Raw genomic sequence first — 57,671 nt, 5'->3', positions numbered from 1 at the left:
TTGCCCAGCTCCCGTTCAATTTGCACGTTCCCCGGCAGCCCGGTTAGCGGATTCGCAAAAGTGGCAAGCTCCAGCTTGATGGATGCCATTTTGTCAAGCAAGCTTTGCACAGATACGATCCCGGCATAAGCCCCTTCGTGATCGGTTGCGATGACCACATCGTAGAGATGATAGGCGTCGCGCGCCATGGCGAGTTTTGCCACCTCATCGATCGCCTGCGATTGCTCCACAATCAGCGGATTGTAATTCATCACCTGTGAAACGGGGCGTTCATAATACAAGGCAATCCCGTACTGTCCGCCCAAAATTTGATACAGCTGGAACCTCATCAGCATTCCTACCGGCTTATCGCCATCCAGCACCACAATGCTGTCGATCCGCTGGTTTTGTTCAAACAATTGGTGTACCTCGCGAACGCGCATATCTTTTTTGGCGACGACCGTTTTCGTAGTGATTTCGCCTACCGTGGCAAATTGACCGCGATGCAAATAGATCCGGTTCTCTTCGCGGCTGTTCACGGCATCGATGAAGGTGAGCGCATCCCCTTTGATTTTGGTCATCCCTTTGGCCGGCTTTCCTAAAAAATATCCTTGCCCATACGAAACACCGATTTCCATCAGCGTGTTCAGCTCTTTTTCGGTTTCGATGCCTTCCGCAATGATTTTGCACTTCACTTTTTCGGCAAATTGCACGAATGTCTCCAAGAGCGCCTGTTTGATCGAATCCGTGTCGATGCCGCGGATCAGGGACATGTCAAGCTTGATGTAATCGGGGTAAATTTCGGTGATGGATTCGAGACTCGAATACCCTGCCCCCGCATCGTCTACTGCAATCAGATACCCTTTTTTCCGATACTCTTCGATAACCTTGCGAAAAACCTGGTAGTTGGTGATCGCATGCCGCTCCGTAATTTCAAACACGATGTTGCCCGGGTTCAGGTTGGCTTCCTCCAACATTTTGAGCGCTTGGCCGCGCAGCAGAAACGGGTCGTCAATGGCGCGCGGATCGAGATTGATGAACATTTTTTGATGAGGCTGCAAATAGCGCAGCTGTTCAAACGCCCGCTTGCGGCACAGCTGTTCCAGCCGGAAAACGGAATCGGTTTCCTCGGCATAGGAAAACAGTGCTGCCGGCGAATGGAACGGACTGTTCTGCGGCCCGCGTGCAAGCGCTTCCCACCCGAGAGGTTCGCCGTCTTTGAGCGATGCGATCGGCATGAACAGCATCTGCACATCTTCCTGCTTCAAAATGTGATGAAACTGCCGAATCTGGCTGTACTTATCGGTTGTTAATCCGTATTTGGCCATTTGAATCGCATGCTTCATCGACGTGTACATCTCTTTCGTCACATCGCGGCCCGCCAGCTGCGCGTAACCGATGCGGACGCGCAAGTCTTCCCGATTCACCAGTTTGATCTGTTGATTCATCAAGTTTTCCAGCCGCTCCTGCACGCTGATGGAAAGCAGCCGGTACTCTTCCTCGCTTGTTCCGTTCGGGAAAGAAGCATAGATGGCGAAATCATCGCCCCACAGCTTCACGATGCCGAGCACCAAGCCCTTTATCCCGAGGATCGACTGTGCGACCTCGGGAAGAAGCTGTTCGTAACGGGTCAGGACGCGCTTCGCGGTCATATCTCCGTATCTGTTTTCGATCTCCGTCAGCCGCACGATATCGACATAAAACAAGATCACCGCAGACTCTTTTCGCAGCTCTTGCGCGATTGCGTTCTTGAATGCAACTCTATTTTCACGTAAAAAAACGGGCCATCTCCGTAAGGATCTCATCCAGGAAAAGAACATGGGGAATCTTTCCTCCTCTATGCCCATTATCGCAGGTCAGTTTAAACCAATTGTGAAGGTTAGGTTAAGCTTACATGAAAGAAACGGCACAAAAGTCGCATCGAAACGCAAAAAACCCTTCGCTGCCATCGGCAAACGAAGGGTTTTTGAAGCGTGATTAACGGTTTTGTTTTTGCAGCAGCTTGTCGTTTTTGACCAAATCCTGCAACGTTTCGCGGGCAACCACTTCCGTCGCTTCCCCGTCTTTGACGAAAATAACGGCCGGGCGTGCGATCCGATTGTAGTTGTTGGACATCGCATAGCCGTAAGCACCTGTGCTCGATACGGCCAAAATGTCACCGGCTTTCGGCTCGGGCAGGGATACATCCCAGATAAGCATGTCGCCCGATTCACAGCACTTTCCGGCAATTGAGACAATTTCCAATTCAGCCTCGTTCATCCGGTTCGCCAGTGCGGCTTCATATTGCGCCTGATAGAGCGCCGGACGCAGATTGTCGGTCATGCCTCCGTTCACCGCCACGTATTTGCGCAATCCCGGAATGGTTTTGCTCGATCCGACCGTATACAGCGTCGTGCCAGCATCGCCGACAATGCTGCGGCCTGGTTCGATCCACAGCTCAGGCAGCGGCATATTGCGGCTTTCACATTCGGTTCTGACCGTCGAGGTGATGGCGCGCACGTAATCGCCCGGCTCCAATGGCGTATCCCCGTCGACGTAACGGATGCCAAAACCGCCGCCTACATTCAGAACGGTCGGCTCGAATCCGTGCTTTTCTTTCGCTTCCGCAAGCAGCTCGATCAACAGCTTGATCGCAATGACGAAACCGTCTGTCTCAAAAATTTGCGATCCGATATGCGAATGGACACCCAAAAGGTGGAGACCCGGCAATGCGAGGGAGCGGCTGATCGCGTCGATGGCTTGACCACTCTTTATATCGAAACCGAACTTGGAGTCTTGCTGACCCGTCGAAATGTATTCATGCGTATGCGCTTCCACACCTGGCGTCACGCGAAGGAGGACATTGACGCGTTTGCCGCGCTCACAAGCCAATGCATTCAACAGCTCCAGCTCATAAAAATTGTCGACAACAAAACAGCCGATGTTCGCGTCGAGAGCCTGTACAATTTCGTCCGGCGATTTGTTATTGCCGTGGAAGTGAATTTTTTCAGCTGGGTAACCTGCGGACAACGCGGTATACAATTCGCCGCCGGAGACCACATCGAGCGACAGCCCTTCCTCTTCGATCAGCGCACACATCGCCATGGTACAAAAAGCCTTGCTTGCATACGTTACCTGAAACCGGAATCCGCTCTCCAAAAACGCGCGAACATAGGCGCGGCACTTGTTGCGAATGAGTTCTTCATCATACACATAAAGCGGCGTTCCATAATCCTGGGCCAGTTTAACAGCGTCGCATCCGCCAATTTCCAAATGCCCCAGTTGATTAATTCGACTCGTACCATGTAAATACATCCTCTGGCTCCTCCTCTTATGTCTCCCTTAACCGCAAAGAAAAACAACTGACGCAAAATCGAGCGCCAGTCACAACTCTTTACTTGAGTAAATTATGTCTAACTATATCACACGAAATCTACGCTTGACAATGGGCCGCGGCTATTGTCGCTGCGTATTTTGCGACTTTACAATGCTTGGTCGCTTGTTCATCGCAGGAACCGCCAAGCGGATGAAAATTCCTTTGATGGCTTTGTAATTGAACGGAATCAACGGCCAGAGATAAGGGGTATTGAGCGAACGCGTGCAGGTCAAGAGCAACAAGACCGCACCGAACCCGATCATCAAGCCGACCAATCCGAACAGACCTACCATGATCAAGAGGAAAATCCGCACAATCCGGTTGGCAAGCGACAGTTCATAGCTTGGAGTCGCAAACGTTCCGATGGCAGCAAGGGAAAGGTATAAAATGACTTCCGGTGAGAACAGTCCTACCTGTATCGCCACCTGCCCTACCAAAATCGCAGCGACCAGGCCCATCGCAGTCGCCAGCGGTGAAGGGGTGTGAATCGCTGCCATCCGCATGAGATCCAACCCGACCTCCGCCAGCAAAAACTGGAATAAAAGTGGGATGCTGCCCTTTTGCTTCACCCCGATAAAGTCAAGCGATTCCGGCGTCAATTCGGGGTGCAGCACCAGCAAGAGCCACAGCGGCAAAAGAATCAGCGATGCGATAATGCCAATGAAGCGGACCCACCGCAGATACGCGCCCACCACAGGCGTTTGACGGTACTCCTCGGCATGCTGGACATGATGGAAGTACGTGGTCGGCGTGATCATTACGCTCGGGGACGTGTCGACATACACGAGGACATGCCCTTCCAACAGGTGGATCGCTGCGACATCCGGCCGTTCCGTATAGCGTACCATCGGGAACGGGTTCCACGATTTGCCGATGATGAACTCCTCGACCGTTTTTTCCGCCATCGGGATTCCGTCGATATGAATGTTTCGCAGCCGTTCCTTGATGGTGTCCACCAGCTTCGGATTGGCCACGTCTTGCAAATACGCGACTGCCACATCCGTTTTGGACCGTTCGCCAATCTGCAAGATTTCAAAGCGGAGCCGCTCGTCTCTGATCCGTCTGCGCGTCAGTGCCGTATTGACGACCAACGTCTCCGTGTACCCGTCATGGGCGCCCCGGACGACACGTTCGGTATCCGGCTCGGCCGGCGCCCGGCCAGGCAAGATTTTGGCATCGATGAGAATCCCTTTTGCCTCGCCATCGATCACAAGTCCCACTTGTCCGACCAGGAGCTTGTCGATGAACTCATCGATTTTACACACTTGTGTCAGCTGAAAATAAGGGATGTATTTGTGGTACAAATGTTGGAACACATTGGTTTGCAGCTCCCGCTCCCGCAAATCGTTCAAGTCTTTCAAAATCTGCGTGATGATCGCGCTGTCTGCAAAACCATTGATATAGTAGAGAAGCACTTTCGTATGCCCGACTGAGAAGTCATGCACACCGATGTCAAAGCTGACGCCGATGCCAAGCATGTCGTCGAGGACCGCTTTGTTTTCATCAAGATGGGAACCGATGAGCCGTTCCTTTTGCCTGTAACCCGTCTTCTTCTCCGCGATCATGGCGTTCACTCCTCTGCAAGATCCACTGCACGGCTTTCAATGTGACAGGACAGCCGTCCAACAGGCGGTCTCTGCCTTCCATTTTGCCGATGTCACCTATCCCGATTACATTGGGGATGTGATAGCGATTGATGATGTCCACCGTATCCCCGTAAATGCGGTGCTGCAGCTTTTTATCGCTGTGTCCTTCTTTATCGACCGCTTCCTCCACGATCTGTCCCGCCTGGTCAATGGAATATCGCACTCTTGCGCCATGCACCCAACGCGTATTGGAGGCGACAGCGATCGCGCCGATCACTTCGATGTCAGGATGCTTCAGCACGTATTCGATCGCCTGCTCGCCGCGGCCGCGGCCGTAATTGCCGTTGTCATCACACATGATGAGCACAGGATCGTTCGCCGCCATTTTGATCAGCGCGACCATTTGCTTGCCGGACAAAGCGGTTGGGTTCCCCGCCGAGAGTGTAATGCAGCGGCCGCCAACCTCACGTGCCACATGCTCCACCGCTTTTTGCGCGACATAGTCTCCATCCGTAATGATGATGACGCGTCTTTTTGCCTCTGCCACGCGAATTCCTCCCGCTCTAGCAGCATGCTCAGCCTTTTGGTTTGAAAACGAGGGAAGCGAGGAAGCCAAACACGATGGCTGCGGAAATCCCTGCGCTCGTCACCTCAAAAATGCCGGTAATGACACCGATCAAGCCATCCTGCTCCGCTTCCTGCATGGCGCCGTGGTAGAGCGAATGGCCAAAGCTTGTGATCGGCACCGTTGCGCCTGCCCCTGCAAATTCGATAAACGGATCATAGACCCCGATAAAGTCGAGTACGACACCTGACACGACCAAAATGCTCATGACATGCGCAGGCGTCAATTTCCCCACATCGAGCAGCAACTGACCGACGACACAGATCAAGCCGCCGACGATAAACGCGATGATATACTCCATCATGCCCCTCCTCCTTCCAATGCGACCGCATGCGCAATGCAAGGGATCGCATTTCCTTGCTGCGTACTGATCGGACTGAGCAGGGCTCCTGTTGCGCATACGAGCACCCGCTTGAAAAATCCTTTTTGCAATTGGTCCAAGATGTAGCTGTATGTTACGGCTGCGCTGCTGGCACAACCGCTTCCGCCTGCAAAAACGTCCTGGTCGGACGAAAAGATCATGAGACCGCAGTCGTTATAAACGTTGCCCAGCTGGTATCCTTCCTGCTCCAGCAAATTTTTGGCGATTGCATAGCCAACCGACGCAAGATCGCCGGTTACGATCAGATCGTAGTCCGTTGGCTGCCGCTCCGTATCGTGAAAATGTGTGATCAAGGTAGAGACCGCAGCCGGTGCCATCGCCGTGCCCATGTCTTGCGGATCGTGCACCCCCATGTCGATCACCTTGCCAATCGTCGCATGTGTAATGCGCGGTCCGGTGCCGCCAAGACCAACAAGCCCCGCCCCCGCACCTGTAACGGTCCACTGCGCGGTCGGCGGCTTTTGTCCTCCATATTCGGTCGGATAGCGAAACTGCCGCTCCGCCGTCGCGTTATGGCTGCTGCATGCTGCGATGGCATAGTTCGCATACCCGCCATTGACCATTGCCGCGGCATTGGCAAGTGTCAGCATCGAGGTCGAGCAAGCGCCGTACATCCCCATCAACGGCACTCCCATCGTCTGGGCGGAAAACGTAGCCGTGATGTTTTGGTTCAGCAAATCACCCGCCAAAATCAGATCCACTTCTTGCGGCATAAGCTTCGCTTTTGCGATGGCGAGGCTGATTGCCTCCTCCAGCATCGCTCGCTCCGCCTCTTCCCACGTTTTCTGTCCGGCATACATGTCGCCATACACTTTGTCGAAAAGAGAGCCAAGCGGCCCTTCCCCTTCCTTGGGACCCACGACGACCGCAGAACCGTGAATGCGCACGTCTTGGGTAAATTGCCAGGTTTGCCGGCTCAATCGGGCCGTTGGTGCCGCTGTTGCAACTGCCACCTGTCATTCCCCCTCGCTTCTCGCTCGTTCCGATACCATTTTCGCTGTCCTGTTGTCACGTCACCATGTTAAGGATGACTTTGACGATCGCAGCGACAAATGCGGCCACGACCCCAAAAACGATGACGGAGCCTGCCAGTTTGAACATGTTGCCGCCAACGCCCAGGACATAGCCTTCGCTCTTGTGTTCGATTGCAGCCGATGCCATCGAGTTGGCGAAGCCGGTGACCGGCACCGCTGAACCAGCGCCAGCGTATTGACCGATGTTGTCGTAAATGCCGAGCCCGGTCAACAGCACGGAAATGAAAATAAGGGTAGCCACTGTCGGATTCCCGGCCGTTTTTTCGGTGAAATGAAACACGCTGATATAAAAATTTTGGATCGCCTGTCCCAAAAGACAAATGGCTCCGCCTACCCAAAACGCCCGTATCGAATTGAGCAGCACGTTTCGCTTTGGTTTGAACTTGTTCGCCTGCTGCTGATACAAGGCTTGCGACATCTCAAAAGAGGGACGCTGCTTTACTTTCGTCGCCATCTCTTTCCTCACACCTTTCCTTGTCACCTATCTGTAGGTTCTCAGAAAAAACTGGGTTCTATGAGTAGCGAATTTTGCCATTACAGTTGCAGCAGCCATTGAAGGAGCGAGCCGATCATCTTGCCGAACACCATCGCCATCAATAGCCACAGCATCGACTCCTGCAGGTGAATCCGTTTGGCCAAAATCGGAAAGACATTGAGAACTTCCGTCAGACCAGCGGCCAGCGTCCCGACGAACAGACCGGCAAAAATCCCGAAAACAGCGGTCACCACAGCCGGAAGATTCATCACCCAGACGAAGAAATCGACCAGCGTGAAAAAGAGGACGCCTGTGATCAGCGCCCATTCATACGACCGTATATAGGAAGCGGAGCTGGTCAGCTGGGTGAGCCGCGGGATGATGTCCAGCACGGTAATAAACGCGACAAAACCGCTGCCGACAGCGATCCCCCCCGATAGTCCGGTGACGATAAGCGCGAAATCTTGTAGCAGTTTCATAGCTTCGTTTTTTCATTCTCCTTGTTTTCATGTTGGATGTAATATTGGTCAAGGCTCTGCTGATACAAAAACAGTTCAACCTCCAGCGGGCTTGGCTCTTCATTGATCCGTTTTTTGAAAATATGATTAAAAAACAAAATCATCCCAAGCCCGATGCCGATCGAGTACGGGATTTGCAAAAGCAAAGGCTGCATATTCGTTTCGCCGGTGAGCAAGTAATAGATGCGCTGATGCACCTGCAGCATGCTGACATCGGTGTGAAAATTCATGATCGCAAGGCCGGAGCCAACGAACAGGACGAGCCACACCAGTGCGACCAAAAGCAGGTTTGGTTTTTTGCGCGGACTCAGCACCTCGACGATGATCTGTGAGGCCCCCTGCACCTCCAGCGAAAGCTCCGGATAGATCGAGCGGAGCTTTTGGATCACCTGCATCACGTCGATGATGACCAGATTGCCGTCCGTTGGTTTCACCTGATAAATGGGGATTTTGGCCAAGTTTTGCTCGGACACGCCATCCATGAACAACTGGCAAATGTCGCCGAGCGAGATCGTCGCCCCCGGACTGACCGACAGGCGCTTCCGCAGGCGAAAATACAACAAATCTGCCATCGCACACGCTGCCTCCCTTCCAGCCAGAATAACGCTAGTATGCGCGGTAGCGGTGCGGGGCATGCGCGGCAGGTTTTTTCGCAAAAAAACGACCAGATGAGCTTACTGCTCAATCTGGTCGCGAATGGTCTGCAAGATGCGCTTTTCCAATCGGGATACTTGTACCTGCGAGATGCTCAAACGCTCCGCCACCTCGGACTGTGTCTGATCCTTGTAGTAGCGGAGATAGACGATCAGCTTTTCGCGATCGCTCAATTTATCGATGGCCTCGCGCAAGGCGATTTTGTCGAACCATTTGCCCAAACTGTCATCCGCAATCTGATCGATCAAGGTGATCGGGTCCCCGTCGTTTTCGAAGACGGTTTCATGGATGGACGACGGCGCGCGGCTCGCTTCCTGGGCAAACACCACTTCCTCCGGCGTAATGCCGATCGCCTCCGCCACTTCCGCGATCGTCGGCGACCGCCCGAATTGCTTGTACAGCTCATCTTTGGCCCGTCTCACCTTGTTGGCGGTCTCCTTGAGCGAGCGGCTGACTTTTACCGTCCCGTCATCGCGCAGGAAGCGTTGAATCTCCCCGATGATCATCGGGACTGCATAGGTGGAAAATTTGACATCATAATTCAAATCAAACTTGTCCACTGCCTTCAACAGGCCAATGCATCCAATCTGGAAAAGGTCATCCGCTTCGTAGCCTCGATTGATGAAACGCTGAACGACGGACCACACCAAACGGATATTGCTGTTCACAAGAAGCTCTCTCGCTTGTACGTCCCCTTCTTGGCTTCTCGCGATCAACTCTTTGACCTGTACATTTGTCAAAAACGGCTGACTCGCGTTTTTCATGTCGGCTCCCATAGCACTACCCCTAGTTTTGGATTGCTGTAGAAAGTGAAAGGCATTTGCTCAAACGAATTTTGGTTCCATTGCCGGGGCTCGTGACGACCTCGATGGAATCCATGAAATTTTCCATAATCGTAAAGCCCATGCCGGAACGCTCCAGCTCCGGCTTGGTCGTATAAAGCGGCTGCATCGCCTGCTCGACGTCTTCGATCCCTTTTCCATTGTCTTCGATGACAAGCTCGATCCGTTCTGGCGTCATCGCCACGCTGATCCGGACGATCCCTTCCGGATTTTCCTCATAGCCATGGATGATCGAGTTGGTTACCGCTTCGGATACAACCGTTTTGATCTCCTCAAGCTCATCCATCGTAATATCCAGCTGGGATACGAACGATGCGACAGCAATGCGGGCAAATGCTTCATTTTGGCTCAATGCAGCAAATTCGAGGCTCATGAAATTCCCCTGTTTCATTTAGGCCACCCCCAGGATGTGTAGTGCATCCGTTTCACTTTCACGAAACTTGATTACTTTAAACAAGCCTGACATCTCGAAGATTCGGTAAATAGTCGGATTGAGCGAGCAGACGACCATCTCGCCTTCGCGAGCCAGCACCTGCTTGTAGCGCCCAAGAATCACGCCGATACCCGAGCTATCCATAAAGGTGCACCCTGCCAGACTGAGCAAAATGTGGCGGATCTGATCGTTCCGCAACACCTCGTCGGCACGCGTCCTGAGTTCTTCTGCTGAGTGGTGATCGAGTTCTCCCTGCAAGCGAATGACCAAAACGTCCTGCTTTGTTTCCAATGTGACCTGAAGGCTCATTGTGTGTGCCACTCCTTCTCCTCGTTATGCACTATCTGTTCTCTCTCTCATTATCCAATTCCTGCCAGTCGACAAAAGAACAAAAAAATCGAGTAGCCTCCGGTTTTTTCGCGGCTGCTCGATTTCTTTCGCACTTGTTCTGATCGCTTCCTATTGGTAACTGACGATGACTTTACTGGTTGTTCGTTTGAGAAGGTCCCATGTGTTTGCCGCTTCTATTGTCTTTTCCGGAAACAGATCGACGCGCGTCATTTCTTTTCCATCTTTTGTACGGATGAAAATATGGCCGACCGCCTTGTCGCGGGAAACCGGTGCGTACAACGGTGGATTCAAGACGATTTGCCGTTCAAACATGTCCGGCGACTCGCCCTTCTTCATCAGCATGCTGACGGCACGCGGTGTGACCACATTCACTTTTGTCTCCTTGCCCTTGTCGACGGTCAGCTGATCGACCACGTCCCCTTTTTTATACAGAGGACTCACCTGGTAGTGATTGAACGCATAGTCGAACATGGACGCGATCTCGCTGTTGCGCGTCTTGGTGTCTGGTTCGCCCATCACGACGGACAGGATTCGCATGTTATTGCGTTTGGCCGTCGCCGTCAGACAATACTTGGCCTCACCGGTATAACCAGTCTTGAGCCCATCGACGCCTTCATAGAAACGGACAAGCCGGTTGGTGTTTACCAGCCAGAACGGTGTTGCGGAATCTTTGCGCAAATAATCTTGATACGTTCCCGTGTATTTGGTAATCATTTCGTGTTTGAGCAGCTCGCGCGACATGATGGCGATATCCATCGCCGACGAGTAGTGGTTGGGCACCGGCAGCCCGTTTGAATTGACAAAGTGGGTATTTTTCATGCCGAGCTTTTTCGCCCGCTCATTCATCTTCGCGACAAACGCTTCTTCCGTACCGCCGATATGTTCCGCCATCGCGACGGACGCATCGTTGCCCGATGCAATCGAGATGCCTTTGACCATGTCGTCCACGGTCATCTCTTCGCCAGGCTGAAGGAAAATTTGCGATCCCCCCATCGAAGCGGCGCGTTCGCTGGCCCGCACTTTATCTGTCAGCTTCAACTCGCCGCGTTCGATTGCTTCCATAATCAACAGCAGCGTCATCACCTTCGTAATGCTCGCGGGCGGCAATTTTTCGTTTGCATTCTTTTCAAAAAGGATCGTCCCTGTATCTACTTCCAAAAGAATGGCCGATTTTGCATGAGGCGCCATCTGTAACTGTGGCTCTGCGGCGGCAGCTGCAAGCGGCGAGGAAAGAATACTAAAACTGATGATGCATCCGGCAAGCAAGTTTCGTCTCCATTTCATAGCTGTCCCTTCCCTCCATTTCTTGACTCTATTTTTTCCAGAGTGGAGGAAAAATATAACCTCCTTTACAAAATTGCAAAGGAGGTTTCGCAGGAACTAGATTGTAAATTTTTTGACGCTATCTGTCAGCTCGTCTGCCAGATGCTTCAGCTGCTCGACACTGTCGTTGATTCGCGCGATTGCAGTCAACTGCTCGTCGATCGTTTCGACGACGCCGTGAATCGAAGCGTTGATGTCTTCTGAAACGGAGGCGAGCCTTTGCATGGATGAAGTGACGATTTGGTTGCCGGCCGCCATTTCCTCTGACGTCGCAGACATCGCTTCGCTCTGCTCCGCCGCGGATTGGATATCTCCCACGATATTTTCGAAGGACGCTCCGACCGACTCGACAGAAGACAGCCCGGCTGTCACCGAGGTGACAATGCCATCCATGTCAGCCGACATCTCCATCGCCTCATCGTTGATGGAACGGGCGATTTGGGCGATCTTGCTGGAAAACTCGTTGCTTTCCTCCGCCAGCTTCCGCACCTCGCTCGCGACGACGGAGAACCCTCGCCCTGCCTCTCCCGCTCGCGCCGCTTCAATGGCGGCGTTTAACGCGAGCAGATTGGTTTGCGAAGCAATGGTTGTAATCATTTCGACGATGCTGGTGATTTCTTTTGCCCGATCGCGCAGCTTGTGCATCCGCGTAGCGGTCAGCTTCACCTCATCAACGGCCGAACGCACGTTGGTGATGACCTCGCCAACAAGCGCTTTTCCGTCCCGGGCACGATCAAACGTACGGGATGTCGCCAACGTGGTCGACTCCGCCGCAACGGCCACTTGCTCCACGGCATGAGAGATTTCGGATACGGTTGTTGCGGTCGACTGCACATCTTTTGTCTGCGCGCTTACTTTTTCGGAAATGAACGAAATGTTGCTGGTGACTTCATTGATCGCTTCCTTGTTGCCATTGGCATGCTTGCTCAGTTCATCCGATGCCAAATTCAGCTGTACGGCCTGGGCTTGCACCATGGAAATCAGGTTGCGCAGCTCCCCAACCATCTTGTTCATCGTTTTGCCGACCAGCGCGATTTCATCGTCACCTTTCACAGCGACTTGCACTTGGAAATCGCCGCTGCCGATCCGCTGCATGTCGTTGGCAATGGCAAACAGCGAGGTGCGGATTTTTTTCGCGAACCACCAAATTAGCCAGACGGACAGCGCGATGATCGGAATGCTGATCAGCGCGATGATCCATGCCATTTGGTCGATTTCGCCGTAAATGTCGGATAAGGAAGTCGTCAGGACCAAATTCCAGCCAAGCAGCGGAATTGGCGTGAATGCGGCAAACGAGCGAACGCCGCCCTCGTTATAAATCAAGCTGCCGCTCTTTTTCTCCTTCATTTTTGCCAGCATGTCCGCATACTCGGCATGCTCGGACAAATTGAAGTTGTTGGTGTTCGCTTTTACTTTATGCGCGGTAACAAGACCGTCGTCTTTTACAACAAACGCGAAACCGTTTGTCATAAACGGAATGGTTTCGACTTTTTTGATCAACTGCTGTGCCGATACCCCGACGACCAGAATGCGGGTCGTATCTTCATTCGAATCGCCGATTGGCGCTGCTATGTATAGGACGCTTTTGTCTGCACCTTTGACGATTTCCTCGTCAGAGACGACTACGCCTTTTGTATTTTTCGCATTTTCAAAAAACTTCTTCCCCTTGAATTGCAGATGGTTTTTTGCGGTCAGCGAGTACATTTCTTCGCCCGTGTTGCCATCTACCAGGTACATCTTCATAATTTCGCGATATTCCTGTTTGAGCAAACGAAATTGCTCCATGATCAATGGATCAAGATTGGTTCCCATCACCCGCTTGGCTGCAGTCAGCTTGACAGAAGTTGTTAAATCCTGCATCCAATCGTTGAAATTGCTGCTGTGCTGCTCGGCCAGCATGATGGCTTGCTCGGACGTTATGTTAATCAGGGTCTGCTTTGAAAGTGTCTGCGCAGTCAATTGTACTGCCACCATCACAATGATAACGAGAAGGACGCCGAATGAGATCATTTTTTGTGCGATAGAGCCGGTGATTGTCCGGTTGCCTTTGATCTGCTTCCGTAGCCTTTTCGGTTTGAAGCGGGCAAACCACTCTTTTGAAAAGGAAAGGTCTTTCTTGAGCACCCTTGATCCCCCCATGTGTATCGTTATGTATGGAACTTACAGGAAAGTAAAAGGACTCCCCGGCATCAATCGCCGGGGAAATCCACAATTCCTGACTAGTTATACAAGTGACAAGCGGTAAAATGTCCGGGTTCCACTTCTTTCCAGACTGGTTCCGCTGCCGCGCACTCCGGCATGGCTTTTGGACATCTGGTGCGGAAATGACAACCGCTTGGAGGGTTCATCGGGCTTGGTACATCGCCTTGCAGCACGATGCGCTCGCGTTTGCGCTCAAGCTCAGGGTCCGGAATCGGAATCGCCGAGAGCAGGGCTTGGGTATAGGGATGAAGCGGTTTTTCATAGAGAGCATCGCTTTCTGCCAGCTCCACCATTTTCCCGAGATACATAACCGCCACACGGTCGGAGATGTATTTTACCATGGAAAGGTCATGGGCGATGAACATGTAGGTCAAGCCCATTTTTTCTTGCAACGATTCAAGCAGGTTCACGACTTGCGCTTGTACGGATACGTCCAGCGCGGAGATCGGCTCGTCGCAGACGATGAATTTTGGCTCAACAGCCAGAGCGCGGGCAATCCCGATCCGTTGGCGCTGACCGCCCGAAAATTCGTGCGGGAATCGGTTCATATGCTCCGGGTTCAAGCTAACCAAAGACAGCAGCTCCTGGATGCGCTGCTTGCGCTTTTCACCGGTCGCCAAACCATGAATGTCGAGCGCTTCCCCTATGATGTCGCCTACCGTCATACGCGGGTTCAGCGATGCATACGGATCTTGGAAAATCATTTGGATATTGCGGCGCATTGCCTTCATTTCCTGATGGTTCAGGTTACGAATGCTTTTGCCTTCAAACAGGATGTCGCCCTCCGTTGGCTCGTACAGGCGCAAAATCGTACGTCCAGCAGTGGATTTTCCGCAACCGGACTCCCCTACGACACCAAGAGTCTCACCGCGTTTGATATCGAAAGAAATATCGTTAACGGCTTTTAACGTATTGTCACCAACTTGAAAGAATTTTTTCAAATTCTTGACTTCGATAAGTGTATCGCGCTTTTCCAATATCGTCACTCCTTCCTAAGAGGCTTAGCGGCTTTGTGCAAGTGGATGCTGCAGCCAGCACGCGGCTTGTTGGGTTTTACCTACCTGAGTCATCTCAGGATCGATTTCCTTGCAAACGCGCATCGCATTTTCGCAACGGGCGGTAAATCCGCAACCGACCGGTGGGCGAAGCAGATCCGGCGGAGTGCCATAGATTGGCGTCAACGGCTCATCCCGGTTCAGGTCGAGACGAGGAACAGAGCGGAGAAGCCCTTTTGTATAAGGATGCTGCGGGTTGTAGAAAATCTCGTCTACCGTACCCGTTTCAATGACTTTACCTGCGTACATCACGATGACGCGGTCGCACATCTCGGCTACAACGCCCAGGTCATGGGTGATGAGGATGATGGATGTGCCGGTTTTCTTTTGCAGATCGCGCATCAAATCGAGAATCTGCGCCTGAATCGTTACGTCGAGCGCTGTCGTCGGCTCGTCGGCGATCAAAAGCTGTGGCGAACAAGCAAGGGCGATCGCGATCATCGCACGCTGTCTCATCCCGCCGGAGAACTCATGCGGATATTGTGTGATGCGGCGCTCTGGCTGCGGAATCCCTACCATTGTCAGCAAATCGATGGCTTTGGCTTTCGCCTGGGCGCCCGACATGTTTTGGTGCTTGAGCAGGCCCTCCATGATCTGGTTGCCGATCGTCATCGTCGGGTTCAACGATGTCATCGGGTCTTGGAAGATCATCCCGATGTCTTTCCCGCGGATCGCTTCCATCTCTTTGTTGGATTTTTTCACGATATCTTGTCCGTTGAACAAGATTTCACCGCTCTTGATTTTTCCCGGTGGCATTGGAATCAGTTTCATCAAGGTTTGGGCGGTTACCGATTTACCGCAACCGGACTCCCCTACGATCGCAACTGCTTCCCCGCGATTTACGTGAAAATTAACGCCGCGAACGGCCTTTACTTCACCAGCATAAGTTTGGAAGGAAACATGAAGATCTTTTACTTCGAGTATGCGTTCCATAACGTTGATCCCTCCTATTTACGAAGACGCGGGTCTACAGCATCGCGCAATCCGTCGCCTAGTAAGTTAAACGCCAACATGGTCACACTGATGAACACTGCCGGGAACATCAAGCGCCATGGGAAGTATTTCATCGCAGGCAAGCCGTCGTTGGCCATCGTGCCCCACGATGCGATCGGTGCGGCAACGCCAAGACCGATAAATGACAGGAACGACTCTGCGAAAATTGCAGAAGGAACAGACAAGCTGAGCGTTACGATGATTGGTCCGAGTGCGTTCGGAATCAAGTGTTTGAAGATCAGGCGTTTGCTGTCAGCGCCAAGGGAGCGCGCCGCCAAAACGAATTCCTGTGCTTTCAACTGCATGATCTGACCGCGGACAATCCGCGCCATGTTAATCCAGCCCGTTATCGTCAACGCGATGATGATCGTCGTCAAGCCAGGGCCCATAACGACCATCAGCAAAATCACAACCAGCAAATAAGGAACTGCGAACAGCAAGTCTGCGATACGCATCATGATTTCATCGACTTTGCCGCCGAAGAAACCGGAGATACCGCCCCAAATGATACCGACAAGCAAGTCGATCGCGGCAGCTGCAAAACCTACCTCAAGGGAGATACGCGCACCATACCAGATACGGACAAACATGTCCCGACCCAAATCGTCTGTACCAAACCAGTGTTCAGCAGACATTTTCTTGTTTTTGCCCGCCAGGTCTGTCGTAAAATAATCGTTATGGCTGAAGATCGGGATAAAGATCGCCAGCACCAGGAGTACGATAATGAAGATCAGCGAGGCCATCGCTACTTTGTTTTGTTTCAGTCGGCGCCAAACATCTTGCCAGAAAGACAAGCTCGGTCTCTTGATTTCTTCTGCCTGACGCAGGTCCATCGAAATTGGCTCAAAATGCTCCTTGGTCAATTGCATGGTTGATTACTCCCTCCCTGTGTCAGTCAGTTTAATACGTGGATCGATGATGGTGTAGGCAATGTCGACAAGGAATACGAGAGCAATCAGGAAGATTGAGTAAAAGACAGTCGTACCCATAATCACCGTATAGTCACGGTTTGTGATTGAACCTACGAAACGGCTTCCCAATCCCGGAATCCCGAAGATGCGCTCGATCACGAACGTACCTGTCAAGATCCCTGCTGCCAATGGTCCGAGGTACGTAATAACCGGCAGGAGCGCATTGCGGATTGCGTGCTTGATGGTGATCACGACAGAACTCAAGCCTTTTGCTTTTGCTGTCTTAATGTAATCTTGTCCGAGCACTTCCAGCATGTTGGAACGCGTCAGACGAGCGATAAATGCCAATGGTAGCGCTGCCAATGCGAATGTTGGCAAGATTGTGTGTTTAAACGTATCGAACTTCGCAATCGGGAACCAGCCCAATTTGATCGAGAAAAAGTATTGATAGAAGGAAGCAAGGATGAAGCCTGGGACGGAGAGCCCCAATACAGCGATGACTGTTGCTGTCGAATCCTGCCACTTGTTATGTTTCATTGCCGAAATGACACCCAACGTAATCCCGCCAAAGATGGCTACAGCCAGCGCTTGCAGACCCAAGTGTGCGGATACAGGGAAACCTTGATTGATCATATCGTTAACAGTAGAAGATTTTTCCGCGAAAGACGGGCCCAAATCCCATGTAATGACACGAACCAAGTAATCCAAATATTGCTGCCATACCGGCTTATCCAAACCATAAAACGCGTTAAGCGCTTCCTTAATTTCTGGCGGTACGTTTTTCTCGGCAGTGAACGGGCCTCCAGGCACAGCCTGCATCAAGAAGAAGGTAGCCGTTACGATTAGAAACAACGTGATGATCATGTATACAATACGCTTGGCAAGATAACGGATCAACCCTTATTCCTCCTTTTTACTGATGTTGCTACTCTCACTTCCCATTTTCACACTGCGAAGTGATCGTATTTGTTTGGTTGGTCACAGTGCAAAAATCGATTGTGTAATAACTTCCCCGAATAAATGTATCTCTCTATAAGTTCATTGTATGTGTGTTTTGGAAGAAGCAAAGGTATATGGGTATAGTCCATATACCTTTGCGCATTACCCTATTCATTTTACTTCCGGCCAGTCGGCCATCACAATGGAATTACTTCTCAATGGTTGCCCATTTGAAGTCTACTTGGCCCAAACCATCCACTTGAACGCCTTTTACTTCATCCTTCTTCACCCACGAGTTGGTGTAGAAGTAGATCGGCATTACAGGCATATCTTCCATCATAACCGCTTCAGCTTCTTTCAGGATTGCTTTGCGTTTTTCAGCATCGCCTTCAAGCGCAGATTTGTTCAACAGTTCTTTGAATTTTGGATTTTCCCAACGAGTATCGTTGTTTCCGCCATTTTTCTCTTTGAACAGTTCCAGGAAGTTGATTGGATCGTTGAAGTCACCCAACCAGCCCATGCGGCCGATTTGGAATTTGCCTTGGTGCAAGTTTTCGATGTATACTTTCCACTCGGTGTTTTCCAGTTTCACATCTACGCCGAGAGTTTTCTTCCATTGGTCCTGGATTGCTTCAGCAATCTTTTTGTGACCTTCGGACGTATTGTAGGACAGGGTAACCGGTGGCAGTTTTGTGAGACCCAGTTCTTTCATACCTTCAGCAAGCAGCGTCTTCGCAGTTTCAACGTCATGATCTTTGAAGTAGCCGTTCGGGTTCAGGGACATCGAATCTGGAACCGCACCCATCGCAGGTTTTTGGTTCGTTTGCGTTACGTTGTCGATGATCGATTGACGGTCAATCGCATACGCGAACGCTTTACGGATTTTCACATTGTTGAATGGAGGTTTTTCGGTGTTAAATTTATACCAGTAGGTACCAGCAATCGGTTGAATCGTCATTTTGCCAGACTCTTTCAGAGCTGGAATCGCATCTGTCGGCAAGGAGCTGAAAGGAGCACCTGCCCAGTCGAGTTCACCGTTATCGAACATGGACAATTCTGTATTCTCGTCTTCTACCATCGAGAATTCGATCTTATCCAATTTCACGGCATCTTTATCCCAATAGTTGTCGTTTTTCACGAGAACCAATTTGCTCTTATGTTCCCAAGATTCCAATTTGAACGGTCCGTTACCTACGTGAGTTTTTGCTTCTGTCGCCCATTTCGGATCAGCGGAAACCACTTTTTGATCAACCGGGAAGTACGTATAGAAAGAAGTCAATTCCAGGAAGTATGGTGTTGGGTTTTCCAGCTCAACTTGGAGCGTTTTGTCATCAAGCGCTTTTACGCCGACTTGATCGAGTCCGACTTCACCCTTGTTCGCTTTTTCACCATTCTTGATATAGTAGAGTTGGTATGCATAGTTTGCTGCTGTTTTTGGATCAAGAACGCGTTTCCACGCATATTCGAAGTCTTTTGCAGTGACAGGGTCACCGTTGCTCCATTTTGCGTCGCGAATCTTAAATGTATATGTTTTCAGATCCTGCGATACTTCTACGCTTTCAGCAGCAGAGTTCATTGGCTTTCCATCGCCGCCGGTCCGAGTCAAACCGTCGAATGCCGCGCGAACTACTGTTCCGGAAGTAGAGTCCTCAGCCAAACCTGGGTCAGCTGTTGGTGGTTCGGAGTGCAGGTTGATTCTCAGCACTTTTGGCTCACTGGATTTTTCTGGTGCTGGAGCAGCTGTGCCGGAATTGTTGCCTGCTGCAGGCTGTTCAGCCGGTTTCGCTGCGTCGCCGCCGCCACCGCAACCTGCGAGTGCTGTACCAAGAACTACTACCGAACTAACTAATGCGAATACGCTCTTTTTCATCGCAATAAACCCCCACTTTTTCTTTTTTCTGAAAATACATGTGATAGCAAAATGACGAAACTACCGCTCGTAACCGGATGGCATCACTCCTTTCAAGATATTGCTTCCTCACAGCCAGCTACATACGAATAGGAGTCTTTGTACTGCTTCAATTCCAATGACACGTCTGCAGCAACAATTCCCTCAATACGGGAAAGACGTTCATTCACGAACGTGATCAAATCCTCATTATCGTGGAAACAAACCTGAATAATGAGATCGTGTTTCCCGGAAAAAGCCCCGACAGAGCGAACCTCGGGAAACTTGCTCAGTGCTTCAGCCACATGGTTTTGCAAGCCGAGCTTGGTCGTGAGTCCGATACAAGCTTGTACATGCAGCCCCAGCTTTTCGGGATGCACATGGATGACAAACTCGAAAACTCCTTCTTGCAACAAGCGAGAGATTCGCGAACGAATCGTCCCTTCGCTCACCTTGAGCTGATGAGCTATCTCTGTATAGGGGGTTCTACCGTCCCCTTGAAGGATTTGCAGAATTTGCCGATCAACATGGTCGATTTTTTTCAAATTTACCACTCCATTTGCGTCAGCAGATTCTGTCTTTTTACGACAATGCGAATTTAACGAACTGTTTACCCGAATTTTACGAAAAACGTAAAAAACGCTTACAATGTGTTTAATACCTTAAAAATAAACGGATTTGGTAACGGTGTCAACGAAATTTGACAAGTAGAAAAATAAAACATTATAAACCGTTTCGTATTAATCAAGTTTTTTTTACCAATAAAGAATCAAAAAAGGGGAAGAATCGCGTCATTTCCCCTTTTAACCCTTTTGCGGGAATGTTTATATTTTTTTATAAATCAAATTCTTGATTTTTACTACATCCTGTGCATATTCATGCACTTGTTCTTTTTCGCCAATCTTTGCATGTGCCGATTCCATCTGTTTCTTCTATTAATGTAGCAACACGTTTGCGCGTTGGTTATTTAATGTACTGCAGAAAAGAGCGGGGAGCCGCCTACTCCTGATACTGGCGGCTCCCCTCTTTTCTTCGCTTACATGTTTTTGACGATGCCGTGAATCAATGCCAAAAATGCGGACTTCACCTGTTCCGTCGTCTCGATGACTTCCTCGTGGGAAAGCGGCTGCGGCAAAATGCCCGCTGCCATATTGGTAATGCAGGAAATACCCAAGACATCCAGATTCATGTGCCGGGCGACGATCACCTCAGGCACGGTCGACATCCCGACTGCGTCTGCCCCCAGCATTCGCAGCATGCGGATTTCGGCCGGTGTCTCGTAGCTTGGACCGAGCATCCACGCATATACCCCTTCTTTGAGCGACAAGCCCAAATCTGCGGCTGTGGCGTGGGCAAGCGCACGCAATGTTTTGCTGTACGCCTCCGACATGTCCGGAAAACGAACGCCATATTTTTCATCGTTTGGTCCGATCAACGGGTTGCGGGCAGCCATGTTCAAATGATCGCTGATCACCATGAGATCGCCAGGCACGTAGCTTTCGTTGACTCCGCCAGCCGCATTCGTCACGATCAGCTGCTCGACTCCGATCTCTTTTAGCACACGGATCGGGAACACGACAGAATCCATGCCGTGCCCCTCGTACGTATGAAAGCGGCCCTGCATCGCAACCACTTGCTTCCCTTCGAGCGTGCCGATGACCAGCTGCCCTTTATGCCCTACCACCGTGGAGCGGCCGAAGTGGGGGATCTCTTCATACGGAATCGCCACGGAATTGGCGATTTCATCGGCTAAAACCCCCAAACCGGAACCAAGCACCAACCCGATGGCTGGCGCTTTCGCAATCCGCTCTTCAATCGCTCGTTTCGCTTGTTGAATCGTTTCAGACATGCAGTTCCCTCCCGCTTACAGTTCAGATAAAAAGCTTTTGCCGATCACAGGTGCCGTGACGCCGAAGTTTTCCGCGATCGTCGCGCCGATATCCGCAAATGTGCCGCGGATGCCCAAATTGCGTCCGCCTTCGATGTGGCGGTGATATGCGAGAAGCGGTACGTATTCGCGCGTATGGTCTGTGCCGTGATGAACCGGGTCGTTGCCATGGTCAGCCGTGATGATCAACAGGTCATGCTCCTGCAGATTGTCCAAAAGCTCCGAGATCCGGCCGTCAAATTCCATCAGGGCGCGGCCATACCCTTCAGGATCGCGGCGGTGTCCGTATTTGGCGTCAAAATCGACCAGGTTGACGAAGCTTAAGCCGGTAAATGATTCCTTCATGGTACCGATCAACTGGTTTACGCCATCCATGTTGTCTTTGGTCCGGATGGAGCGCGTGATGCCTTCCTCCGCGTAAATGTCGCTGATTTTGCCGATTGCAATCGACGCCAGCCCTGCGTCCGCAAGACGATTCATCACGGTCGGCGCAAACGGCTTGACCGAATAATCATGACGGTTCGAGGTACGCTCAAACGCTCCTGGCTTGCCGATAAACGGACGGGCGATCACGCGGGTTACCGCAAATTCGTCGCGCAGCGTAAGCTCACGGGCAACCTCGCAAATATGGTACAGCTCCGCAAGCGGCACAACTTCCTCATGCGCTGCGATTTGGAACACGCTGTCCGCAGACGTATACACAATGACGGCACCCGTCTTCATATGCTCCTCGCCGAGTTCGTCCAAAATTTCCGTTCCCGACGCTACTTTGTTGCCGAGAACTTTGCGGCCAATCCGCGCTTCGAACTCCTCGATCAGTGCAGCGGGAAAACCGTCCGGATAGGTGTTGAACGGTGTGGACACCTGCAGCCCCATGATCTCCCAATGCCCTGTCGTCGTATCTTTTCCCAACGAAATTTCTTGCATTTTGCCATAGTGCGCCAGTGGCTTTGCTTCCGCCGGCACGTTATGTAAAGGCGCGATATTGCCTAAGCCGAGGCGGGCGAGATGGGGAAGCGCAAACCCTTCCACCCGCTGCGCAATATGTCCAAGCGTGTGCGCGCCCTCATCATGAAATGCCGGCGCATCAGGCAATTCGCCAATTCCTACGCTATCCATCACAATCAAAAAAATACGTGAAAACCGTGTCATCGTCTCATTCTCCTTTTCATGCCCGTGGTTACGCGTTATGCGCGCGGATGTGTTTTGGCATAGACGTCCTTGATTCGCGAACGTGTCACATGCGTGTAAATTTGCGTGGTGGAAATGTCGGCATGCCCGAGCATTTCCTGCACGGAACGCAGGTCGGCGCCATTTTCCAGCAAATGCGTCGCAAAAGAATGCCGCAGCGTATGCGGCGTGATTTCCGCCGTGATGCCTGACTGGAGGGCATACTTTTTGATAATTTTCCAGAATCCTTGCCGCGTCATGCGTTTCCCCAAATGATTGACGAACAGGGCCGACTCACCGCCGACCTTGAGCAGGCGCGATCGGGCAGTCTCGAAATACTGCCGAATCACGGAAATCGCGACCTTCCCGAGCGGGATCATCCGCTCCTTCGAGCCTTTTCCCATGCATTTGAGAAACCCCATCTCCAGATTGATGTCGCCCATGTTGAGCTGGACCAGCTCGGATACCCGGATGCCAGTCGCATACATCAACTCCAGCATCGCCTTGTCGCGCACCCCGCTCGGCTGGCTGAGATCCGGTCCCTCCAGGAGCTTCTCGACCTCTTCGAGAGACAGTACCTTCGGCAGCCGCTTCTCAATCTTTGGCGTTTCCAGATGGACGGAAGGATCGTGCTCCAAATGCCGATCCCGCACAAGAAACTGATAAAACGCCCGGATGGAGGCCAGATTGCGCGACAAGGTCGCTGTCGCTCTCCCTTTTTTCTGCAAGATCACGAGGTAGCTGATGATGTGCGACCGGTTCGACGCCGCGATGTCGGTCACACCCTCGCTTTTGAGAAAATCGGTGTACGCAAACAGATCACGCTGGTATGATTCCAGCGTGTTGGCAGCCAAGCCTTTTTCAACGGAAAGAAAGTGCATAAAATGATCAATCAGTATTTCCATGAAGATGCTTCTCCCTTATGGCTCCTTGCCTGTCTTTGGTTAGTCCTATTGCTTTCCACGTCGAAGGAAAAATTCCTCTTTTCTTTTACGCGGTCCTCACTCTCCTACCATGAAAAACAGCTGCAGGCGCGAATAATACCAATCCATGTCATGCCGCTCGGAGTTGTCGATGATCTTGACTACCTTGACGGCGTTGCCGTGCGGTTCGTGATACGGATTGGCCGGCAGAAAGCGTTCGGACAAGAGCGTAATGATTCCATAGGAAACGAGAGTACACGTTATGAGCACCAACAGAAAGCGTATCAGCTCTATGAAGCGGCGAACCGAGAAGATCATTCTGCTGCATCTCCCACCTTGTGATAGTGTGATCAAGCCTCAAGCGGCAAAAAGAGTTCCATTTGTTCATCTTATGCGCTCGTCCACTCCGCTATACGTCAAGCAGTCCTCCGCTCTCACCTAGTCACTATCGTTCCCCGATTGCCAAAAACAAACGAAAAACTTCTCCTATCAAATAGGAGAAGCTGCTTATTTAAAATCGTCGATATTCACCTTGTCAATGCAACGATGGCAGATCCCGTAAAAGGTAAGGCGGTGGTCCAAAATCGAAAAGTTGTAAACATTATGTACCCGCTCTTCGACCCCGACCAGCAGATTTTCAAAAATCTCGTCGACCGTTCCGCAATTCATGCACACGAGATGATGATGATGGCGGTCAGAATTGTCGTCCCGCAAGTCATAGCGGGCAACGCCATCGCCAAAATTCATTTTGTGGATGATTTTAAGCTCACTCAGCAATTCAAGTGTCCGGTATACGGTAGCAAGTCCGATTTCAGGGGATTTTTCTTTTACCAGCAAGTAAACGTCTTCCGCACTCAGATGGTCTTGCTCATTTTCCAGTAGCACCCGAACCGTGGCCTCACGCTGCGGTGTTAATTTATAGTTATGGGAATGTAGTTGTTGCTTTATCTTTTCAATCTTTTCTTCCATTATTGCCCCTCCCCACTTGCATGAAACCTGCTCCTATTATAGTGGAGGGCGATTCCAGAAGTCAAATACAAAAGTTATTAAATGAGAATAATTCTTAATTAGTAGCATAGCGGATTAACGCAGGGGACACGAACGTCTCAAACAGGGCCGCGATGGTCAACACGCTGAACATGACCAGCACCAATACCGAATAGCTCAGGAAGTGGGGCATGATTTGATCCCGTTTGGACAGCAGCCTTGTCTTGATCAGGCGCAAGGAAAAGGAGATTCCTCCTACACCGATCAAGATGAGTGCCGGTACCACCAGCATGTTTTGCGGCAAGACGCCTGCGAGTGCATACATCACGCCTTGCCATTGCATCTGGCTCACCAAAAATCCGACGGTGAAACCGACGACGATGCCTTTGAGAAAAAGAAGCAGCAAAATCATCGGAAGGCCAATGATCGACAGCCCCAAAATCCACATGATCCCGACCGTTTTCAAATAAAACGCGAACGATTGCAGAAAATGAAGCTGCGGATCTGCCAGCCCTCCCCGGTTCATATTGGAAAAAAAGTATTCGAGAAAGCGCAGCAGCTCTTCTTTTTGGGACAAGCCGAGCGAGTTGACAAGAACGGCGCCAAACACCACACCCATGGCAAACAGGACGATGGTGAAGACATACAAGGTCTGATGTTCGTTCAAATAAGCCTGGAACGTTTGTCCAAATCGTTTGCGCACGTGAGACTCTCCTCCTGTTCGCGGTTTACGATTACCTTATGCGAGCAGGCTTGAATCTAGTACGCCGCCTGTCTCTTATTTCCCCATTTTCACCTTGCCATATGTGCCCGCACCGCCCGCATTGACTGCGAGTTCCCCTGCGCGAGCACGGATGATTACCGTCGCCAGCTCGCCAATTACCCGGCTCAAATCGGCCTCCCCCACTCGGTGCAAAATGTTCATTTCCGTCCCGAACTCCCGATAGAGCTGTTCACGCCGCTTCGGTCCAATGCCTGGCAAAAATTCGAGCGGAAACTGCTCGATATACGCGGGGCGGTGCGGTGGATGAATGCCTGGCGCCAGATCGGCAAGCTGTCTGATCCGTTCTTCCACGCCTCGAATCACGGCTTTTTTTCCGCAGGCTGCACAGCGTTCCGTCGCCTCTTTGGGAAATGGGGTGCCACATGCCTGGCACGATGTTTGGTGGTATTTCCCCAGCTCCGGATGCAGGCCATAGTTGGCGGCGATCATGCGTCCTTCCGCATGAGAGAGCGCGAGACGCCACTCGTGAAAATTCGGCTCCTTCATCATGATCGACTGGTATTCCCTGCCGATTTTGGCAAGCGAATGCGCATCCGAATTGGTCACGAAGGGGAAAGGATGCAGTTCGCTGATTTGATCCGCCATCTGCGTATTGGACGAAAGCCCAAGTTCGACTGCCGCAAACAGCGCCGGGTTCGCCACCTCTGCCATGTGATCCGTGCAGCTTCCGTACAGTCCTTTGTGCGGCGTAAAAATGTGTGCCGGAATCACCAGTCCCCCGAGTGATGCGACCTGTTCCTGCAGCTGTACAATCGTGCAGTCGATCCGCTGCGAGCTAAGCGTGACATTGCGACAGCGCCGCTCAAGCCAGCCGGTAAACGACTGCATCGCATCGAGCGTCGGCACATAGCAGAGAAAATGCGCTTCTCCCCGTCCCGCTTCCTTGACCTCGACCTCAGCACCAAGGATGAGTGTCGTTTGTTTGTAACGAACCCCGCCTTCCTTCAGAGGGATGGCTTGTCCCCGATCCATCAGCTCGCGCAGCTCTTGCTGAACTTCCGGCACATGGGAGTCGATAATTCCGATCAATTCGATGCCCTTGCGCTCGGACGCTTCTTCCAGCACAGCGGACAGCGTCATTTTGCGGGAAGCGGTAATTTTCACCGGCTTGCCGCTCATCGTGCTGCCCAGATGGATGTGCAGGTCGGCAAAAAACGCAGGAAGGGTCGTGCTACACATGGCTGCTTCCGAGCATTTTGGCTTCCCAGGCGAACAAGGCAACGACGGTTTTGGCATCGCGGATGTCTCCCGCCGTGTGCAGCTGCCTCGCTTCTTCAAGCGAAAGGTGGAGCACTTCCACGAATTCATCTTCATCCGGCTGGGCTTCCCCTGCGGTTAATCCGGTAGCGACGAACAGATGAAGAATTTCATCCGCAAAGCCGGGCGATGTATAAAAGGAGCTGAGCAATGTCAACTCTTTTGCCGTGTAGCCAGTCTCCTCCAAAAGCTCCCGGCGTGCGCACTCGATCGGCTCTTCCCCACGCTCCAGCTTTCCTGCCGGGATCTCGACGATCGACCTCTCCAACGGCTTGCGGAATTGACGGACTGCGAGAAGCTTGTTGTCATCAGTCAGTGCCATCACCGCAACCGCCCCTTGATGATTGACGATCTCCCGCTTGGCCGTCTTTCCGTTTGGCAGCACGACCTCATCTACCTTCACCTTGATGATGCGTCCGTCATAGATCGGCTGGCTGCTGATGGTTTTTTCATAGAGCGGCTCTTTTTCACTCACGATTTCCAAAGCTCCTTTCCAAACGCTGTGTTCTATATGTGTACCTTATCTCATATCGTAGCACTAAGACAAGCTTGTCCGACGTCCACGTCGGCCGAAAGGAGCGATAACAATGAAAATGGAAATCACCTCCAATCAATTGCGCATGGTCGGAAAAGCAAAAGAGATTCGCGCTACGTTGCGCGAGTTAGCCAATCGGCATAATACGGTGCAAGAGCTTCTGGCGGCAAATCAGGTGCAAGGGAAGCATCTCCACTAGCGACATCGGCCCCTAACCGGGCGGCACAGATCGCGGCGCAATAGGCGGCTTGGAAAGGTGTCGGGTCCACCGCAATCCCCCGTCCCATCGTCTCGATCAATAAAGGATAGCGTTCTTGCAGTTGCAGCAATCGGTCGACATCCGGCGCTTTTCTCCTGACCACCGCATGTCGTGTCACGATTCCTGCATCGCATAGCTGCTGCTCGATCCATCTTGACTGAAATGAGTCGGAAAACACCGGTAACGGCAAAACGACAGGCAGCAGCAAATGCCGGGACAGCATGGTAATCGTATGGTGGCTGATGCCAAAATGCCGGTCGCGCTGATCGGAAAAGCTGATGCGCGGGACAACAAGCGGTACACCTCCAAGCGTCGCCGCCGCATGCATAACCTCGACGAGCTGCATGCCGGAAAAACCCAGCCGCGTTGCAGTACCGGCCACCCCTGGTCCGAGCAAACATACGATCACGTCTGCTCGCGCGATGTGCCTCGCTGCCAGCAAACCGGTATAGATGTTGATCGCCTCCAGATCGCCTCCCCACGCCTGGCCTGTCGTAACCGTTGCCGCAAGCATGCCTTGTTCACGCAGCTGATGGACATGCCGACTGATCGCGATGGGAAGCGATGCGCCATCCGGCATGACGAAAGCGATCCGCAACGGCCTTGATCCCTGATGCTCCAGATGGTGAATCGCGAGGCAAATGACAGGCAGCAGACTATGCAGCTCTCCGATCACGACGGGAACATGCTGGAGCGTCTCTGTTGCCCGCTCCAGAAACAACGGATGGTGCGGGCTCTCCTCTTCCTCTACAGCGGGAACGGTCATCTGCACAGGCGAATAACGCATTTTGACAATATGCCCCCATGCATTCGGCTGGTAATCCGCCTCCTCTGCCCCCACCTTCGCTACGATGAAATGGTAGCCGCCCGTGCCCAACCCTTGGCGAACCGCGGTCGTATTGACCAGTACCTGGTCCCCGATCCGGCACGGCATCGCTCCTGCCGCGTAGTATAACGCCTGGCCCATTTCCCTATTCTCGTGTAGCTCCACACTGACAATTTGCAGTGGAGCACGCTCTTCCACGATTCCGATTACGGTTGCCTGCGCCAGTCGCTGCATGCCATCTCCCCCCATTCTTCACCATGCTATGCGATAGCGGATGCAGCTAGAATTGTTTTATCTGTACAAAACAGCCGCCAGGTTTTGACCCGACGGCTGTTTTGACAAGCTTATTCCACGCATTCCGCTACGATTGCTACGACCAGTTCAGCCGCTTTGTTCAATTCCTCGATCGGCATGCGCTCGTTTGTTGTATGGATTTCCTCATACCCAATTCCCAGATTTACGGATGGAACCCCCAAACCGTTGAAGACGTTTCCGTCGCTGCCGCCACCGCTCTTTTCGTAGAACGGCTCGCGCCCGATCCGTTTCAGCGCAGCTGCCGCTTTTTGCACGACAGGCGTGTCTTGGCTGAATTTATAGCCATGATACATGAAGCGGACATCGTTTTCGCATCGTGCGCCCATTTCGGCTGCAGCGGATTCGAATGCGTCCGTCATTTTTTTCACCTGTGCTTCCAGCTTATCCATGACCATGCTTCGCGCTTCCGACCATACTTCCACATAATCGGTTACGATATTGAACGCCCGTCCACCCTCAAAGCGGCCGACGTTTGCCGTTGTGTCTTCATCCAGACGTCCCAGCGGCATGCGGGAGATCGCCTTGCTGGCCACTGTGATCGCGCTGACGCCATCTTCCGGATTTACGCCAGCATGTGCTGCTTTCCCGTACAGTTTGGTGTAAATGCGGTATTGTCCCGCACCTGCGACGATTACCTCGCCCACTTTGCCGTTGGAATCGAGGATGAAGCCGAGGTCTGCTGCAAGCTTGCTCTCATCCATATGGCGCGAACCGACCAGACCGGACTCTTCCCCGGTCGTGATCACGACTTGGATATCCGGGTGCGGCAGTTTTTGCTCCTGAATGACGCGGAGCGCTTCAAAAATGGCGGAAATCCCCGCTTTGTCATCTGCGCCCAAAATGGTCGTGCCATCCGAATACACATACCCGTCCTTCACAGACGGCTTTACGCCGACGCCTGGTACCACCGTGTCCATATGGCTGCTGAACAACAGGCGCGGGCCTTTCGCATTCCCCTTCAAGGTAGCGAACAAGTTGCCTGCACCATGGCCTGTTTTCTCGCCGGCATCGTCTTGCTCGACGGTGAGGCCGAGAGCCGTCAGCTTTTCCGTCAACACTTTGGCAATGTTGCCTTCATTCTTCGTTTCACTGTCGATTTGAACCAATTCAAGGAACTCATTGAGCAACCGTTCTTGATTGATCACGATAAACCCTCCTGTAAAAATATTTTTACTACTATTATGTAATGGTATCAGTATAACGCATGGAAGAGCTTTCACCAACCCCTTCAGGCGCGAAATTTGCCTGCGGGTTACAGCGGGATGTTGCCGTGTTTTTTCCGCGGACGGTGCTCTTCCTTGTTTTTCAGCATCGCGAGCGCGCTCTTCAAATATTTGCGGGTTTCGCGCGGGTCAATCACATCATCGACCATCCCGTTTTCAGCGGCTACGTACGGATTAGCGAATGCGCTGCGATATTCCGCGATTTTGGCTTGACGGGTTGCCGCCGGATCATCGCTTTGCTCAATCTCCTTGGCAAAAATGATCTGCGCTGCTCCCTCCGGCCCCATGACGGCAATTTCTGCGTTCGGCCACGCATAGACCACATCCGCCCCGATCGCTTTCGAGTTGAGCGCGACATAAGCACCACCGTATGCCTTGCGGGTGATCACCGTGATTTTCGGAACGGTGGCCTCGGAATAAGCGTACAAAATTTTGGCACCGTGCCGGATAATTCCTCCGTGCTCCTGGTTGATTCCGGGGAAGAAGCCGGTCACGTCGACGAAGGTAACCAACGGAATATTGAACGCGTCACATGTGCGGATGAATCGGGCCAGCTTGTCGGACGAATCGATATCCAAGCCGCCTGCCATTACCTTTGGCTGGTTCGCGATAAAGCCGACGCTTTGCCCCTCGATGCGGCCGAAACCGATTACGATGTTGCGCGCAAAATTCGGCTGCACCTCCAAAAAATCGCGGTGGTCCACAATCATTTGCAGCACTTTTTTGACGTCATACACTTTCGTCGCAGCGGTCGGAACAGCATCCAGAATGTCTTCCAGCCAATCCCCCGGCTCGCCGTGATACGGAACGCGCGGCGTTTCTTCCTTGTAGCTTTGCGGCAAAAAACCGAGCAAGCGGCGGACTTCATCGAGCACCTCATCTTCTCGGGGAGCCGTAAAGTGGGCGACGCCGCTGACAGACGAATGCACGCCCGCCCCGCCCAAATCTTCGCTGGAAATTTTCTCACCCGTCACCGTCTCGATCACCTTCGGGCCGGTTATGAACATTTGCGACGTTTTTTCGACCATGAAAACGAAATCGGTAATGGCGGGAGAATAGACGGCCCCACCCGCACACGGACCGAGAATGACGGAAATTTGCGGGATGACGCCGGAATAGATGGCGTTTCGGTAAAAGATATGCCCGTACCCATCAAGGGAGACGACGCCTTCTTGAATCCGCGCGCCGCCCGAATCATTGAGACCGATGACAGGCGCACCGTTTTTTGCCGCCAAGTCCATGATGTTGGCGATCTTCTTGGCATGCATCTCCCCGAGCGCACCGCCGAACACGGTAAAATCTTGCGCAAACACATACACGAGCCTGCCGTTGATGGTGCCATAGCCGGTCACGACACCCTCGCCGGGCGCTTCCAGTTTATCCATGCCAAAATTGGTCGCACGGTGCTTCACGAACGGCTGCAATTCCACAAAGCTGTGGCGGTCAAGCAAAATGTCGATCCGCTCGCGAGCGGTCAGTTTGCCCCGCTTATGCTGCGCATCGATCCGATCGTCCCCGCCGCCGAGTTCCACCTTGCGTTTTCGCTCGTACATCTCGTCGATCTTTTGGTACATCTGATCGCTCAATGCGATTCCTCCCCATTCCCCTTCGGATACTGGCACAGCTCATACAAAACGCCCTGTGCCGCTTTCGGATGCAAAAATCCGATTTGCGCCCCATGCGCGCCTGCTTTCGGCTGTTCGTTCAAAAGCGCTACGCCGTCCGCCTTCAGCTTGGCAAGCCGCCGGGCAACATCATCCACATCAAGGGCAATGTGATGGATGCCTTCGCCCCGCTTGGCGATGAATTTGGCAATCGGGCTCTCCTCGCTCGTCGGCTCCAAAAGTTCAAACCGCGATTCGCCAATCGCCAAAAATGCCACCCGCACCTGCTCGCTCGGCACTTCCTCCATTCCGACAAGCTGCAGACCCAAATGCTGCGTATAAAAAGGCAATGCTGCTTCAATGCTGTTCACCGCGATACCGATGTGCGCGATTTTGTTTGGCGATTGAATGACGTTGTTTGGCTGGTCCATGAATTTTCCCCCTTATGGTGTCCCTTCCATCCATCCACATTCTTTGCGAATGATGATCCCGGTCAACATCCGCTGTGTGGGCCATGATCAGAAGAGTTTGCTTCCGTTTTCACTGCTTCTGTCATTGTAGCATAGCGTCACGCGTTCGAGCATAAGGAATAAACCGCTCCGAATAAAAGAAAACTCCCTGACCAACGTCAGGGAGCGGCTTGATGCTTATTTGTAAATGTATACGCTGCCGGTTGCCGTATCCCAACCGGTTTTGTATTTCAGATTGTCCGCAATCATGCGAATCGGCAGCATCGGCATGCCGTTTTTCAGCTGTACAGCTACAGGCATGGTTACTTCCGTGCTTCCCACTTTCGCTTTGTTGGAACCAATCGTGAATTTGATCACGGTCGTGCCGCTGATGATTGCGCATGTCGTATTGTTCCACTGGGTCGTCAGCGAGAGCGCTTCTTTGAAAAATTGCGCGGGAACGAGGGTGTTGCCGTTGAGTGTGTATGGTGCGACAGACAACGGATACGATTTGTTGTTCAGCGTGAACGATGCAACATTCAGCTTCACGCGTGCAGCAGTTGCCGGGATTGTGCTAGGCTGCTGCGGTTGTTGCGGTTGCGTTGGAGGAATCACAGCGCCCCCCACGCTTACCGGACGAGCGAACAGCAGGTTTTTCTCTTTCGAGGTGTAAACACCGATGCTGTACACGTTTTTGGTCGCCGGCGTCGCGATGCCTGCGCTCTCTGCGATCAACAGCGATACCGGCGCGTTTACCGGCAAGTTTTGCGCCGGATAGATCAGCAGGTTTTGACCGCGTGTAGCGACATAGCTTGGTTGTACTCCATTCACTTTCACCGCAGCGGCATTCATGATGGTCGGAACACGGAAGCCGACCGGCAGCACGACCTCGATGAAATCGGTGTTCGCTGCGACTGGCAATCCGAAAGCCTTGATACCGATGTTGATGCCGGTTGTCGTGTTCAACGCCGATTTCGTCAGCCCGATCGTCGCTGTGCTGTTGTTTGCCACAACCGGCGTGTCAGGAGTAGTCGGAGTGGTTGGCGTGGTTGGAGTGGTTGGAGTCGTTGGCGTTGTCGGGTTGGTTACGACGCTGCCGGAAATCGTGAATTTTTCCGATTTGATGTTTTTGCTGCCTGTTCTTGCAACCAGTACATAATCGGAGCCTGGCATTTTCGGGTTGGTGATGTATGCGTCGTAATCAAAAATAATATTGACGGTGCTCGACGATTTGAAGCTGGATGCCGTTTTCAAATACACTTTGCTGCCATAGGAGGTAGCCGAGCTTACTTTGTCACCGTTGATCATCACGCTGGAAGCGGACAAGATCGGGGGAATCATGTCTGCCGAAGGGAATTCGATTTCGATCGATCCACCGGAGGACAGCTTCTCTTTCCCCAAATCAAGAGAGATATTATAGCTGGAACGTGCACCAGGGCTATTGTCAGCGAGCTTGACGGTAAAATCGGAGCTGCTGGAGCTGCTTCCGCTGCTGCTGCCAGAACCGCTTTTCACTTCAAAACTTTCAGATTCGTATGTAGTGCTTTTGTATTTCACTTTGATATAGTAGCTGCTCTTTGCTTTGGACGGTAGGGTGATTTTGGCAGAATCATAAAAGACGATTTCCAAATCTTTCGTGCCTGCCGCATCTTTCGGAACCTCGATTTTGACCTGGTTGCTGCTCTTCACGACGGAAACGGAATCTGGCTCCTCGCCGTTGATTTCCACATCGCTTTCATCGATGCTGCTTGGCAGCATGTCATCGGTCGGGAACGTCACATAGACGTAATCACCTTTAACAAGCTTGTCGTTCAACGTGAATTCGCCCAAAGTGATTTTGGTTTTATCCTCGGTGTATTTGCCGGAAAGCGAGAGGTCGAACGATTTGCTGCTGTTTTTGCTTCCGCTGCTGCTTCCGGAACCGTCTTTGATTTTAACCGTTTTCGATTTGGCTGCTTCGTTATCCGTTTCGATCTTGATGGTATAGCTGTCCGCATCTTCCGGATTGGTGATGATGTTGTCGACATCGATGGAAATATCACCTTTGGAGACGTCTTTGTTCAACGTGATAACGATCCTCTTCTTGTCATCATCGACTTCCACTTTTTTCGGGGCATATCCGTCAACAGTGATGTCATTCTCATCGCCATCTTCATCCAACGTGAACTCGTCGTCGAATTGAATCGTGATCTGGTCGCCTTTGGACAATTTACTGCCAATTGTAACATCGAAGGTATAGTCGGCCTCTTCGTCGGTTCCGTAATCAGTGGCATCGATGCCATCAAATGTAAGCGCATATGCTTTCGGCACTGCCGTTATGAACGGTGATGTCGCCAATACTGCTACCAATGCCAGCGGTATCAATTTGGTTTGCTTTTTCATAGGTACCTCCTACAGTTTATCTTTTCAAATCTAATTCAAAGAAATGAACGTGTCCAGTTTACCATAAAATAGTGAACTGTGGTATGATTGCGCAATTTTTATCCTTTTTTGTTTCTTGCTTCCTGCCAACTCCTCAACAAATCATATTCTTCCAGTAAGACGTACAACTTGGATGAATGTTTCAGCATTCTTTCAGGAAACGAAAAAAAGAGGCTTTCGGCCTCTTTTTTTCTGGTGGAATTGCCCTCTTTCATGACTATCGCTTCATTTAATACAGCTTGGTTTCCGGTCCGATCTGTTCCAGCTTTTGTTTGACGCTTTGCAGGAAACGGCCGCAGATCAAACCGTCGAGCACACGATGATCCAGCGAGAGGCACAGATTGACCATGGAGCGTACCGCGATCATGTCGTTGATGACGACCGGGCGCTTCACGATCGATTCGATGCTCAGGATCGCTGCTTGCGGCGCATTGATAATTGGCGCGGAGAGGACAGAGCCGAACGAGCCGGTGTTGTTCACCGTAAACGTGCCGCCGCTCATATCATCCATCGTCAGTTTGCCTGCGCGCGTACGTGCCGCCAGGTCATCCACCGACTTGGCGATGCCCAGCAGCGATTTTTGGTCCGCGTCTTTGATCACAGGCACAAAAAGCGCGTCCTCTGTCGCCACGGCCAGGGAGATGTTGATATTTTTACGCACGATGATCTTGTCGCCTGCCCATGTGGAATTGATCATCGGGAATTCTTTCAGCGCTTCCACGACCGCCTTGATGAAGAACGGCAAGAAGGTCAGGTTGACGCCTTCCTTGCGCTTGAATTCATCTTTGACTTGCGCACGATAATTGACCAGATTGGTCACGTCCACTTCCACCATCGTCCACGCATGCGGTGCTTCGTGTTTGCTCTGCACCATCCGCGATGCGATCGTTTTCCGGATCGGGGTGACCGGAATCACCTGATCGCCTGGTGCTGCCAGCACGTCAACAGCAGGCGCGGGCGCTGCTTTCGGCGCTTCCGCCTGAACGGGGGCCGGAGCCGCGGTTGGCGCTGCGGGTTCCTGATTCGCCGCAGGAACCGCTTGCGGCGCCGGGCTCGTTTGACCGCCTGCATCGATGATCGCCTGTACGTCTTTACGGGTAATCCGCCCTTCTGCACCTGTACCGACGACCTGTGACAAGTCGATGCCATGCTCCTGCGCGAGCTTCAGCACAGCCGGAGAAAACCGCGCTTTCACGGAATCTGGACCGGATACGACAGCAGGCTTCGCTGCTGCCGGAGCCGGGGTGGAGGGAGCCGGGGCTGGTGTTGCCGCAAGGGTGGGGGAAGCAGACGGTGCTGGCGCTGCTTCGGCTTCAACCGCTACGCCTGCTTCGTCTATGTACAGGATCAGCGTGCCGACCGCGACGGTTTCCCCTTCCGCCACCAAAATTTCTTTGACGCGTCCGGATACCGTAGACGGCACTTCCGCGTTTACTTTATCCGTATTCACTTCTGCCAATGAATCATATTTGTTGACGAAGTCGCCAACCTTGACCAGCCATTTGGAAATCGTTCCTTCCGTGACGCTTTCCCCCAGCTGGGGCATTAAGACTTTTGTAGCCATTGTACGTCCTCCTCAGCTCCTAAAAGTGCGCCAGTTCACGCATTGCTTGCTCCACTTTTTCCGGTGTGAGCATGAAAAACTTTTCCAACGGCGGGCTGTATGGCATCGCCGGAACATCCGGGCCGCACAGACGCTTGATCGGCGCATCCAAGTCGAAGAGGCAATGCTCCGCAATGATGGCGGACACTTCCCCGCCTACGCCGCCTTCTTTGTTATCTTCATGAATGATCAGCACTTTGCCTGTTTTCGAAGCAGCTTCGATAATCGCTTCCTTGTCAAGCGGATACAGCGTGCGCAAATCGAGCACATGCGCGCTGATGCCCTCGGCTGCAAGCTTTTCCGCCGCCTGCAGCGCGAAATGCAGCGTCATCCCGTAGGAAATGACCGTAATATCGTCGCCTTCGCGCTTTACATCCGCTTTGCCGATCGGAACGGTGTAATCCGTTTCCGGAACCTCTCCTTTGATCAGACGATAGCAGCGTTTATGCTCAAAGAACAGCACAGGGTCGTTGTCGCGAATCGCCGCTTTCAAAAGCCCTTTTGCATCGAAAGGCGTCGATGGTACGACGACTTTCAAGCCTGGCACGTTCGTGAACATCGCTTCAACCGATTGCGAATGGTACAATGCCCCATGCACGCCGCCGCCAAAAGGAGCGCGCACAACGAGCGGGCAGTTCCAGTCATTATTGGAGCGATAGCGCATTTTTGCCGCTTCGCTGACGATTTGGTTAACGGCGGGCATGATGAAATCAGCGAACTGAATTTCCGCGATCGGACGCATCCCATAAGCGGCCGCGCCAATCGCCACGCCAACGATGGCCGACTCGGCAAGCGGCGTATCCATCACGCGTTGCTCGCCAAACTCCTCGATGAGGCCGACGGTTGCGCGGAACACCCCCCCGCGAACGCCGACATCCTCTCCCAAAACAAATACGTTCGGATCGTTGCGCATCTCTTCGCGCATTGCCAACGTAATGGCATCGATGTACGACATGACTGCCATTCTTTCGTCCCCCCTATTCTTCGTAGACAAAACGGAGTGCAGATTCAGGTGCGGGATATGGTGCGTTCTCCGCATACTCGGTTGCCTCGTCCACTTCTTTCTGCACTTCTTCCGCGATCGCGCGTTGTTTCTCCTCGGTCAAAATGCCCACTTCCGTCAAGTAAGCGGCAAAGCTCAGGAGCGGGTCCTTCTGCTTTGCTTCCTCCACTTCTTCACGGCTGCGATACACACGGTCATCGTCATCGCTGGAGTGCGGCACCAAGCGATACGCCACAGCCTCGATCAATGTCGGCCCATAGCCTGCGCGCGCGCGGTCGACCGCTTCTTTGACGACGCGGTACACCTCGATCGGGTCGTTTCCGTCAACGCTTACGCCCGGGAATCCGTAGCCGATCGCACGGTCTGCAACGCTGTCGCAAGCGAGCTGCTTTTTCAACGGTACCGAAATCGCATATTTGTTGTTTTCGCAGAAAAAAATCACCGGCAGCTTGTGAACGCCCGCAAAGTTGGCGCCTTCGTGGAAATCGCCCTGATTGCTGGAGCCTTCTCCAAACGATGTGAAAATCACCGGATTTTTACCCGTCAGTTTGCCGGCAAGCGCCATCCCAACCGCGTGGGGAACTTGCGTCGTCACCGGGCTGGAACCCGTCAAAATGTTATATTTTTTGCCGCCAAAGTGGCCTGGCATTTGTCGTCCGCCACTGTTCGGGTCATCCGCTTTTGCAAAAGCCGACAGCATGCAATCGCGGGCTGTTTGCCCGAAAACGAGCACGAGCCCTAAGTCGCGGTAATATGGGCAGGCGAAATCATTTTTCTTGTCAAATGCGAACGCCGCACCGACCTGTGCTGCCTCTTGACCTTGGCACGAAATGACAAATGGCACTTTACCTGCCCGATTGAGCAGCCATTGACGCTCATCAATTTTGCGCGCCAAAAGCATGTATCGATACATCTCCAGCACCTGTTCGTCGGTCAGACCGACTGCTTCATGACGTTTTGCCGTAATCGCCATCCTACTCCCTCCGATTTCTTTATGCGTGTATGGATTTGCCGTCCACAGCCAATGCTGCTTCAGCGATTGCTTCCGACAAGGTCGGATGCGGATGAATCGTCTGCGCGATTTCCCAAGGTGTCGCATCGAGCACACGCGCCAGATTCGCTTCTGCGATCATTTCGGTCACATGCGGCCCGATCATATGAACGCCGAGCAAATCGTTTGTCTTCGCATCGACAACGACTTTGACAAAGCCGTCGGTTTCGCCATAGACCAACGCTTTCCCGATCGCTTTGAACGAAAATTTGCCAGCCTTCACTTGATAGCCCTTGTCTTTTGCTTCTTGCTCGGTCAAGCCGACGCTTGCCACTTCCGGGCGGCTGTATGTACATTTCGGAACTTTTGTTGCATCCAGCTGGTGTGTAGGGAGCCCGGCGATATGCTCAACTGCGGCGATGCCTTCATGCGATGCCACATGCGCCAGCTGCAAGCCGCCGATGCAGTCGCCAATCGCATAAATGTGAGACTCGGCTGTCTGATAGTGCTCGTTCACGACGATGACGCCGCGTTCGACCTTGATCTCGGTTGCCTCAAGCCCGATGTTTTCCACATTCGCAGCTCTTCCGACGGATACGAGCAGCTTGTCGGCCGTAAAGCTTTGCGTCCCCCCCGCCAATTCGGCAGAGACGGTGATTTGGCCCGCTTCCTTTGTCACGCTGTCCGTCAGCAGCTTGGCACCTGTTACCAGTTTAACCTTCCGTTTCTTTAACAAACGTTGCATTTCCTTGCTGATTTCTTCGTCTTCTTGCGGCAGGATGCGCTCTGCTGCCTCGATCACTGTCACCTCGACGCCGAAATCGCTCAATAGTGATGCCCACTCAATCCCAATCACGCCACCGCCGACAATCAGCATGGATTTTGGCAGTTCAGCCAGTTCCAACGCTTCGTCGCTCGTCAGCACATATTCGCCGTCGACGGCAAGGCCTGGCAGCGTGCGCGGTCGGGAACCAGTGGCCAGCAGCAAGAACTTCGGCACGATGATTTCCTGGTCGCCATCTGCTTTTTCAATACGTACAGCGCCTGCTTGCGGTGAAAAGATAGACGGTCCCATGACGCGGCCCAAGCCGGAAAACACCTGGATTTTCCCTTTGCTCATCAAATAGTTCAAGCCTTTGAGCTGGGATTCGATAATGCTCGCTTTGCGGGCCTGTACTTTATCGAATTGGACCCCGATGTTGTCCGCGACGATTCCGTACTTGTCGCTTTCTTTCATGGTCGCATAAACTTCAGCACTGCGCAGCAATGCTTTGGAAGGAATGCAGCCACGGTTCAGGCATGTGCCCCCCAGCTTCTCCTTTTCTACAATCGCAACTTTCATCCCGAGCTGTGCTGCGCGAATCGCAGCCACATAACCGCCAGGACCGCCACCCAAAACAACCAAATCGAACTCTTGAGACATCTGCGTTATCTCCTTTTAATTCAAATAGTTCGGACACGCCGCGACACAGCAAGGAAACCGGGGGGCCGGTCATGTAAGGCCGCCCCACCGTCTGACAGCTGCCTTGCCTGCGTTTACTTGCTGTAAACCGATTTGCCGTCGCGCAGGAACGTGCTCCGCGATTTCGCGAGGCGGGCGATCCGCTCTTCAGCCATCCGGTCTGCCGCTTTGTAAGAAGCGATGTTGTCGCGTGCGGAAATCTCGAATACTTTGGTAATGTTATCGTAGATCGTCTCTACTTTTTTCATCGCGCGCTCGCGGTTATAGCCATGCAGCTCATCCGCCACGTTGATCAGGCCACCGGCATTGATGACGTAATCAGGCGCGTAAATCAGGCCCTTTTGATGAATCTCATCGCCATGACGCTCTTCTTTCAGCTGATTGTTCGCTGCGCCGGCAATTACCTTCGCCTTGATGACCGGAATCGTGTCGTCGTTGATGATGGCGCCAAGCGCGCACGGTGCGAAAATGTCGCATTCGACGGAGAAAATCTCATGGACGCCGACCGCTTTCGCTCCGAAATCGTTTACAGCGCGGTTGACGTTTTCTTCGTTAATATCCGTCACGATCAGATGAGCGCCTTCCTCGTGAAGATGTCTACAAAGATTATATGCGACGTTTCCGACGCCTTGCACCGCGACGACCTTGCCGGACAAGTTATCGGTGCCATACGCCACTTTTGCCGCAGCCTTCATCCCGCGGTAAACGCCGTAGGCAGTCACCGGAGAAGGGTTGCCGCTGGAGCCGAAGGCTGGGGAAACGCCGGTCACGTAATTGGTTTCCAGATGGATCATGTCCATATCCGCAACCGTTGTGCCGACATCTTCCGCCGTGATATAGCGGCCGTTCAAGCCTTGAATGAAGCGGCCGAACGCGCGGAACAGCTCTTCGCTCTTGTCTTTGCGCGGATCGCCCAAAATCACCGTTTTGCCCCCGCCCAGATTCAGGCCGGCTGCTGCTGCCTTGTACGTCATGCCGCGCGCCAGACGCAGTGCGTCGATGATCGCGTCTTCCTCGGTTTGATAGGTCCACATGCGTGTTCCGCCAAGCGCAGGACCTAATGTTGTATCATGAATCGCAATGATTGCTCGCAAACCAGATGCCTCGTCTTGGCAGAACAGAAGCTGTTCGTAATCGTAACGTTGTAGATAGTCAAAAATTTGCATGGATGAAGCCTCCCTATGATTGCACGTTCGCATTGGCACAAAACCTTATAATAGGTTTCGCTTTGAAGTGTTCGGCTATGTATATTGCAAAAGTTATGCCAACAAAACAAGCATTTGAAAGCGCTTCATTTTCCTGCGTCTGCTCAAAATCTCCATCGACAAACTGTGCAGCATTTTGCACAATGCTGCAAAAATTTGCATGCATTTTTTTGCATTACGATTCTTCTTCCGGTTCTGCCATCCCGTACTTTTCGAGCTTGTAGTACAGGCTGCGCAAGGAAATGCCCAACTGTTTGGCCGTTTGCGTCCGGTTGCCCTTGCAGGCGGCCAATGTCTTTACAATGAATGATTTTTCTGCCTCATCCATCGCTTCCTTCAGCGTCCCCTCTGGCTTAGCTTGCGTTTCCCGGGTAAGCTCGGCGCTCGTTTTTGCCTGCTGGGATAACGGCGGCAAATGGCTGGGCAAAATGATCGTCTCGTTATAGCGCATGTTGATCATCGCCCTGCCGAGCACGTTTTCCAGCTCCCGCACATTGCCTGGCCAATGGTACGCTTGCAGAATGGTCAGCGTGCGGGGATCGATCTCTTCCACATTGCGCCCGTACTCCGCGTTGAATTTTTTCAACAGGAAGCCGACCAGGGAATGAATGTCCTCCCTGCGCTGCCGCAGCGGCGGAATATGGATGGGAACCACATTCAGCCGATAGTACAAATCCTCCCGGAAGCTGCCGTTACGAATCGCCGACTCCAGATTCACATGCGTGGCTGCGATGATGCGCACATCCACAGGGATCGCTTTCGTCCCGCCGACCCGCACCAGCTCCCGCTCTTGCAAAACGCGCAGCAATTTCACCTGCATCGTGTTGGGCAAATCGCCGATCTCGTCCAAAAAGATCGTGCCGCCCGAGGCTTCTTCAAACAATCCGCGCTTCCCGCCCCGCAGCGCACCGGTGAACGCCCCTGCCTCGTAGCCGAACAGCTCGCTTTCCAACAGTGATTCCGGGATCGCTGCGCAGTTGACGCGAATAAACTGGTTGTACTTGCGTTCGCTTTCGTTATGGATCGCGTGTGCGAACAGTTCCTTGCCTGTTCCGGACTCCCCGCGCAAGAGCACCGTCGCCGGCGTAAGCGCCGCTGTTTTGGCTTGCTCGATCGCGATGCGCATCGGCTCGCTTTTGCCGACGATTTCCTCGAACGTGTATTTGGCCTCCAGCGTCCGAATCATCTGCCGCGCTTTTTCCAGCTCCTCGCCAAGTGCCTTTAATTCTGTCACGTCATGGATGACGCCGACGCTGCCGCGCAAATGGCCATCCACCATGACAGGCGTGATGTTGACGATGACGTCCTTGCGCTTCGGCCCCACTTTCATCGGTTTCCGACGCACGGGTTTTTGCGTTTGGAGCACGCGCATGTGCATGCTTTCCTGGTCGAAAATGTCGACATTGGCTGGCTTGCCAATCACATCTTCCGGAGCAAGACCGGTCAGGCGCGTGTACGCCGGATTGATCAGCAAGCCGATCCCGTCGGCATCGACAACCGAGATCGCTTCATCGGAACAATGGATGATCGCCTGCAGCATGCTTTTCAATTCCTTCAAATCCGATATTTCTTCCACGAGTGCCATCACATCGGTCATGTCGCGAAAGATCGCGACCGCCCCCCAGATTTCTCCGGTTTCCGAGCGCACCGGCACCCGGTTGGTGATGATGCGCGTCCCGTTGGGTAAAATTTGCTCTTGATTCAATTCGGGCTGACCCGTTTCCAAAACGATATGTAGTCGCGTGCTGTCAATGCTGTTTTCGGCGCGCGTTCCCAAGACTTGGGCCGCATCGATCCCGATCAGCCGCTCCGCCGCTTTATTGAAAAGGGTGATGATTCCCTCCTGATTGACCCCGATGATGGCGTCATGCGTGGAGTTCAGCATTGTCTCATACTCTCGCTTGCTGTGCAACAGCATCGTCAGCGTTTCTTCCTGTTTGCGAATGATGCGCATCCATTCTTCCGTGTTCCCGTCCGGCTCCTCTATGATGCGGATATCGCCCTGCTGCTCCGCCTGCTCCCGCAGCTTGGCAAGCTTTTCGGCAGGACCCACTACCAAAAGTGACTGCATCCCGATTTTCCCCCCACCCATGCAGCATTCGACCTTATTTTATCGCATTTTCCGCATTGAACAAGCTCCGTCCATCCGATATGATGGTTCTTAACTGCAAGTCAAAGGATGTGTGCGTATATGGGTCAAAAAATCGTTGCCCTTTTCATCATGGTGATTCCGGCTGCCATCGCCGGTTTAGGGATAAAGTTGATGCGGGATGCCTTCTATGAGTTTTTCAATCCCGCCATGTCCGATTTCGCCTGGATCAAGCTGTTGGGCGGATTCGTGCTGTTCGTTTTGCCTGTGATCTTCATCGGCGGGTTCATCCTTCACCATGACCGGAAGCGCAACCGCGTGCAACCGCGCTTCATGAAACCGGAGCCGGACGACGAAGAATAGCGCTCCATTATGTTTGCTTGTCTGACCGCCCGGCCACCGTGCCGAGGCGGTCTAATTTTTGCAGCCAGCCAATCGACGCGATAATATGCGAAAACGATACCCGCTCCGCCAGCAGATGCAGCCCGATCAACAAAACCAGCAGGGCTGTTTTGACAACGGAATCGACCAAGGTCACGGTGTAAAATCCGAGAATGAAGCCGAGGTAATTGGCTCCGGTGTCGCCAAGCAGCACTTTTCCCCGCGCATCCGCGATATAAAACAGCAAGGTAGCCGTCACAATCGGGATCAGCCAAGGCCAGATCATGCCCGCGATCACTTCTCCGCTTGCCACGAAAAGAACGATCATAAACAGCCAAAACACCTTGATCGCCCGCCCCGGCCGCAAATCAAACAGGTTGATCAAATTCGCGAAAAGCGCAAGAACAAGCGTGTTGACCAGCACGTCCCAGCCCTGCGGCGAAAGGGCGATCGACAGCAGCAGGGAGGTTCCAAGCACGCCCCACGCTTTGAGGAAGCCGCTTGTCATCCGCTGTTCCCGCCAAAGCGTCATAAAATGGCCGCGCATGCCCTTTACCGTCGTTTCCTGTGAGCGATCGTCTTGCCAGCCCCAAAAGGTCATGGCCACAGACCCGCATAAAAAGAGGCTGAATTCGCGGTCGATCCCCCAAGGCGACGTGAGCAGATAGAGGATCAGCATGCTGATGGTCACTGACATGGCTAGCAGGACCCCGCCCCCTGTCGGCAGCCGTTCACCCCGGTAATTGCGGCAAACCATGTCGGTCTTGCACAGCCATGCAAGCGTGTACCGATAAAAGACAAGATGAAAAAACAGCGGCAGCGCAAACGCCAGCATCAAAAAGAGCAGAGCCTCTATCTCAGCCATGTCGACACCACTTTGCCTTCCTGCCATTTGCGTCCCAGCGCTCGTCCTACTGCAAGAAATTCCCGCCCGCGGTGCCAATAGCCGTGCCAATCGTTGCCGGTTTGCCGATGCGTAAAAGGTACCGGTACCTCGCGCACGCGAAAGCCTGCACGCAGCGCGTCGATCGTCAGCCCGACCTCGATGCCGAATCCGTCATCCAAACGCCTCACTGCTTGCAGAACTTCCTTGCGCACGGCCCGCTGGCCGGAAAGCGGTGCTTGCGGGACAAAGCCCGTTAATGTCCGGATGCCATAGCGTGCGAGTCCTTTGGCAAGGCCGAGGCCGATTTTTTGCGGCGGCCTTGGCAGAACAGCGATCGCCATATCGCATTTGCCGCCCATGACTGGCGCGAGCAACTGAACGGCTTGTTTCGCGCTCTCCTCCAAATCGGCATCGAGCAAAAGGAGCACGTCCCCTTTTGCGTGTTCCCAGCCTGTCTGCAGCGCAAAGCCTTTTCCTCTGTTAGCGGGCAAAGAGATCACCCGATCGGCATGAAGCGCAGCCAGCATCGCCGTCTTGTCGCGGCTGCCATCGTCGACCACAATGCATTCCGCATCGGATGCCCATGTCCGAATGGCAGCGAGCGTGGAAGCGATATGCTGCTCCTCGTTATAGGCCGGAATCACGATGCTCACTTTGTTCACGCTGCGCTCGCCACTCCTTTACCATGGTATAAAGCGTCTCGAACAAACGGGGCTGACGCACGGGGGTTGAAACGACCACGTCCGCTTGCGCAAGCTGGCTCAGCCCTTTCGCATCAATTAGCTTGGAACCGAGCCTGGCTCTCGTCAGCAAGGTGCTCCCCATGCCTTTTCGTCCTTTTTCCAGAAAATCCATCATGCTGCTATGCGTCCCCACCGATACGATCAAGGAAGCTTGTTGGTCGTCTGCCAAAAGCAATGCCGCATCTTCGCTCGTACCAGGTGCGGGCAGCCGGACAAACGGCAGGCCGAGGGCTTCCACGCGCTCGCCTCCGGGGGCGCGGCCGTCGAGATACGCATGCACAACCAGCTCCGCGCCGCAGCATAGCGCCTGATCGGACAAGCTGTCCATATCCCCGATGATGAGGTCTGGCATGATCCCAAGGTCTAGCAGCGCGTCAGCCGCACCATCCACGGCGATGATCACCGGTTGCTTCCGGTCGATATAGCCGCGAATAAGCTGCACATCTTCCTTGTAGTATTTGCCGCGCGATACGACGACCACATGCCGATCTGCCATGCGGGTTCGCAGCGACACTTTTGGCAGCGGTTCAAGAATGAGCGCTTTTTCTTTCACCGCGTACTCGAACGTGTTGTCCAGGAAGCTTGACAGCACCGCTTTCGATTGTGTGGCGGCCTCTTCCATTTGGTTTTTGATCTGCTCATGTGTGACAGGGATGAGCAGCGAACATGGTATCCATTCCTTTGCGGGGCGAACGTACAGCCGCGTTCCGGCGATCGCCGCCTCGCACCCTTCGTATAAGACTTCTTCCCCTTCTGACCGCTCGAACAACGGCTCTACGGTTTGGTAGAGCAAAACGCCTGCTTCCAGAAGCCGTTTGGCCCCCGTGGCCGGATACAAACCTGTCAAAAACGCGGAAGAATTGATGACCGCACTCACTTTTGCTTCAATCAGCGCTTCAGCCGCCAGCTCGTCCACGTCAGAATGGTCGATGATCGCAATCTGACCCGGCTTTGCCCTGCGGCTGGCCTGTTTGGTTCTGCGATCCATCACAAGCTGTGATCGGAGCAGAACGGAGGATGTCCCCATTCGACGCACCAAGCCTCCCACCTCCTGCTTTTAGTATGGGAAATCTTGGTGCTGATCATGCGCTCGGGCAAAAGAAAAAAGAGACTATGCCAGGCACAATCTCTTTTTTGAATGACGAGTCAATTTTCCGCTATTCATTTGTTTACAACGTGAGGATCAGGACGTCGGCGAGCAAGAAAATACAGAGGGCGACGATCCCAAATCCTACGGCGAATCCGTTCTTCATACGCGCAGAGCGCACAACTCCGGCCGCAATGAAAATGGTAAGAATAAACATAAGGAAATCAAACAAATTCATGAAAGCGACATCTCCTTTGAGCGAAAATGGATCAAGTTCGGGTAGCCTGTCTATACGAACGAGGAAGAGAATACCATATTCATTATATAGTTTACCCATCCATGAAACAAGACATATGGTTATTTGTGACAGATGATTTCACAATTTCTTCTCTAGTTTTCTCACAAAATCTGGAGATTATGCGAAAAAAGGAGCTTGCCAGTATACGGCAAACTCCTTCAACCGTTATTTGTGCTGCCGCAACGTGAGCAGCCCGACTTCCGGCCGGCACAGAAAGCGGATCGGCAAAATGGTCGTGCCGATCCCGCGCGTCGTATAGACGAGCTGCGTTCCACCTGAGCGCCGCTGCAAGCCATCGGGATATTTTTTCCCGTACGGCGGCAAGAGCAGCGCTCCTGCAAACGGAAGCCGCACTTGCCCGCCATGGCTATGCCCGGACAGCTGCAAATCGATCAGCCCATCGGGAATATCGTCTGCGAAATCCGGCTCGTGCGCAAGCAAAAGCTTGCATATCGCAGGATCGATTCCCGTGAGCGCAGCTGCAAGATCCGGTTGTCCGTGAAGAATGTCATCGACTCCTGCGACACACAGGGTCTGCCCGTCACGCACAAGCAGCTTGCTTTGATTCATCAGCACATGAAAGTCCGCTTGTTGCAAACATTCGGTGATTTTTGCTTCTGCGGAGCGGTAATCGTGATTGCCGAGCACGGCATACTTGCCGAGCGGCGCCTGCAATCCTGCCAGCACAGGCAATGCCGATTCCAGCGGGTCTGTGCTCAAATCGACCAAATCACCGGTGAAGCAAACCAGATCGGGCTGCCAGTTTTTCACCTGGTCGAACACGTGCGACAGATCACCGATTTCCAAATGATAGCCCAAATGCAGATCGCTCAAATGTGCAATGCGAAGCCCGTCAAAAGCTGCAGGCAGACGCGGGAGGCTAATCTCCACCTCACGGAACGCAAAACGAAACCGTTCGATAAAAACCGAATAGCCTCCTGTCGTCGCAGCCAGTCCGGTAACAAAAAGAAGCCAGCGCAGCCCTTTGCCCAAAAAACGGCGTCGGCTCAGCTGGCTTGATCGGGAAGCCGGCAACATTTTGCTCATCCCCTTTGATCCATACCGCCAATACTACTCGTGTTCGTAACCGTCTACGACCAAATCGAGCTTGCCGGTATTCGGATCGATAATCAGTCCGTGCACACTAATGCCAGGAGGCAGCAGCGGATGGTTTTTGACCATCTCGACGGAACCGCGCACCGCTTCCTGCACGCAGTCGAAGCCTTGCAGCCATTTGTCCAAATGGATGCCGGAATGTTTCAGGACCGCGAACGTCTCCTGCGAAATGCCTCTCTCTTCCATTTTAGCGAGCATCTTGTCGGATTGAATGCTGCTCATGCCGCAGTCATAATGGCCGATTACCAAAACTTCTGTGGCGCCTAATTCATAGATGGCCACCAAAATACTCCGCATGACACTTCCGAACGGATGGGAAATGACGGCGCCGGCGCTTTTGATCAGCTTGAAGTCGCCGTTATGCAGATCCATTGCTTTCGGAAGCAATTCCACCAGCCGCGTATCCATGCACGAAATGACCACGAGTTGCTTCCCCGGATACTTGGTGGTTTTATATTTTTCATAATCTTGGTTCTCGACGAATTTTTTGTTGAACGCCAAAATCTCCGTTACTTTTTGCATGAACTGTCACCCTTTCTGGTTTTTCTCTTTTGAATCTCTCATCGCCGAAGGATGTCCTTACGCAAAAAGTATACAACAGATTCTGTCATTCTTCACCTTTCAATATGCAAAAAAGCTGCCGTTCATGAAATTCGGCAGCTTGATCCACGTTTTTTATTCATCATGATTCATACAGCAACGAATCGTATCAATCATGTTCTTGTATTGCTCCCCGCAAATTCTGCATGTGTATTCATCTTGCATGTGTTTATCATTGCGGAACACAACGACTTTTTCTGCCGTCTGTACCACATCGAGATCGCCGCCCGCTTTTTGCTCGATGCGATAGGCCGCGTCGCCGTAAACAAACACCATTCCATTCATCTCGTCGCGTGTCAGTGTGCCGCCATTTTTTGCAATCCATTTTTCAACCAGTGCAAATCCGGTTCCCATCGTAATCCCTCCACATGTCAGCTTTCTTTTTCTGATTTTTCTTACTCATATTGTACTGTAACAGATTTTATAAATCAATATCTGTTATATGATTATTTATTGCATTTTTTCGTCATCGCTATTCACCGGTTGGCAATTCGCAAAAAAAGGCTGTCCCACGCTACATTCGCAGCGTTGGAACAGCCTTGGGAGGTTATTCTGTTTTATTGTGTTGCAGAAAACCTACCGCTGTTACCATCACAGTTCAGCCGTCAATCGAATCATATCACGACAGTGGATGCCATTTTCCCAGATCGGCTCCGGATAATGACGGGTAAAGAAATCATGATCGATGGCGCTGATCCGAAACCCGCATTTTTGGTAAAGCGCAAGCTGTCCGATGCTGGAATTGCCAGTCCCTACTTCCATGCGGGCGAACCCTTTTTGCTTTGCCGTATCCAACGCGTGCAAAATCAGCTTCTTGCCGATGCCGCTGCCCTGGCATTGTTCGGCTACCGCAACGTTCATCAGTTCAATGGTATGCTCCCCGGTTTGCATGAGAATCGATACGCCGACGATCTCTTTATCGAGGAGTGCGACATAACATTCTCCCCGGTCGAGATAGGAATGCACTTGCGTCTCCGACGGGTCGGCCAGAAGCAGCAACGGCATCGGTGGACTTTCCGACGGCTGCAGCAGCCGAATGTGGAACGTCTTCATCATTGCACGCCCCTCTCATTTTTGTTCATGTAATGAAGTCGATAGTAACTTTCCGTGTCGTTGCCGGATGAAATTGCCCCTTTTGGATCGACGGAGTCTTGATCTGGCTCCACAAGCTCTCGCGACGCGAGAAACTGCGAATCATCGCGTTCGAGCATAAAGCGGTCTGTATCCCAATACATGCCGCCAATGCCCAGCGGATTTTCCAAATACTCGACAACTTTGCCTTTTTGGACAAAAACAAGGAGCGAATGGTCGTCGAGGTACTGGATATGGTTTACGACATCGTTGTACCAGTGGTAGCCAAGCTTCCGGTAAATATACGATGGCGGTGAATAAGGGCCAAACAGATATACGCGATCCCAGGAAAAATCCGTGATCGCGGCGAGATTGACCACGGTTGCTTGCGGATTTTTTCCGCTTTGTGGCATCGCGCGAAGCAGCTTTTGTTGCAACAGGGAACGTTTTGCTTGACGCTCTTTCGTTTCGAGTGACCAGTCATGGCTCCATTTGACATAGAGCATGAGCGCAAGCGTGGCAAAAATGATCAAGATCACTGCGCGTATGGCAAAAAAGAAGACCCTGTTCATGCCATCGTATGCTCCCGCTGTCGCAGGAGCCCGTTTGCCCTGTCCTTTTCCTCAAACAATTCCGTGACATCGTTTGGCTTCATCGTTTGTTCCCTTCTTATTCCGTTGGATTGCACCCGGAGCCTTCCATGTCGAAGAACCCGGCACTACTGCCCACTTGATTATCGTAAAAAATTTTCTTCCAAGCGCAAGCTTCCAGCTTCCGCCAAAAGACGCGCCTGAACGCCGAACGGCAGTGAGAGGTTGGTTTTTCCGTGTCCCACCTGCACATTCCAGATTGTCGGTTTGCCCAACGGAGCGATCATATTGTCGATCACGTCGCGCACGGTGAACCCGTCGGCATAGCGCGTGGACGTACAGCGGGTGAACGTCCCGAGAATAAAGCCTGCCGCTTCCGCAAGCTTGCCTGCGAGCGCCAACTGTGTCAGCATGCGATCGATTTTGTACGGCTCTTCATTGACATCTTCCAAAAACAGCAGCTTTCCTTTTGTTTCAATCTCGTAAGGCGTACCCATCAACGCGCTGACCAGCGCCAAATTGCCGCCGACAATCGGACCGCTCGCTTCCCCCGGCACGATACACTCGATGGCTTCTTCCTCCGGGTTGCGAATTTCACCAAGCGGTTCTGTCGTTGTGATCGTGTGAAACAGGCTCGCATTCGACCAGGCGCTAAGCCCGCTGACATACGAGGTGGAAATCGTCGGGGCATGCAGTGTCGCAAGTCCTGCCTTTTTGCCCAGCGCGAGATGCAGAGCGGTTATATCGCTATAGCCTAAAAACAGTTTCGGATTGGCTGCAATCGCATCGTAATCGAGCAGCGGTAACAGTTGCGATGCCCCGTATCCACCGCGCATCGCGAACACCGCATCCACTTCGGGATCGGTAAACATCCGCATGAGTTCGCGAGCGCGCAGCTCCGCCGGCCCGGCGAGATAGCCGCCATAGCGCTCGTAGCACGTCTCGCTCACAATGACGCGGTAGCCCAATTCTTGCAGCTCTGCGACACCGCGCTCCAGATTTTCCGTCCCTTGCATCGGCGTGGACGTGGCCACGATCCCGATCGTATCTCCGGTTTTCAACGCTTTGCCTTTTTTCAACATGGTTCCTGATCCCGCCCTTCGTTTTGCTCCTTACAGTCATTCGCCCTTTTGTCCTGATGTTCCTTGGCGGCAGCCAAATTTCATTCCTGCTCGATCGCATGGTCCCTTTGACACGATTTCATTTGCGCATTATCATGAACATCAGAAGATAAATTGTAACAATTCCGATTTGTGTAAAGTGAGGGACATGGCTGATGAACGTAGAGGTTTACATACTGACGGGATACTTGGGCAGCGGAAAGACAACGCTCCTGCAAAAATGGCTGCCCCATCTCAAAGCGCAGGAAAAGAACGACACCGTCGTGATCATGAATGAAATGGGCGATACGGATGTCGACGGCGAACAATTGCAAGGCCTGGATTTTCCGGTAAAAAAGCTGATGAACGGTTGCATCTGCTGTTCGATCCGGGGCGAGCTGACCGATGGCATGAAAGAAATCCTCACTGTCTTGCAGCCGAAAAGAATCATCATCGAGACGACAGGCGTCGCTGACCCGATCGATGTCGTTGACGCCCTGACCCATCCCGACTTGTACGGCGCGATTGAAATCAAAGGGATCATCAGCATTGTCGACGCCTCCCGCTATTTGCAGCTCATCTCTCGCTTTCAGGCGTCCGGGACGTTGATCAAAACGTTGCGCAGTCAAGTCCGCTATGCCGATCTGCTGCTTGTCAACAAAGTGGATCTCATCTCCGCGGACGTCTTGGAAAAGGTAAAGCAAAAATTGCGGGACGAAAATGCTGCTGCCCCGCTCTACACCACCATCCAAAGCGAGACTGATTTGGACGCGCTGCTCACAATCCAGCAGACCGCCAAATTGGCAAGGGAAAACCGTACTCCCTCCGGTCCCCCGGTGCAAAAAACGCTCGGCCGGATGCTGAAACAGTCGCTTGGTCTCGGGTCGCAGCCAACCTCGCTTTATTCCAGCATCGACTCGTTTTCCTATCGGTTTACAGGACCTGTCATTGAAAAACGGTTCGTCGCCTTTTTGCTCAGCCTCCCCAATCGCGTCTATCGGGCAAAAGGGTACGTCTATTTGGCGGATAAAGGTCATGCCGTCTCTTTTCAACACACGGAAAACCAGGTGATGCTGCATCCGCTCGATGGCATCGATCCCGAGAAAGTCGCTGTCTTTATCGGCGAAGGCATGGAGCAGACAAAAATCATCGAAGAGTTGAAAAAATGTTACGCATGAATGATGGGTGCATCGTTTCTGCTTGCAACAACGGACGAGCCACGTCATAACCAGTGTCATCATCGACAAAAACGTGATGATCGTATGCATGGCATCGGACACCGGTGTACCGTTGCCCTCCAGCAGGATTTTCCCTTCGGTCTAAAAACGGATTCATGGCCCCGCTGGATCGCCGCGCACCCTTTAGGCAAGATCAACTGACGGCGCCGTTGCCTTCTGTTTTCCGCGAAACGGGAGATACAGCATATAAAACAGCAAGAAGGCCACCCCTTCCAACGAAAGAAGGTACCAGGGATATGGGCCCAAATAGTCGATCAATGACGGGTTTTCCGGTTTTCGAGCAGCAAACAAGTAGTTGCCGCCTGTTTCGAGATTGACAAGGAAGGCCACAAGCAAAAGCGCATTCAACCAGAGGATCGCTTTTCCCATCGAGCGTGGCGTCGGTCGATAGCCTTCGACCCAAACCATGTGCAAACACGCCAGGATGATCGCGCCATGGGCAAGGAAAAAGTGAAAAAAGCGGAAGTGGGGAAACGGGTAAAACAGCTCAGGCGTCAGCATCGCCTGACCCGCTCCTCCAATCCCCCAAAAATAGGTCACTTCAAACAGGCGGTAGCTCCTCGACACCAGCATCACGCTTGAAAGGAGCAATGAGACACTGCAGAGCTGCAGCGGCAAAGCCTCGGATAATGTCCACGTCCCTACGCCCAGATGCCACAGCTGATAGGCGATTTCCGTCGCAAGCAAAAGCGTGACCAAGCCATAGCGACACACACGGTTCGCTCGACCCGAGCGCAAATCGTTGCGGAAGAGGTACAACAGCGCGATCGCTAGAAGCAGCAGAAGAAGCACACAGATGTGCGACAACGAAAACAGGCGGAAAGGCTGCCCCTCGATGATCGCCTGTAAAAACGGCGTATTCAATTCATGATTCCCTCCTTAGCTGAGGACAGGTGCTGCCAGAAAGGTATCTGTATTCCGACGGATGATTTCGCAGATGTGTTCATTTTGCCATAGTCGCTTTCACTCGCTGCATGATGCTTGAAATAACAAAACTGTCAGAAGATTGCTTGCCGTCTCTGTCACGGTACATCAAATAACCAACGGAATCGCTGTAAAGCTCACGAATCGACTCGTCATCCAATCCTCTCGCATCAAAAATGACAAATTGCTCCGCTGTCGCCTCCTCTTCCATCCCTGGGAGGTTTCGCTCTGCCATGTATTGATGCAGGACGCGCGACTCGCTGAGATTTTTAAGGGGAGCACTCAGATCAGGCAGCGTCAGCCTTCGTTCGGTCATGCTTTTTGATTCGCTCAACTGGAGCCGTACATGCAATTTTTGCAAATCCGCGCGGTTTATCTGCTTCCCTTGTACAAATCGATACTCCTCTTCTGAGATCGGCCCGACTGTCGCTTGGATATGGACGCCTGGTATTTGCGGCAAACTCTCGGCATCGATCATGATGCAGCCAAGCAAAAACAGATACAGATACAAAAGCCTTCGCCACATATCATGCCTTCCTTTCTGTTAGCTTAAGCATCCTCTGGAACAGGATCGCCTCATTCGGACCGCGAGCACATCACTTTACTCACGCTGCACAGCCGCACCAGATCGATCCACCATGTATCCCAATCGCACACCAGCTTGACGCGCATTCGGTCGGCATCGATCTCACGAATGACGCCCCAGCCTGACTCGATCGTACCGGCATCCGTCATCCATGTAACTGCAATCGGGTAATCAAACTGCGTGGAATCGTAAATGCGGAACATCATTTCATCGTACTCAAAGTCGTCTACTGCCGGCTCGTTATTCAACTGCAACAATCCGCCCAAGGAACAACCACGTCCATTTGCCGTTTTTTTGATGAATCCGCACCTCATGGCGCATCGGATCGAAAGCGCCGACAACACCGTGGACAGCGAGCACGGCGCCATGGTCATCGGCACTCGGTTTTACGTAGCGCACAGTCAACGGAATCTGGTATCGCTTGCTGTCCGCCAACTTTTCGTTGATTTTGGCAATTTGATCGTAGTCGCGTCTGCCCTGCCCCTCTCGCGTAAAGACCGGCGTATTCGTATGAAAAAAATCGCTTGGCAGCGGCTGCATGGCCGCCTGTTCGTGAGTAGCCTCGGTATCGTTCATCCTCGCGCACCTCCAAATCAACAAGAACGTATGTTCCTATTATAGTAGGGTGCGTTTCCTTTGCGCAATAGGCAACTTTACCGGTCTTGTTCATCGCGTGCTTTTACAGCTGTTGCAATCCTACTCGCATCCTCACGCTGCCGGATTCATCAGCTCTTCGCGCAGTTCCGTCAAAACTTCACCGAGCCAATTGGTTCCCTTCCATTGACTGCGATCACTCGCCCGTGGATCGTCTTCTGCGAGGCCGATCCCCCAAATCGAATCGGTTGGACTTGCCTCCACGATTGTCGTCCCCGCAGTTTTTAAGAGCGCTTCATCGTTTATCGCCTTCTTTCTTCATCCATGTCTAGTCAAGTCGATACAGCGTGACACTGTAATCGCTAAAAACTTCCTCAATCATCGCTTCCACAACATCCCATTCCCCGTTTGCCAAACCGCAGCCAATATTGTAAGGAAGGGCAACAGTCAACTGAGATCGTGCTGCTTGCTCTTTTAATGAGGTGAGCGCACGATGCAGCGCTTCATAATCTGTGTACCGCTGTCCTCCTTTGCCATAGTTGTACTGACCGAATAAGTTCGCCACTGTCATGGCTGCCTTTATGTGGACAAGTTGGCATATGCCCAGCAATTGCATTTTTTCAGTCGATGCCTCGCATATTTCCCTATACTGTTGATATACTTCCGGATATCGCACCCGGATCGCTTTTGCGATTCCGCTGCCCATTACCCCCTGGCAATTCACTTGATGCCCAATGATATTCTCGCTCGCTTTGAGTAAATCGCCTTTTTTTATGAACACGGTCATGCTGTTCTCCTCCCTCCACACGTCTGGCACCTAAAGAATACCCAATTATACCATTTATTCCTTTTTTGCAACAAAAGCAAAAAGTCCCCCAATTCATGATCTGGGAGACTTTTTACCATGTACGCTTGATAATGGAATGGCTTTTTGTTTGTAAATCTGAGGATGTTAGAATGAGTGCCGTGCCGATTGCATTTGTATTCGCTAGGAAATTTTCGCCTCAATCCGCAGCTTATCCGCCACCATCGCAATAAACTCGCTATTGGTCGGCTTCGCCTTGGTATTGGAGATCGTATAGCCAAACAGGCTGGAAATGGAATCCAGATTGCCCCGGGACCATGCCACCTCGATTGCATGGCGGATAGCTCGCTCTACACGGCTCGCCGTCGTATTGAATTTCTTAGCAATGTCCGGGTACAACACTTTTGTAATCGAACCAAGCAGTTCAACATCGTTGTACACCATCGTGATCGCTTCCCGTAAATACAAGTAGCCTTTAATGTGTGCCGGCACACCAATCTCGTGAATGATGCTGGTGATGCTTGCATCCAGATTACGTCCTTTTGGAGGCAGTACGGCTGATTTTGGCTTGCTTGTATAAAGCGGTGTCGCAACTTTGTTGGAAATCATCTGACGAATTCGCTGCGCCAGCACTTCAAGGTCGAACGGCTTCAGGATGTAATAGGCAGCGCCCAACTCCACGGCTTTTTTCGTGATCTCTTCCTGGCCAAATGCCGTCAGCATGATGATTTTCGGTTGTGTCGGAAGCCGCATTTCCTGAATTTGTTCCAGGACAGCAAGCCCGTCCAGATGTGGCATGATAATGTCAAGGATCAGCACATCAGGAACCCGCTCCTGAATCAAACGGATGACATCGTTCCCGTTATAAGCTGCTCCGATTACCTGCATATCGTTTTGGGTATTTATGTACTCCTCCAACAAGCTTACAAATTCGCGATTGTCATCAGCCAATAACACGTCAATGGTACTCAAAATAACGTTCCTCCTCGTTTATCTGAATTAGCATTTCAAGCATTGGTGTGACGAATATTGTTCATTAAAATTTCTTTTTTGTTTCCCTCTCTTACGATTCGACGACATAAAACTCATTCCTGCCGATGGCGAAAGGTTGAATATTTTTCGACAAAAGTAGAGGAAAGAAAGAACCAAAGGCAGCGTCAGCTCGCCTTTAGTTCGGAAGAGTCGCGGTTTCCCAAGCCCGCATCCTGCAACATCCATTCGATAAAACAGCCGTAACCGGACGTCGGATCATTTACAAATACATGTGTGACTGCGCCGACCATTTTCCCGTTTTGGATAATCGGGCTGCCGCTCATCCCTTGTACGATTCCGCCTGTTTTGTCGAGCAGGCGCTTATCGGTCACGCGGATGATCATGCCCTTCGTGGCGGGAAAATGCTGTTTGACGACATTCACGATTTCGATGTCAAACTCTTCGACGCGCTGTCCATCCACAACCGTCAAAATTTTAGCGGGGCCTTCTTGCACCTGTTCCGCCAAAGCGACGGGAATCGCTTCCTGATAATAGCTTCGCTTTGGGGGTTCTTTCATTTTACCGAAAATGCCGAATGGTGTATTTTTGGTGATGTTGCCGAGCACTTGGCTCTCATTGTAAAACCGTGCAAATTTTTCGCCCGGATTCCCGCTTTCGCCTTTTTCGATCGACGTGACGCTCGCCTGCACGATTTGGCCGTCTCCCACGACGATGGCCTGGCCCGTGTCTACATCGGAAATGACATGGCCCAGTGCGCCATATGCGCCGGTTTTGGGTTCATAAAACGTGAGCGTGCCAACTCCCGCAGCCGAGTCACGAATGTAGAGCCCCATGCGATACTCGCTGTCTTTGACGTCTTTTGCCGGCATCAGATTGACCGTCAGCTTCTCCTTGCCACGAACCACCAGCATTTGCACCGGTTCGTTTTTCGCGCCCGCTTCATTGACCAGCTTTTTCACATCGTTCATATCATTGATGTACATGTCGTTCATCTTGATAATGGTATCACCAACATGAATGCCGGAGCGTTCGCCTGGAGAAAACTTCTCTGTGCCGTTGTTCACCAAATGATGGCCAACGACAAGGACGCCTGACGTTTGCAGTTTGACGCCGATCGACTGTCCGCCTGGAATGACGCGCAGATCGGGCAAGACGCTCACTTTCACGGTTTTGATCGGCATATTGCCCCATTTTACTTGCAAATCGGTACTGCCTGCCTGTCTCGGCTCGACGGATACAGGCTTGCTGAAATCAACGGGTACTTCACGTCCCTCTGTGCCATTGACGGCAAGGACTTCGGGATTGCTGTTGACTAACGTGCCCATGACCGGCACGGATAAGCGGAGTTCTTCATTGCTTCCTGCGAATAACCGCAATTCATTGGGCATGGATGTAAGCTTTTGAAACGGGGTGGAACAAACGATGAGCGCTGTGACGAGCAGAAGCAAACTTCCAATCCACTTTCTTTTCTCTTGTCGGATCACCAGCAATCACTCCTACATTCCCTACCTACACCTCTACACCTCCACTTTGTGTATCTATAATGTTACCGAGCCGATCATGGTTTATAACAAAAAGCCGTCAAGAGTAATTGACAGCTTTGCGCTGTTTTCCCATCTGGATCATTTCCCTGGCATGCTCTTCTGCCTTTTCCGTGATCTGCGCACCGCCTAGCATGCGCGCGAGTTCTTGCACACGGCCGCTCTCGGGCAACCGGTCGACAATCGTTTCCGTCACATCGTCTTTGACCTCTTTGCGGATCAAAAAATGCGCGTCGGCGAGCGCTGCCACTTGCGGCAAATGGGTGATGCAGAGCACCTGCCGGTTTTGCGCCACCTGTGCCAGCTTTTCCGCGATCGCTTGCGCCGCGCGTCCGCTCACGCCTGTGTCGACCTCGTCAAAAATAAGCGTGCCCACCTGCTCCTTGTCCGCCAAAATCGTTTTGATCGCCAGCATGATTCGCGACAATTCGCCACCTGAAGCGATTTTGGCCAAAGGCCGCAGCGGCTCTCCCGGGTTCGGGGCAATCATGAACTCGACCTGGTCGATTCCACTTGCGTCCACACTCCGCTTGATTCCTTCGATTTCAATGCCGTCCTCATCTTCGCTCTGACGCACCT

Annotated in this window: 59 protein-coding genes and 2 pseudogenes (2 of these 61 only partly in view); 3 read left to right on the top strand and 58 right to left on the bottom strand. The window is 52.3% G+C overall.

Annotated elements, in window-relative coordinates:
* The 28 genes from ACTID9_RS13150 to ACTID9_RS13015 form a co-directional block, all read right to left on the bottom strand.
* A protein-coding gene (locus ACTID9_RS13150; RefSeq protein WP_441071821.1) for a GGDEF domain-containing protein crosses the window boundary here: on the bottom strand, positions 1-1,691 show its 5' portion. 490 nt of this gene lie to the left of the window's left edge; only the first 1,691 of its 2,181 coding nucleotides appear in the window; its start codon is at positions 1,689-1,691; its stop codon lies off the left edge, out of view.
* A gap of 265 nt (positions 1,692-1,956) precedes the next feature.
* The gene (lysA, locus tag ACTID9_RS13145; protein ID WP_441071819.1) at positions 1,957-3,273 is read right to left on the bottom strand and encodes a diaminopimelate decarboxylase; all 1,317 of its coding nucleotides are present in this window, start codon (positions 3,271-3,273) and stop codon (positions 1,957-1,959) included.
* A gap of 141 nt (positions 3,274-3,414) precedes the next feature.
* Positions 3,415-4,899 (bottom strand): spore germination protein, encoded by a 1,485-nt coding sequence (locus tag ACTID9_RS13140; protein WP_441071818.1) that lies wholly within the window; start codon positions 4,897-4,899, stop codon positions 3,415-3,417.
* Complete coding sequence (locus tag ACTID9_RS13135) at positions 4,838-5,467, bottom strand: stage V sporulation protein AE (RefSeq protein ID WP_441071816.1); 630 nt, start codon at positions 5,465-5,467, stop codon at positions 4,838-4,840. Before ACTID9_RS13135 ends, ACTID9_RS13140 begins: the two co-directional genes overlap by 62 nt.
* Before the next feature lie 28 nt (positions 5,468-5,495).
* Positions 5,496-5,846 carry a stage V sporulation protein AE gene (gene spoVAE, locus ACTID9_RS13130; protein WP_441072581.1) on the bottom strand — a complete coding sequence of 117 codons (351 nt, stop codon included), beginning with the start codon at positions 5,844-5,846 and terminating at the stop codon, positions 5,496-5,498.
* On the bottom strand, positions 5,846-6,880 hold the full coding sequence (gene spoVAD, locus ACTID9_RS13125) for a stage V sporulation protein AD (protein ID WP_441071814.1): 1,035 nt from the start codon (positions 6,878-6,880) through the stop codon (positions 5,846-5,848). Before spoVAD ends, spoVAE begins: the two co-directional genes overlap by 1 nt.
* Before the next feature lie 55 nt (positions 6,881-6,935).
* Complete coding sequence (gene spoVAC, locus ACTID9_RS13120; RefSeq protein WP_441071812.1) at positions 6,936-7,415, bottom strand: stage V sporulation protein AC; 480 nt, start codon at positions 7,413-7,415, stop codon at positions 6,936-6,938.
* An 80-nt stretch (positions 7,416-7,495) separates the two neighbouring features.
* Complete coding sequence (locus tag ACTID9_RS13115) at positions 7,496-7,915, bottom strand: stage V sporulation protein AB (protein ID WP_441071810.1); 420 nt, start codon at positions 7,913-7,915, stop codon at positions 7,496-7,498.
* Positions 7,912-8,526, bottom strand: a complete 615-nt coding sequence (locus tag ACTID9_RS13110) for a stage V sporulation protein AA (RefSeq protein WP_441071809.1) — start codon at positions 8,524-8,526, stop codon at positions 7,912-7,914. Before ACTID9_RS13110 ends, ACTID9_RS13115 begins: the two co-directional genes overlap by 4 nt.
* Positions 8,527-8,628: 102 nt before the next feature.
* Positions 8,629-9,384: an RNA polymerase sporulation sigma factor SigF gene (sigF, locus tag ACTID9_RS13105; protein WP_122920651.1), complete on the bottom strand. Its 756-nt coding sequence runs from the start codon at positions 9,382-9,384 to the stop codon at positions 8,629-8,631.
* A 10-nt stretch (positions 9,385-9,394) separates the two neighbouring features.
* On the bottom strand, positions 9,395-9,841 hold the full coding sequence (gene spoIIAB, locus ACTID9_RS13100; protein ID WP_441071806.1) for an anti-sigma F factor: 447 nt from the start codon (positions 9,839-9,841) through the stop codon (positions 9,395-9,397).
* Positions 9,842-10,192: an anti-sigma F factor antagonist gene (gene spoIIAA, locus ACTID9_RS13095; protein ID WP_441071803.1), complete on the bottom strand. Its 351-nt coding sequence runs from the start codon at positions 10,190-10,192 to the stop codon at positions 9,842-9,844. It abuts the gene before it with no gap.
* Between the two features lie 150 nt (positions 10,193-10,342).
* Positions 10,343-11,518, bottom strand: a complete 1,176-nt coding sequence (locus tag ACTID9_RS13090; protein WP_441071801.1) for a D-alanyl-D-alanine carboxypeptidase family protein — start codon at positions 11,516-11,518, stop codon at positions 10,343-10,345.
* A 96-nt stretch (positions 11,519-11,614) separates the two neighbouring features.
* A complete protein-coding gene (locus ACTID9_RS13085; protein WP_441071798.1) occupies positions 11,615-13,681 on the bottom strand; it encodes a methyl-accepting chemotaxis protein in 2,067 nt (688 codons plus the stop codon).
* A 95-nt stretch (positions 13,682-13,776) separates the two neighbouring features.
* Positions 13,777-14,736, bottom strand: a complete 960-nt coding sequence (locus ACTID9_RS13080; protein WP_441071795.1) for an ABC transporter ATP-binding protein — start codon at positions 14,734-14,736, stop codon at positions 13,777-13,779.
* A 24-nt stretch (positions 14,737-14,760) separates the two neighbouring features.
* A complete protein-coding gene (locus tag ACTID9_RS13075; protein ID WP_441071792.1) occupies positions 14,761-15,747 on the bottom strand; it encodes an ABC transporter ATP-binding protein in 987 nt (328 codons plus the stop codon).
* A gap of 14 nt (positions 15,748-15,761) precedes the next feature.
* Entirely contained in the window at positions 15,762-16,676 is a 915-nt protein-coding gene (locus ACTID9_RS13070; protein WP_441071790.1) for an ABC transporter permease, read from the bottom strand.
* A gap of 6 nt (positions 16,677-16,682) precedes the next feature.
* Entirely contained in the window at positions 16,683-17,615 is a 933-nt protein-coding gene (locus tag ACTID9_RS13065; protein WP_441071787.1) for an ABC transporter permease, read from the bottom strand.
* Positions 17,616-17,865: 250 nt separating this feature from the next.
* The gene (locus tag ACTID9_RS13060) at positions 17,866-19,527 is read right to left on the bottom strand and encodes a peptide ABC transporter substrate-binding protein (protein WP_441071784.1); all 1,662 of its coding nucleotides are present in this window, start codon (positions 19,525-19,527) and stop codon (positions 17,866-17,868) included.
* A gap of 92 nt (positions 19,528-19,619) precedes the next feature.
* Positions 19,620-20,090 carry an Lrp/AsnC family transcriptional regulator gene (locus ACTID9_RS13055; protein WP_441071781.1) on the bottom strand — a complete coding sequence of 157 codons (471 nt, stop codon included), beginning with the start codon at positions 20,088-20,090 and terminating at the stop codon, positions 19,620-19,622.
* Positions 20,091-20,581: 491 nt separating this feature from the next.
* Entirely contained in the window at positions 20,582-21,394 is an 813-nt protein-coding gene (locus ACTID9_RS13050) for a purine-nucleoside phosphorylase (RefSeq protein WP_441071778.1), read from the bottom strand.
* A 15-nt stretch (positions 21,395-21,409) separates the two neighbouring features.
* Positions 21,410-22,585: a phosphopentomutase gene (deoB, locus tag ACTID9_RS13045; RefSeq protein ID WP_441071776.1), complete on the bottom strand. Its 1,176-nt coding sequence runs from the start codon at positions 22,583-22,585 to the stop codon at positions 21,410-21,412.
* 35 nt (positions 22,586-22,620) lie between these two features.
* Positions 22,621-23,508, bottom strand: coding sequence for a site-specific tyrosine recombinase XerD (xerD, locus tag ACTID9_RS13040; RefSeq protein WP_441071773.1), 888 nt, complete (start codon positions 23,506-23,508; stop codon positions 22,621-22,623).
* Between the two features lie 96 nt (positions 23,509-23,604).
* Positions 23,605-23,844: a DUF4227 family protein gene (locus tag ACTID9_RS13035; RefSeq protein ID WP_441071770.1), complete on the bottom strand. Its 240-nt coding sequence runs from the start codon at positions 23,842-23,844 to the stop codon at positions 23,605-23,607.
* Between the two features lie 189 nt (positions 23,845-24,033).
* Entirely contained in the window at positions 24,034-24,495 is a 462-nt protein-coding gene (gene fur / locus ACTID9_RS13030; RefSeq protein WP_122920635.1) for a ferric iron uptake transcriptional regulator, read from the bottom strand.
* Positions 24,496-24,589: 94 nt separating this feature from the next.
* Positions 24,590-25,216, bottom strand: a complete 627-nt coding sequence (gene spoIIM, locus ACTID9_RS13025) for a stage II sporulation protein M (protein WP_441071769.1) — start codon at positions 25,214-25,216, stop codon at positions 24,590-24,592.
* 75 nt (positions 25,217-25,291) lie between these two features.
* Positions 25,292-26,476 (bottom strand): endonuclease Q family protein, encoded by a 1,185-nt coding sequence (locus ACTID9_RS13020; RefSeq protein ID WP_441071768.1) that lies wholly within the window; start codon positions 26,474-26,476, stop codon positions 25,292-25,294.
* Complete coding sequence (locus ACTID9_RS13015) at positions 26,469-27,029, bottom strand: NUDIX domain-containing protein (protein WP_441071764.1); 561 nt, start codon at positions 27,027-27,029, stop codon at positions 26,469-26,471. Before ACTID9_RS13015 ends, ACTID9_RS13020 begins: the two co-directional genes overlap by 8 nt.
* Before the next feature lie 112 nt (positions 27,030-27,141).
* On the opposite strand from ACTID9_RS13015, the pseudogene ACTID9_RS13010 reads away from it, so the two are divergent.
* Positions 27,142-27,198 (top strand): annotated as a pseudogene (locus ACTID9_RS13010) (hypothetical protein); the annotation flags it as partial.
* A gap of 4 nt (positions 27,199-27,202) precedes the next feature.
* Here the strand turns inward: ACTID9_RS13010 and ACTID9_RS13005 are convergent.
* The 11 genes from ACTID9_RS13005 to ACTID9_RS12955 all read right to left on the bottom strand — a co-directional run bounded on the left by ACTID9_RS13005 (position 27,203) and on the right by ACTID9_RS12955 (position 42,404).
* Positions 27,203-28,408, bottom strand: coding sequence for a DUF3866 family protein (locus ACTID9_RS13005; RefSeq protein ID WP_441071762.1), 1,206 nt, complete (start codon positions 28,406-28,408; stop codon positions 27,203-27,205).
* Between the two features lie 110 nt (positions 28,409-28,518).
* Positions 28,519-29,634 carry a M20/M25/M40 family metallo-hydrolase gene (locus tag ACTID9_RS13000; RefSeq protein ID WP_441071760.1) on the bottom strand — a complete coding sequence of 372 codons (1,116 nt, stop codon included), beginning with the start codon at positions 29,632-29,634 and terminating at the stop codon, positions 28,519-28,521.
* 107 nt (positions 29,635-29,741) lie between these two features.
* Entirely contained in the window at positions 29,742-31,286 is a 1,545-nt protein-coding gene (locus tag ACTID9_RS12995) for an acyl-CoA carboxylase subunit beta (RefSeq protein WP_441072579.1), read from the bottom strand.
* Positions 31,287-31,294: 8 nt separating this feature from the next.
* Complete coding sequence (gene mce, locus ACTID9_RS12990) at positions 31,295-31,747, bottom strand: methylmalonyl-CoA epimerase (protein WP_441071758.1); 453 nt, start codon at positions 31,745-31,747, stop codon at positions 31,295-31,297.
* A gap of 216 nt (positions 31,748-31,963) precedes the next feature.
* Positions 31,964-34,147: a copper amine oxidase N-terminal domain-containing protein gene (locus ACTID9_RS12985; protein WP_441071756.1), complete on the bottom strand. Its 2,184-nt coding sequence runs from the start codon at positions 34,145-34,147 to the stop codon at positions 31,964-31,966.
* Between the two features lie 268 nt (positions 34,148-34,415).
* Entirely contained in the window at positions 34,416-35,750 is a 1,335-nt protein-coding gene (locus ACTID9_RS12980) for a dihydrolipoamide acetyltransferase family protein (protein WP_441071754.1), read from the bottom strand.
* Between the two features lie 19 nt (positions 35,751-35,769).
* Positions 35,770-36,753, bottom strand: coding sequence for an alpha-ketoacid dehydrogenase subunit beta (locus ACTID9_RS12975; protein WP_441071752.1), 984 nt, complete (start codon positions 36,751-36,753; stop codon positions 35,770-35,772).
* A 13-nt stretch (positions 36,754-36,766) separates the two neighbouring features.
* Entirely contained in the window at positions 36,767-37,765 is a 999-nt protein-coding gene (locus tag ACTID9_RS12970; protein ID WP_441071750.1) for a thiamine pyrophosphate-dependent dehydrogenase E1 component subunit alpha, read from the bottom strand.
* Between the two features lie 19 nt (positions 37,766-37,784).
* Positions 37,785-39,206 (bottom strand): dihydrolipoyl dehydrogenase, encoded by a 1,422-nt coding sequence (gene lpdA / locus ACTID9_RS12965; RefSeq protein WP_441071748.1) that lies wholly within the window; start codon positions 39,204-39,206, stop codon positions 37,785-37,787.
* Between the two features lie 113 nt (positions 39,207-39,319).
* Entirely contained in the window at positions 39,320-40,411 is a 1,092-nt protein-coding gene (locus ACTID9_RS12960; protein WP_441071746.1) for a Leu/Phe/Val dehydrogenase, read from the bottom strand.
* 214 nt (positions 40,412-40,625) lie between these two features.
* Entirely contained in the window at positions 40,626-42,404 is a 1,779-nt protein-coding gene (locus ACTID9_RS12955; protein WP_441072577.1) for a sigma 54-interacting transcriptional regulator, read from the bottom strand.
* Positions 42,405-42,641: 237 nt separating this feature from the next.
* Here ACTID9_RS12955 and ACTID9_RS12950 point away from each other — a divergent pair, with 237 nt between their 5' ends.
* A complete protein-coding gene (locus ACTID9_RS12950; protein ID WP_122920795.1) occupies positions 42,642-42,902 on the top strand; it encodes a DUF2627 domain-containing protein in 261 nt (86 codons plus the stop codon).
* 7 nt (positions 42,903-42,909) lie between these two features.
* Here the strand turns inward: ACTID9_RS12950 and ACTID9_RS12945 are convergent, their stop codons facing one another.
* The 10 genes from ACTID9_RS12945 to ACTID9_RS12900 all read right to left on the bottom strand — a co-directional run bounded on the left by ACTID9_RS12945 (position 42,910) and on the right by ACTID9_RS12900 (position 50,393).
* Entirely contained in the window at positions 42,910-43,785 is an 876-nt protein-coding gene (locus ACTID9_RS12945; RefSeq protein WP_441071742.1) for a UDP-N-acetylmuramyl pentapeptide phosphotransferase, read from the bottom strand.
* Complete coding sequence (locus ACTID9_RS12940) at positions 43,773-44,468, bottom strand: glycosyltransferase family 2 protein (RefSeq protein ID WP_441071740.1); 696 nt, start codon at positions 44,466-44,468, stop codon at positions 43,773-43,775. The genes ACTID9_RS12945 and ACTID9_RS12940 overlap by 13 nt, the downstream gene beginning before the upstream one ends.
* A complete protein-coding gene (gene steA, locus ACTID9_RS12935; RefSeq protein ID WP_441072575.1) occupies positions 44,434-45,585 on the bottom strand; it encodes a putative cytokinetic ring protein SteA in 1,152 nt (383 codons plus the stop codon). The genes ACTID9_RS12940 and steA overlap by 35 nt, the downstream gene beginning before the upstream one ends.
* A 133-nt stretch (positions 45,586-45,718) precedes the next feature.
* Positions 45,719-45,874 carry a DUF2759 family protein gene (locus tag ACTID9_RS12930; protein WP_441071737.1) on the bottom strand — a complete coding sequence of 52 codons (156 nt, stop codon included), beginning with the start codon at positions 45,872-45,874 and terminating at the stop codon, positions 45,719-45,721.
* A gap of 225 nt (positions 45,875-46,099) precedes the next feature.
* A complete protein-coding gene (locus tag ACTID9_RS12925; RefSeq protein WP_441071736.1) occupies positions 46,100-46,981 on the bottom strand; it encodes a metallophosphoesterase in 882 nt (293 codons plus the stop codon).
* A 24-nt stretch (positions 46,982-47,005) separates the two neighbouring features.
* Entirely contained in the window at positions 47,006-47,572 is a 567-nt protein-coding gene (locus tag ACTID9_RS12920; protein ID WP_441071734.1) for a beta-class carbonic anhydrase, read from the bottom strand.
* A 153-nt stretch (positions 47,573-47,725) separates the two neighbouring features.
* A complete protein-coding gene (locus ACTID9_RS12915; RefSeq protein WP_441071732.1) occupies positions 47,726-48,004 on the bottom strand; it encodes a hypothetical protein in 279 nt (92 codons plus the stop codon).
* 237 nt (positions 48,005-48,241) lie between these two features.
* Positions 48,242-48,706: a GNAT family N-acetyltransferase gene (locus ACTID9_RS12910; protein WP_441071730.1), complete on the bottom strand. Its 465-nt coding sequence runs from the start codon at positions 48,704-48,706 to the stop codon at positions 48,242-48,244.
* Positions 48,703-49,293 (bottom strand): hypothetical protein, encoded by a 591-nt coding sequence (locus ACTID9_RS12905; RefSeq protein ID WP_441071728.1) that lies wholly within the window; start codon positions 49,291-49,293, stop codon positions 48,703-48,705. Before ACTID9_RS12905 ends, ACTID9_RS12910 begins: the two co-directional genes overlap by 4 nt.
* A 161-nt stretch (positions 49,294-49,454) precedes the next feature.
* Positions 49,455-50,393 carry a S66 peptidase family protein gene (locus ACTID9_RS12900; protein WP_441071725.1) on the bottom strand — a complete coding sequence of 313 codons (939 nt, stop codon included), beginning with the start codon at positions 50,391-50,393 and terminating at the stop codon, positions 49,455-49,457.
* A 194-nt stretch (positions 50,394-50,587) separates the two neighbouring features.
* Here ACTID9_RS12900 and ACTID9_RS12895 point away from each other — a divergent pair, with 194 nt between their 5' ends.
* Positions 50,588-51,589, top strand: coding sequence for a CobW family GTP-binding protein (locus ACTID9_RS12895; RefSeq protein WP_441071723.1), 1,002 nt, complete (start codon positions 50,588-50,590; stop codon positions 51,587-51,589).
* 183 nt (positions 51,590-51,772) lie between these two features.
* Here ACTID9_RS12895 and ACTID9_RS12890 read toward each other — a convergent pair whose 3' ends face one another.
* From ACTID9_RS12890 to recN, 9 genes and pseudogenes are all read right to left on the bottom strand, one after another.
* On the bottom strand, positions 51,773-52,513 hold the full coding sequence (locus ACTID9_RS12890; protein WP_441071721.1) for a YwaF family protein: 741 nt from the start codon (positions 52,511-52,513) through the stop codon (positions 51,773-51,775).
* A gap of 79 nt (positions 52,514-52,592) precedes the next feature.
* Positions 52,593-53,099 (bottom strand): hypothetical protein, encoded by a 507-nt coding sequence (locus ACTID9_RS12885; protein WP_441071719.1) that lies wholly within the window; start codon positions 53,097-53,099, stop codon positions 52,593-52,595.
* A gap of 50 nt (positions 53,100-53,149) precedes the next feature.
* On the bottom strand, positions 53,150-53,425 hold the full coding sequence (locus tag ACTID9_RS12880; protein ID WP_441071718.1) for a hypothetical protein: 276 nt from the start codon (positions 53,423-53,425) through the stop codon (positions 53,150-53,152).
* On the bottom strand, positions 53,400-53,735 hold the full coding sequence (locus ACTID9_RS12875) for a hypothetical protein (protein ID WP_441071716.1): 336 nt from the start codon (positions 53,733-53,735) through the stop codon (positions 53,400-53,402). The genes ACTID9_RS12880 and ACTID9_RS12875 overlap by 26 nt, the downstream gene beginning before the upstream one ends.
* Positions 53,736-53,867: 132 nt before the next feature.
* Positions 53,868-54,044, bottom strand: a pseudogene (locus ACTID9_RS12870) (NADAR domain-containing protein); the annotation flags it as partial.
* A 37-nt stretch (positions 54,045-54,081) separates the two neighbouring features.
* Positions 54,082-54,540 carry a macro domain-containing protein gene (locus ACTID9_RS12865; RefSeq protein WP_441071714.1) on the bottom strand — a complete coding sequence of 153 codons (459 nt, stop codon included), beginning with the start codon at positions 54,538-54,540 and terminating at the stop codon, positions 54,082-54,084.
* Positions 54,541-54,741: 201 nt separating this feature from the next.
* A complete protein-coding gene (gene spo0A, locus ACTID9_RS12860) occupies positions 54,742-55,530 on the bottom strand; it encodes a sporulation transcription factor Spo0A (RefSeq protein ID WP_441071712.1) in 789 nt (262 codons plus the stop codon).
* Between the two features lie 185 nt (positions 55,531-55,715).
* On the bottom strand, positions 55,716-57,035 hold the full coding sequence (spoIVB, locus tag ACTID9_RS12855) for a SpoIVB peptidase (RefSeq protein WP_441071710.1): 1,320 nt from the start codon (positions 57,033-57,035) through the stop codon (positions 55,716-55,718).
* 97 nt (positions 57,036-57,132) lie between these two features.
* Positions 57,133-57,671 carry the end of a DNA repair protein RecN gene (gene recN / locus ACTID9_RS12850; protein ID WP_441071708.1) on the bottom strand. Its footprint extends 1,192 nt past the window's final position, so 539 of the gene's 1,731 nt are visible here — the last part of the coding sequence; its start codon lies off the right edge, out of view; it ends in the stop codon at positions 57,133-57,135.

This window comes from Brevibacillus fluminis (assembly GCF_052072235.1).
GTDB lineage: Bacteria > Bacillota > Bacilli > Brevibacillales > Brevibacillaceae > Brevibacillus_D > Brevibacillus_D fluminis_A.
Note: the sequence above shows the minus strand (reverse complement) of the source record. Positions and strands in the feature narration are given on the sequence as shown.

Bases quoted from the DNA above. Each gene is read 5' to 3' on its own strand.
- lysA (WP_441071819.1), bottom strand. From the start codon at position 3,273: ATGTATTTACATGGTACGAGTCGAATTAATCAACTGGGGCATTTGGAA.
- ACTID9_RS13140 (WP_441071818.1), bottom strand. From the start codon at position 4,899: ATGATCGCGGAGAAGAAGACGGGTTACAGGCAAAAGGAACGGCTCATC.
- spoVAE (WP_441072581.1), bottom strand. From the start codon at position 5,846: ATGGAGTATATCATCGCGTTTATCGTCGGCGGCTTGATCTGTGTCGTC.
- spoVAC (WP_441071812.1), bottom strand. From the start codon at position 7,415: ATGGCGACGAAAGTAAAGCAGCGTCCCTCTTTTGAGATGTCGCAAGCC.
- ACTID9_RS13115 (WP_441071810.1), bottom strand. From the start codon at position 7,915: ATGAAACTGCTACAAGATTTCGCGCTTATCGTCACCGGACTATCGGGG.
- ACTID9_RS13110 (WP_441071809.1), bottom strand. From the start codon at position 8,526: ATGGCAGATTTGTTGTATTTTCGCCTGCGGAAGCGCCTGTCGGTCAGT.
- sigF (WP_122920651.1), bottom strand. From the start codon at position 9,384: ATGGGAGCCGACATGAAAAACGCGAGTCAGCCGTTTTTGACAAATGTA.
- spoIIAB (WP_441071806.1), bottom strand. From the start codon at position 9,841: ATGAAACAGGGGAATTTCATGAGCCTCGAATTTGCTGCATTGAGCCAA.
- spoIIAA (WP_441071803.1), bottom strand. From the start codon at position 10,192: ATGAGCCTTCAGGTCACATTGGAAACAAAGCAGGACGTTTTGGTCATT.
- ACTID9_RS13090 (WP_441071801.1), bottom strand. From the start codon at position 11,518: ATGAAATGGAGACGAAACTTGCTTGCCGGATGCATCATCAGTTTTAGT.
- ACTID9_RS13075 (WP_441071792.1), bottom strand. From the start codon at position 15,747: ATGGAACGCATACTCGAAGTAAAAGATCTTCATGTTTCCTTCCAAACT.
- ACTID9_RS13070 (WP_441071790.1), bottom strand. From the start codon at position 16,676: ATGCAATTGACCAAGGAGCATTTTGAGCCAATTTCGATGGACCTGCGT.
- ACTID9_RS13060 (WP_441071784.1), bottom strand. From the start codon at position 19,527: ATGAAAAAGAGCGTATTCGCATTAGTTAGTTCGGTAGTAGTTCTTGGT.
- ACTID9_RS13050 (WP_441071778.1), bottom strand. From the start codon at position 21,394: ATGTCTGAAACGATTCAACAAGCGAAACGAGCGATTGAAGAGCGGATT.
- deoB (WP_441071776.1), bottom strand. From the start codon at position 22,585: ATGACACGGTTTTCACGTATTTTTTTGATTGTGATGGATAGCGTAGGA.
- xerD (WP_441071773.1), bottom strand. From the start codon at position 23,508: ATGGAAATACTGATTGATCATTTTATGCACTTTCTTTCCGTTGAAAAA.
- ACTID9_RS13035 (WP_441071770.1), bottom strand. From the start codon at position 23,844: ATGATCTTCTCGGTTCGCCGCTTCATAGAGCTGATACGCTTTCTGTTG.
- fur (WP_122920635.1), bottom strand. From the start codon at position 24,495: ATGGAAGAAAAGATTGAAAAGATAAAGCAACAACTACATTCCCATAAC.
- ACTID9_RS13020 (WP_441071768.1), bottom strand. From the start codon at position 26,476: ATGTGTAGCACGACCCTTCCTGCGTTTTTTGCCGACCTGCACATCCAT.
- ACTID9_RS13005 (WP_441071762.1), bottom strand. From the start codon at position 28,408: ATGCAGCGACTGGCGCAGGCAACCGTAATCGGAATCGTGGAAGAGCGT.
- ACTID9_RS12995 (WP_441072579.1), bottom strand. From the start codon at position 31,286: ATGTACCAAAAGATCGACGAGATGTACGAGCGAAAACGCAAGGTGGAA.
- mce (WP_441071758.1), bottom strand. From the start codon at position 31,747: ATGGACCAGCCAAACAACGTCATTCAATCGCCAAACAAAATCGCGCAC.
- ACTID9_RS12985 (WP_441071756.1), bottom strand. From the start codon at position 34,147: ATGAAAAAGCAAACCAAATTGATACCGCTGGCATTGGTAGCAGTATTG.
- ACTID9_RS12980 (WP_441071754.1), bottom strand. From the start codon at position 35,750: ATGGCTACAAAAGTCTTAATGCCCCAGCTGGGGGAAAGCGTCACGGAA.
- ACTID9_RS12975 (WP_441071752.1), bottom strand. From the start codon at position 36,753: ATGGCAGTCATGTCGTACATCGATGCCATTACGTTGGCAATGCGCGAA.
- ACTID9_RS12970 (WP_441071750.1), bottom strand. From the start codon at position 37,765: ATGGCGATTACGGCAAAACGTCATGAAGCAGTCGGTCTGACCGACGAA.
- lpdA (WP_441071748.1), bottom strand. From the start codon at position 39,206: ATGTCTCAAGAGTTCGATTTGGTTGTTTTGGGTGGCGGTCCTGGCGGT.
- ACTID9_RS12960 (WP_441071746.1), bottom strand. From the start codon at position 40,411: ATGCAAATTTTTGACTATCTACAACGTTACGATTACGAACAGCTTCTG.
- ACTID9_RS12955 (WP_441072577.1), bottom strand. From the start codon at position 42,404: ATGCGCATCATTCGCAAACAGGAAGAAACGCTGACGATGCTGTTGCAC.
- ACTID9_RS12950 (WP_122920795.1), top strand. From the start codon at position 42,642: ATGGGTCAAAAAATCGTTGCCCTTTTCATCATGGTGATTCCGGCTGCC.
- ACTID9_RS12945 (WP_441071742.1), bottom strand. From the start codon at position 43,785: ATGGCTGAGATAGAGGCTCTGCTCTTTTTGATGCTGGCGTTTGCGCTG.
- ACTID9_RS12930 (WP_441071737.1), bottom strand. From the start codon at position 45,874: ATGAATTTGTTTGATTTCCTTATGTTTATTCTTACCATTTTCATTGCG.
- ACTID9_RS12925 (WP_441071736.1), bottom strand. From the start codon at position 46,981: ATGAGCAAAATGTTGCCGGCTTCCCGATCAAGCCAGCTGAGCCGACGC.
- ACTID9_RS12920 (WP_441071734.1), bottom strand. From the start codon at position 47,572: ATGCAAAAAGTAACGGAGATTTTGGCGTTCAACAAAAAATTCGTCGAG.
- ACTID9_RS12915 (WP_441071732.1), bottom strand. From the start codon at position 48,004: ATGGGAACCGGATTTGCACTGGTTGAAAAATGGATTGCAAAAAATGGC.
- ACTID9_RS12910 (WP_441071730.1), bottom strand. From the start codon at position 48,706: ATGATGAAGACGTTCCACATTCGGCTGCTGCAGCCGTCGGAAAGTCCA.
- ACTID9_RS12905 (WP_441071728.1), bottom strand. From the start codon at position 49,293: ATGAACAGGGTCTTCTTTTTTGCCATACGCGCAGTGATCTTGATCATT.
- ACTID9_RS12900 (WP_441071725.1), bottom strand. From the start codon at position 50,393: ATGTTGAAAAAAGGCAAAGCGTTGAAAACCGGAGATACGATCGGGATC.
- ACTID9_RS12895 (WP_441071723.1), top strand. From the start codon at position 50,588: ATGAACGTAGAGGTTTACATACTGACGGGATACTTGGGCAGCGGAAAG.
- ACTID9_RS12885 (WP_441071719.1), bottom strand. From the start codon at position 53,099: ATGTGGCGAAGGCTTTTGTATCTGTATCTGTTTTTGCTTGGCTGCATC.
- ACTID9_RS12875 (WP_441071716.1), bottom strand. From the start codon at position 53,735: ATGAACGATACCGAGGCTACTCACGAACAGGCGGCCATGCAGCCGCTG.
- ACTID9_RS12865 (WP_441071714.1), bottom strand. From the start codon at position 54,540: ATGACCGTGTTCATAAAAAAAGGCGATTTACTCAAAGCGAGCGAGAAT.